The sequence below is a fragment of the Pseudomonas sp. DD1 genome (assembly GCF_044510355.1).
Lineage (GTDB): Bacteria > Pseudomonadota > Gammaproteobacteria > Pseudomonadales > Pseudomonadaceae > Aquipseudomonas > Aquipseudomonas shahriarae.
This window is the reverse complement of sequence record NZ_MSAJ01000005.1, coordinates 111968-168186: the sequence shown is the minus strand read 5'-3', so window position 1 is coordinate 168186 and position 56219 is coordinate 111968. Positions and strand designations below refer to the sequence as shown.

53 protein-coding genes and 1 pseudogene (2 of these 54 running past the window's edge) are annotated in these 56219 nt (G+C 62.6%); 28 read left to right on the top strand and 26 right to left on the bottom strand.

The annotated features are described in order from the left end of the window. Together PSFL_RS04875 and PSFL_RS04870 are read right to left on the bottom strand one after the other, a co-directional pair. Nucleotides 1-122 carry the 5' portion of a protein DnrP gene (locus PSFL_RS04875; protein WP_115128083.1) on the bottom strand. 79 nt of this gene lie to the left of the window's left edge, so 122 of the gene's 201 nt are visible here — the first part of the coding sequence; it begins with the start codon at nt 120-122; its stop codon lies off the left edge, out of view. After that, complete coding sequence (locus tag PSFL_RS04870) at nt 119-838, bottom strand: Crp/Fnr family transcriptional regulator (protein WP_057444811.1); 720 nt, start codon at nt 836-838, stop codon at nt 119-121. The genes PSFL_RS04875 and PSFL_RS04870 overlap by 4 nt, the downstream gene beginning before the upstream one ends. Before the next feature lie 514 nt (nt 839-1352). On the opposite strand from PSFL_RS04870, the gene PSFL_RS04865 reads away from it, so the two are divergent. Both PSFL_RS04865 and PSFL_RS04860 read left to right on the top strand, forming a co-directional pair. Continuing rightward, entirely contained in the window at nt 1353-2540 is a 1188-nt protein-coding gene (locus PSFL_RS04865) for an NnrS family protein (protein WP_273871849.1), read from the top strand. Between the two features lie 10 nt (nt 2541-2550). Beyond that, on the top strand, nt 2551-2982 hold the full coding sequence (locus PSFL_RS04860) for a hypothetical protein (RefSeq protein WP_115128085.1): 432 nt from the start codon (nt 2551-2553) through the stop codon (nt 2980-2982). A 40-nt stretch (nt 2983-3022) separates the two neighbouring features. Here the strand turns inward: PSFL_RS04860 and PSFL_RS04855 are convergent. Then, nucleotides 3023-3472: pseudogene (locus PSFL_RS04855) on the bottom strand (hemerythrin domain-containing protein); the annotation flags it as partial. Nucleotides 3473-3650: 178 nt separating this feature from the next. Between PSFL_RS04855 and norR the strand changes: the two are divergent. The 7 genes from norR to PSFL_RS04820 all read left to right on the top strand — a co-directional run bounded on the left by norR (nt 3651) and on the right by PSFL_RS04820 (nt 10216). Then, entirely contained in the window at nt 3651-5168 is a 1518-nt protein-coding gene (norR, locus tag PSFL_RS04850) for a nitric oxide reductase transcriptional regulator NorR (protein ID WP_170060449.1), read from the top strand. Between the two features lie 99 nt (nt 5169-5267). Continuing rightward, nucleotides 5268-5915 carry a pyridoxamine 5'-phosphate oxidase gene (gene pdxH, locus PSFL_RS04845; RefSeq protein WP_057439727.1) on the top strand — a complete coding sequence of 216 codons (648 nt, stop codon included), beginning with the start codon at nt 5268-5270 and terminating at the stop codon, nt 5913-5915. Nucleotides 5916-6007: 92 nt separating this feature from the next. Next, complete coding sequence (gene moaB, locus PSFL_RS04840) at nt 6008-6562, top strand: molybdenum cofactor biosynthesis protein B (RefSeq protein WP_397469775.1); 555 nt, start codon at nt 6008-6010, stop codon at nt 6560-6562. Next, nucleotides 6559-7794 (top strand): gephyrin-like molybdotransferase Glp, encoded by a 1236-nt coding sequence (gene glp / locus PSFL_RS04835; protein WP_057439726.1) that lies wholly within the window; start codon nt 6559-6561, stop codon nt 7792-7794. Before moaB ends, glp begins: the two co-directional genes overlap by 4 nt. 64 nt (nt 7795-7858) lie before the next feature. Continuing rightward, on the top strand, nt 7859-8854 hold the full coding sequence (locus tag PSFL_RS04830) for a peptidase U32 family protein (RefSeq protein ID WP_057959567.1): 996 nt from the start codon (nt 7859-7861) through the stop codon (nt 8852-8854). A gap of 10 nt (nt 8855-8864) precedes the next feature. After that, nucleotides 8865-9755, top strand: a complete 891-nt coding sequence (locus PSFL_RS04825; RefSeq protein WP_057959568.1) for a U32 family peptidase — start codon at nt 8865-8867, stop codon at nt 9753-9755. Further along, a complete protein-coding gene (locus tag PSFL_RS04820) occupies nt 9749-10216 on the top strand; it encodes an SCP2 domain-containing protein (RefSeq protein WP_271043443.1) in 468 nt (155 codons plus the stop codon). Before PSFL_RS04825 ends, PSFL_RS04820 begins: the two co-directional genes overlap by 7 nt. Nucleotides 10217-10428: 212 nt before the next feature. Here the strand turns inward: PSFL_RS04820 and ampC are convergent, their stop codons facing one another. Further along, entirely contained in the window at nt 10429-11571 is a 1143-nt protein-coding gene (gene ampC, locus PSFL_RS04815) for a class C beta-lactamase (protein ID WP_170060447.1), read from the bottom strand. 132 nt (nt 11572-11703) lie between these two features. Between ampC and PSFL_RS04810 the strand changes: the two genes are divergently transcribed. After that, the gene (locus PSFL_RS04810; protein WP_057439722.1) at nt 11704-12582 is read left to right on the top strand and encodes a LysR family transcriptional regulator; all 879 of its coding nucleotides are present in this window, start codon (nt 11704-11706) and stop codon (nt 12580-12582) included. A 156-nt stretch (nt 12583-12738) separates the two neighbouring features. On the opposite strand, the gene yghX is transcribed toward PSFL_RS04810, so the two are convergent. The 3 genes from yghX to PSFL_RS04795 are packed head-to-tail and all read right to left on the bottom strand — an operon-like array spanning nt 12739 to nt 15109. Beyond that, entirely contained in the window at nt 12739-13626 is an 888-nt protein-coding gene (yghX, locus tag PSFL_RS04805; protein WP_057439721.1) for a YghX family hydrolase, read from the bottom strand. Nucleotides 13627-13672: 46 nt separating this feature from the next. Next, the gene (locus PSFL_RS04800; protein WP_057439720.1) at nt 13673-14167 is read right to left on the bottom strand and encodes a PaaI family thioesterase; all 495 of its coding nucleotides are present in this window, start codon (nt 14165-14167) and stop codon (nt 13673-13675) included. A gap of 51 nt (nt 14168-14218) precedes the next feature. Beyond that, nucleotides 14219-15109 (bottom strand): DMT family transporter, encoded by an 891-nt coding sequence (locus PSFL_RS04795; protein WP_120732846.1) that lies wholly within the window; start codon nt 15107-15109, stop codon nt 14219-14221. 92 nt (nt 15110-15201) lie between these two features. On the opposite strand from PSFL_RS04795, the gene PSFL_RS04790 reads away from it, so the two are divergent. After that, the gene (locus PSFL_RS04790; RefSeq protein ID WP_057959573.1) at nt 15202-16524 is read left to right on the top strand and encodes a PLP-dependent aminotransferase family protein; all 1323 of its coding nucleotides are present in this window, start codon (nt 15202-15204) and stop codon (nt 16522-16524) included. A gap of 19 nt (nt 16525-16543) precedes the next feature. Here PSFL_RS04790 and PSFL_RS04785 read toward each other — a convergent pair whose 3' ends face one another. Further along, nucleotides 16544-21520, bottom strand: a complete 4977-nt coding sequence (locus PSFL_RS04785) for a glycosyltransferase (RefSeq protein ID WP_397469774.1) — start codon at nt 21518-21520, stop codon at nt 16544-16546. A gap of 810 nt (nt 21521-22330) precedes the next feature. Between PSFL_RS04785 and PSFL_RS04780 the strand changes: the two genes are divergently transcribed. Genes PSFL_RS04780 through PSFL_RS04770 form a run of 3 tightly spaced genes read left to right on the top strand, consistent with a single transcriptional unit; the run spans nt 22331 to nt 26406 of the window. Beyond that, nucleotides 22331-23740, top strand: coding sequence for an NAD(P)/FAD-dependent oxidoreductase (locus PSFL_RS04780; RefSeq protein WP_170060443.1), 1410 nt, complete (start codon nt 22331-22333; stop codon nt 23738-23740). Next, nucleotides 23727-24965, top strand: coding sequence for an NAD(P)/FAD-dependent oxidoreductase (locus PSFL_RS04775; protein WP_397469773.1), 1239 nt, complete (start codon nt 23727-23729; stop codon nt 24963-24965). The genes PSFL_RS04780 and PSFL_RS04775 overlap by 14 nt, the downstream gene beginning before the upstream one ends. A 25-nt stretch (nt 24966-24990) precedes the next feature. Then, nucleotides 24991-26406 carry an FGGY family carbohydrate kinase gene (locus tag PSFL_RS04770; protein ID WP_397469772.1) on the top strand — a complete coding sequence of 472 codons (1416 nt, stop codon included), beginning with the start codon at nt 24991-24993 and terminating at the stop codon, nt 26404-26406. A gap of 4 nt (nt 26407-26410) precedes the next feature. Here the strand turns inward: PSFL_RS04770 and PSFL_RS04765 are convergent, their stop codons facing one another. Next, nucleotides 26411-27190 carry a DeoR/GlpR family DNA-binding transcription regulator gene (locus PSFL_RS04765; protein ID WP_057959577.1) on the bottom strand — a complete coding sequence of 260 codons (780 nt, stop codon included), beginning with the start codon at nt 27188-27190 and terminating at the stop codon, nt 26411-26413. A gap of 386 nt (nt 27191-27576) precedes the next feature. Here PSFL_RS04765 and eutH point away from each other — a divergent pair, with 386 nt between their 5' ends. From eutH to PSFL_RS04735, 6 genes are all read left to right on the top strand, one after another. Next, nucleotides 27577-28821 carry an ethanolamine utilization protein EutH gene (gene eutH, locus PSFL_RS04760; RefSeq protein WP_057440016.1) on the top strand — a complete coding sequence of 415 codons (1245 nt, stop codon included), beginning with the start codon at nt 27577-27579 and terminating at the stop codon, nt 28819-28821. A gap of 56 nt (nt 28822-28877) precedes the next feature. Then, complete coding sequence (locus tag PSFL_RS04755; RefSeq protein ID WP_057440017.1) at nt 28878-29234, top strand: DUF1937 family protein; 357 nt, start codon at nt 28878-28880, stop codon at nt 29232-29234. Nucleotides 29235-29426: 192 nt separating this feature from the next. Then, nucleotides 29427-30272 carry a DUF1989 domain-containing protein gene (locus PSFL_RS04750; protein ID WP_057959579.1) on the top strand — a complete coding sequence of 282 codons (846 nt, stop codon included), beginning with the start codon at nt 29427-29429 and terminating at the stop codon, nt 30270-30272. Between the two features lie 286 nt (nt 30273-30558). Then, entirely contained in the window at nt 30559-31065 is a 507-nt protein-coding gene (locus PSFL_RS04745) for a sigma-70 family RNA polymerase sigma factor (protein ID WP_057440019.1), read from the top strand. After that, complete coding sequence (locus PSFL_RS04740) at nt 31062-32027, top strand: FecR domain-containing protein (protein WP_057440020.1); 966 nt, start codon at nt 31062-31064, stop codon at nt 32025-32027. The genes PSFL_RS04745 and PSFL_RS04740 overlap by 4 nt, the downstream gene beginning before the upstream one ends. A 97-nt stretch (nt 32028-32124) precedes the next feature. Further along, nucleotides 32125-34962, top strand: a complete 2838-nt coding sequence (locus PSFL_RS04735) for a TonB-dependent receptor domain-containing protein (RefSeq protein ID WP_397469771.1) — start codon at nt 32125-32127, stop codon at nt 34960-34962. Between the two features lie 10 nt (nt 34963-34972). Here PSFL_RS04735 and PSFL_RS04730 read toward each other — a convergent pair whose 3' ends face one another. Beyond that, nucleotides 34973-35782 carry a helix-turn-helix domain-containing protein gene (locus tag PSFL_RS04730; RefSeq protein WP_170060437.1) on the bottom strand — a complete coding sequence of 270 codons (810 nt, stop codon included), beginning with the start codon at nt 35780-35782 and terminating at the stop codon, nt 34973-34975. Between the two features lie 112 nt (nt 35783-35894). Between PSFL_RS04730 and PSFL_RS04725 the strand changes: the two genes are divergently transcribed. After that, the gene (locus PSFL_RS04725; protein WP_057959584.1) at nt 35895-36206 is read left to right on the top strand and encodes a hypothetical protein; all 312 of its coding nucleotides are present in this window, start codon (nt 35895-35897) and stop codon (nt 36204-36206) included. Further along, on the top strand, nt 36203-36634 hold the full coding sequence (locus tag PSFL_RS04720) for an MAPEG family protein (protein ID WP_397469770.1): 432 nt from the start codon (nt 36203-36205) through the stop codon (nt 36632-36634). Before PSFL_RS04725 ends, PSFL_RS04720 begins: the two co-directional genes overlap by 4 nt. On the opposite strand, the gene PSFL_RS04715 is transcribed toward PSFL_RS04720, so the two are convergent. Next, nucleotides 36624-37226, bottom strand: coding sequence for a glutathione S-transferase family protein (locus PSFL_RS04715; RefSeq protein WP_057440025.1), 603 nt, complete (start codon nt 37224-37226; stop codon nt 36624-36626). The genes PSFL_RS04720 and PSFL_RS04715 overlap by 11 nt on opposite strands. A gap of 226 nt (nt 37227-37452) precedes the next feature. Here PSFL_RS04715 and PSFL_RS04710 point away from each other — a divergent pair, with 226 nt between their 5' ends. Further along, complete coding sequence (locus PSFL_RS04710) at nt 37453-37635, top strand: DUF2188 domain-containing protein (RefSeq protein ID WP_397469769.1); 183 nt, start codon at nt 37453-37455, stop codon at nt 37633-37635. A 37-nt stretch (nt 37636-37672) separates the two neighbouring features. Here the strand turns inward: PSFL_RS04710 and PSFL_RS04705 are convergent, their stop codons facing one another. Next, nucleotides 37673-37957 carry a hypothetical protein gene (locus PSFL_RS04705; RefSeq protein ID WP_057440027.1) on the bottom strand — a complete coding sequence of 95 codons (285 nt, stop codon included), beginning with the start codon at nt 37955-37957 and terminating at the stop codon, nt 37673-37675. A 295-nt stretch (nt 37958-38252) separates the two neighbouring features. Between PSFL_RS04705 and PSFL_RS04700 the strand changes: the two genes are divergently transcribed. After that, nucleotides 38253-38984, top strand: a complete 732-nt coding sequence (locus PSFL_RS04700) for a tellurite resistance TerB family protein (protein WP_397469768.1) — start codon at nt 38253-38255, stop codon at nt 38982-38984. 1116 nt (nt 38985-40100) lie between these two features. On the opposite strand, the gene PSFL_RS04695 is transcribed toward PSFL_RS04700, so the two are convergent. The 9 genes from PSFL_RS04695 to PSFL_RS04655 all read right to left on the bottom strand — a co-directional run bounded on the left by PSFL_RS04695 (nt 40101) and on the right by PSFL_RS04655 (nt 48827). Further along, nucleotides 40101-40829: a hypothetical protein gene (locus tag PSFL_RS04695; RefSeq protein ID WP_397469767.1), complete on the bottom strand. Its 729-nt coding sequence runs from the start codon at nt 40827-40829 to the stop codon at nt 40101-40103. Nucleotides 40830-40936: 107 nt separating this feature from the next. Beyond that, nucleotides 40937-43651, bottom strand: a complete 2715-nt coding sequence (gene mgtA, locus PSFL_RS04690; protein ID WP_397469766.1) for a magnesium-translocating P-type ATPase — start codon at nt 43649-43651, stop codon at nt 40937-40939. Nucleotides 43652-43859: 208 nt separating this feature from the next. Further along, complete coding sequence (locus tag PSFL_RS04685) at nt 43860-44144, bottom strand: hypothetical protein (RefSeq protein WP_115128101.1); 285 nt, start codon at nt 44142-44144, stop codon at nt 43860-43862. 305 nt (nt 44145-44449) lie between these two features. Further along, complete coding sequence (locus PSFL_RS04680) at nt 44450-45061, bottom strand: LysE family transporter (protein WP_128593754.1); 612 nt, start codon at nt 45059-45061, stop codon at nt 44450-44452. A 45-nt stretch (nt 45062-45106) separates the two neighbouring features. Then, nucleotides 45107-45934: an AraC family transcriptional regulator gene (locus PSFL_RS04675; RefSeq protein WP_315492611.1), complete on the bottom strand. Its 828-nt coding sequence runs from the start codon at nt 45932-45934 to the stop codon at nt 45107-45109. A gap of 52 nt (nt 45935-45986) precedes the next feature. After that, nucleotides 45987-46673: an arsenical resistance protein ArsH gene (arsH, locus tag PSFL_RS04670; RefSeq protein WP_057440033.1), complete on the bottom strand. Its 687-nt coding sequence runs from the start codon at nt 46671-46673 to the stop codon at nt 45987-45989. 12 nt (nt 46674-46685) lie between these two features. Continuing rightward, nucleotides 46686-47156 (bottom strand): arsenate reductase ArsC, encoded by a 471-nt coding sequence (locus PSFL_RS04665; RefSeq protein WP_397469765.1) that lies wholly within the window; start codon nt 47154-47156, stop codon nt 46686-46688. A 12-nt stretch (nt 47157-47168) separates the two neighbouring features. After that, a complete protein-coding gene (locus PSFL_RS04660; protein WP_397469764.1) occupies nt 47169-48452 on the bottom strand; it encodes an arsenic transporter in 1284 nt (427 codons plus the stop codon). Between the two features lie 18 nt (nt 48453-48470). Then, nucleotides 48471-48827, bottom strand: a complete 357-nt coding sequence (locus tag PSFL_RS04655; protein WP_057444819.1) for a metalloregulator ArsR/SmtB family transcription factor — start codon at nt 48825-48827, stop codon at nt 48471-48473. Nucleotides 48828-49002: 175 nt separating this feature from the next. Here PSFL_RS04655 and PSFL_RS04650 point away from each other — a divergent pair, with 175 nt between their 5' ends. From PSFL_RS04650 to PSFL_RS04635, 4 genes are all read left to right on the top strand, one after another. Beyond that, nucleotides 49003-49218 (top strand): hypothetical protein, encoded by a 216-nt coding sequence (locus tag PSFL_RS04650; RefSeq protein WP_003212603.1) that lies wholly within the window; start codon nt 49003-49005, stop codon nt 49216-49218. Nucleotides 49219-49309: 91 nt separating this feature from the next. Next, nucleotides 49310-50005 carry an AzlC family ABC transporter permease gene (locus PSFL_RS04645; RefSeq protein ID WP_057440118.1) on the top strand — a complete coding sequence of 232 codons (696 nt, stop codon included), beginning with the start codon at nt 49310-49312 and terminating at the stop codon, nt 50003-50005. Continuing rightward, the gene (locus PSFL_RS04640) at nt 50002-50313 is read left to right on the top strand and encodes an AzlD domain-containing protein (protein ID WP_057440036.1); all 312 of its coding nucleotides are present in this window, start codon (nt 50002-50004) and stop codon (nt 50311-50313) included. The genes PSFL_RS04645 and PSFL_RS04640 overlap by 4 nt, the downstream gene beginning before the upstream one ends. 39 nt (nt 50314-50352) lie before the next feature. After that, on the top strand, nt 50353-50706 hold the full coding sequence (locus PSFL_RS04635) for a hypothetical protein (protein ID WP_057440037.1): 354 nt from the start codon (nt 50353-50355) through the stop codon (nt 50704-50706). A 136-nt stretch (nt 50707-50842) separates the two neighbouring features. Here PSFL_RS04635 and PSFL_RS04630 read toward each other — a convergent pair whose 3' ends face one another. The 5 genes from PSFL_RS04630 to modB all read right to left on the bottom strand — a co-directional run. Next, a complete protein-coding gene (locus tag PSFL_RS04630) occupies nt 50843-51547 on the bottom strand; it encodes a YoaK family protein (protein WP_057440038.1) in 705 nt (234 codons plus the stop codon). Nucleotides 51548-51626: 79 nt separating this feature from the next. Beyond that, nucleotides 51627-53261: an ABC-F family ATP-binding cassette domain-containing protein gene (locus PSFL_RS04625; RefSeq protein WP_397469763.1), complete on the bottom strand. Its 1635-nt coding sequence runs from the start codon at nt 53259-53261 to the stop codon at nt 51627-51629. A 146-nt stretch (nt 53262-53407) separates the two neighbouring features. Continuing rightward, nucleotides 53408-54445, bottom strand: coding sequence for a DNA topoisomerase IB (locus tag PSFL_RS04620; protein WP_397469762.1), 1038 nt, complete (start codon nt 54443-54445; stop codon nt 53408-53410). Nucleotides 54446-54511: 66 nt separating this feature from the next. After that, nucleotides 54512-55591, bottom strand: coding sequence for a molybdenum ABC transporter ATP-binding protein (gene modC / locus PSFL_RS04615; protein ID WP_128593753.1), 1080 nt, complete (start codon nt 55589-55591; stop codon nt 54512-54514). Between the two features lie 5 nt (nt 55592-55596). Beyond that, nucleotides 55597-56219, bottom strand: partial view of a molybdate ABC transporter permease subunit gene (gene modB / locus PSFL_RS04610; protein WP_057440041.1) — the 3' portion only. The gene runs 58 nt beyond the window's last position; 623 of the gene's 681 nt are visible here — the last part of the coding sequence; the start codon falls outside the window, past its right edge — the gene reads right to left on this strand; it ends in the stop codon at nt 55597-55599.

Genomic DNA, 56219 nt, shown 5'->3' with positions numbered 1-56219 from the left:
TTGAGCCGCCGCGCCTCAAGGTGTGCGGTGGAGGCGGGCAGGGGCATGGCGCAGCGTTCGCAGGCCGTCTGCGTCGGCGGGTTGGCATGTTGGCAATACAGGCAGACCCGCACGGCGTTCATTCGAATTGCTCCAGGCGCAGGCGGTCAAGAATGGCGATCTGGCGACCGTCCTGGGTGATGATTTTTTCGTCGATCAAGCGGCGAATGATCCGCGAAAACGTCTCCGGTTGGATCGACAGGTGCCCGGCGATCAACTGCTTGGCCATGGGCAGTTCGAACGAACTGTCGACGCTGTGCAGGCGCACCAGTTGCGTCATCAGGTAACGCACCACCCGGTGGGTGGCGTTTTTCAGCGACAGGGTCTCGATCTCGTTGACCCGTTGGTGCAGGCGCACACACAACTTGCCCAGCAGGGCGAAGGTCAGGCGGCTGTTGCTGTGGAGCAGGCGCATATAGGTGGCGTTGGACAGGCGATACAACTGCGTGGGGCACACCGCTTCGGCGCAGGCCACGTAGTTGGGGGTGTCCATCAGCATCATCGCCTCGGCGAAGGTCTGTCGTTCGCCGATCACCTCAAAGACTTTTTCCTGGCCGTCCGGGGTCAGGCGGTAGACCTTCACCGCGCCGGCAATCACGAAGTAAAACGCATCGGCCGGTTCGCCCTGGCGGAACAACGGCTCGCCCTTGTCGACACTGAGCAGTTGACTGCTGGCCATCAACTCATCCATCTGCTCTTCGTTGAGCGGCTCGAACAGGTGATGGCTGCGCAGGATCTGATGATGCACGCGGTGCAAAACCCGGGGTGCATCCTTGGAACAGCTCAGGGACGGGATCATACAAGCCACAACGACAGGCCGCTGGCCGCCGCCATCATCGAACCGAGGATCACGAACCAGGCGAGGGGCTGGATGACTTTTTTCATGGTGACTCCGTGGGGGGCAGTAATAAGGGATAACCGGGTAGAGCAAGAGCTGGGCCAAGGCACGGGCGTTGTAAAACCTGGGCTGTAGCGCCTTGAGGGTCAAAATGACCTCGCCTTTAAGGGTTTTTTTAACCCTCTAATGGTTATTTAAACCCTCATATACAACGCCGCCCCCCTGTGGGAGCTGGCTTGCCTGCGATGGCATCGCTGCGGTGTAACCGCCAGACCGAGGTGTTTGCATCCCAGGCACGCCAGCTCCCACAGGGGTGGGGCGGCGCATCGGGGAATTCGGCCCGGCCCTTGCAACGCTTATCCTGCGACGGCCCCAAGGATAGTGCGCCGCCTCTGGACCCCGCTTGATCTGCGACAAGGGCCAGGGGCGGGCAATCCCGGATGATCGGGCCGGCAATGACTTGAGGAGTGGTGGTATGCAAGTGCTGGATCGACGCAAGGCTATGTCGATTACCCCGTTGTTTCGCCTGGCTTTCCGGCCATTTTTCCTCGGTGGCTGCCTGTTGGCGCTGCTGGCGATCCCCCTGTGGCTGCTGGCCCTGGCCGGCGATGCGGGCTGGCAGCCGGCGGGCGGTTGGCTGGCGTGGCATCGCCATGAGCTGCTGTTCGGTTTTGCCCTGGCAATCATCGGCGGGTTCCTGCTGACGGCGGTGCAGACCTGGACCGGCCGCCCCGGCATCAGCGGCATGCCCCTGGCGGTGCTGGCCGGGGTATGGCTGGCCGCACGCCTGGCCTGGCTGTTCAACCTGCCGTGGCCGCTGCTGGCGGTGCTGGAGCTGAGCTTTCCCCTGGCGGTCGCCGGGCTGATGGGCTGGACCCTGTGGAAAGTGCGGCAACAACGCAACTACCCGATTGTGCTGGTCCTGCTGTTGTTGGCCCTGGCCGATGGCCTGTCCCTGTATGGCCTGCTGCGCGCTGACGAAGGCTGGCAGCGCCAGGCGGTGTTGACCGGGTTGTGGCTGGTGGCGGCGATGATGGGCTTGATCGGCGGGCGGGTGATTCCGTTCTTCACCCAGCGAGGCCTGGGGCGCACTGAAGCAGTGAAGCCCTGGCCGTGGCTGGATTACCTGCTGTTGGCAGGCTCGGCGCTGGTGGCGCTGCTGTATGCCAGCGGCGTGGCGCTGATACCCAGCCTTTGGGTCGGCCTGTTGTTTGCCCTGCTGGGGCTCGGTCATCTGCTGCGCCTGGTGCGCTGGCACGACCCAGGCTTGTGGCGCGTGCCGCTGCTGTGGTCGCTGCACCTGGCCTATGCCTGGCTGGCCGTGGCCTGCCTGGGTATGGCGCTGTGGCACGTGGGCGTGCCACTGAGCCCGAGCCTGGCGGTGCATGCGCTGACGGTCGGGGCAATGGGCGGGTTGATCCTGGCGATGATCGCGCGGGTCAGCCTCGGTCATACCGGCCGGCCTCTGACGCCGCCCAAGGGCATGACCCTGGCTTTCGCGCTGTTGAACCTGGCCTGCCTGAGCCGGGTGCTGCTGGTGCTGATCTGGCCGTATGCCGCGCTGTGGCTGGCGGGCCTGTGCTGGACCCTGGGCCTGGGCCTGTATCTATGGCGCTATGCCCCAATGCTGTGGCGTGCGCGGGTTGACGGCCATCCGGGCTAGGAGAACGGTAATGCTCTATTCGTGGTTATTGATTGTGCATCTGTTGGCGGCCATCGCCTTTATCGGCACGCTGTTCTTCGAGGTTTTCATCTGGCACCGGGCCCGCGAAGAGTTGGCCTGGTCGGCGCAGCTCACCAGCGAGCAAGCCATTGCCCGGCGTTCGCGGCAGGTGCTGCATGGGGTGGTGGTGCTGTTGTATGGCGCGGGCGTCGGCCTGGCCTGGCATTACCGCGGCGTGCTGGGCGCGCCCTGGGCCAGTCATTTTTCGGCGATGTTGAGCCTGAAGATCGTATTGGCGCTGAGCATCATCGGGCATTACCTGTTGCTCGCGTACTGGCTGACGCAAAAGCGCCTGAGCCCATTGCGGGCGGTATGGATTCGCCGCAGCATCCTTGGGCATATGGTGCTGATCGTGATCCTGGCCAAGCTGATGCTGCGCTGAGTCCTGTAGGCGCGAGCAAGCTCGCTCCTACGGAGAGGGTTCAGGCTGTTAGCGCACGAACAAACAACACGTCATTTTCCAGATGAATATGCTCCAGCAAGTCTGCATGAAACGCTTCCAGCCCTTGATACAGGGTGCGCCAGGTATTGCACGCGTCAGCGGGCGGCTGGATGCGATGAGTCAGCGCCAGCAACTGCTCCAGGGCCTGGCCGTGTTGTTCATGCTCATAGCGCATGACCTGGATCGGCGGCGCGGCCTGGGGGCCGATGCCCATTTGCAGCATCGGGAACAGCACCTGTTCCTCCTTGAGCATATGGCCCTCCAGTTCCTGCTCGATATCCCGCAACAAGTCGGCCAGGCCATTGGGGCAGGCCAGGTGATGGCCGTGGACCTGCTCGACGCGGCTGGCCAGGCGGATCAGTTCCGGCAGTTGTTCGCGGTGGCGGGCGTGGTAACGCTGCAGCAAATGCTCGATCAATTGCGCCTGGGGCAGGCTGTCCGGGGCGATGGCGTTCATCGGGTTTCCTCATCAAGTGAACAGATAAGCCGGTGATTGCATGCCTTGTGCCACCGGCAAGTCATTGAAAGAACGCGATTAATTTTTTGTAGTGGTCAGGAACACCCTGATGCTGCACGGTAGAACCGACCATACAAGGGTAGTAATGACCATGTTGCGTGAAAGTCTGTCGGCCGATCTGATTGTCGAACTGCCCAATGCTGTGCGCCTGCAACGCCTGGTGCAGACCCTGCGCGAGTATTTCCATAGCGGCGCCGTGGGCCTGTTGCGCCTGGACGGCGACGACAGCCTGCGCCCGGTAGCCACGGTGGGGCTGGTGCATGAGGCCCTTGGCCGACGCTTTGTGATTGCCCAGCACCCGCGGCTGGCGGCGATCATGGCGTCCCGCGAACCGACCTGGTTCGAACCCGACAGCCGCCTGCCGGACCCGTATGACGGGTTACTCGATACCCAGGTCGGCGAACCGCTGCCGGTGCATGACTGCATGGGCGTGAGCCTGTTCGTCGAAGGCCGGCCCTGGGGCGCGATCACCCTGGACGCGCTGCATGCCGGGACCTTCGACGCCAATGCCCGCGAGCAACTCAAGCGCTGCACCTTGCAGATCGAGGCCGCGGTGCGGGTCACACGCCTGGAGCAGGAAAACCGCAGCCTGCGCCTGTCGCGCAATGAACCACTGGCGGGTTTGCCCAGCGTCGAAGATGGCGAAATCCTCGGCCAGAGCCCGGTGCTGCATCAACTGCTCAACGAGCTGGATGTGCTCGCCGATTCGGACCTACCGGTGCTGCTGCTCGGCGAAACCGGGGTGGGCAAGGAGTTGTTTGCGCGCCGTCTGCATCGCCTGTCGCGGCGCAGTAAAAAGCCGCTGATCCAGGTCAACTGCGCGGCGTTGCCGGAGTCGTTGGCCGAGAGCGAGTTGTTCGGGCATGTCAAAGGTGCGTTTTCCGGCGCCACCAGCGACCGTGCCGGGCGTTTTGATGCGGCCAACGGCGGCACGCTGTTCCTCGATGAAGTGGGCGAGCTGCCGTTGAGTGTGCAGGCCAAACTGCTGCGCACCTTGCAGAACGGCGAGATCCAGCGCCTGGGTGCCGACAAGCCGTTGCATGTGGATGTGCGGATTATCGCCGCGACCAACCGCCAACTGCCCGAGAGCATTCGCCAAGGATTGTTTCGCGCCGATCTGTACCACCGACTGTCGGTGTACCCGGTACCGATCCCGGCGCTGCGCGAGCGTGGCCACGATGTGCTGTTGCTGGCCGGGCATTTCCTGGAGCTCAACCGGGCGCGCCTGGGCCTGCGCGGTTTGCGTCTGTCTCCGGCGGCCGAGCAGACCCTGCTCGGTTATGCCTGGCCGGGCAATGTCCGCGAGCTGGAACACGTGATCAGCCGCGCCGCCCTGAAGCAGTTGAGCCGGGGTGGCAATCGCAACCAGATCATGACCCTGGAAGCCGAGCTGCTGGATCTCGACAGCACCACCTTGGCCCAGGCCCCTGTGCCTGAAGTGCCGGCGCCGGCGTTCCAGAGCTTGAGCGATGCGGTGGACGACTGCCAGCGCCAGAAGGTGCGCCAGGCGTTGAGCCTGTCCGGCGATAACTGGGCCAGCGCTGCGCGCATGCTTGGCCTGGACTCCAGCAACCTGCACAAACTGGCGCGGCGCCTGGGGCTCAAGTAACGGCCTGTGACGCCATGCCGCAGCGCGCAGTTGATCGCGATCAAGGTGCGCAGGGCGGCGGCTGATCAGACTGTGGCGAATTGACCGGAGGTTCGCCCCATGCCCCTTTCCCTGGCGCAGATGCGCCGCAACTACACCCTGTACGGTTTGCGGGATGACCTGGTACAGGACGATCCCCTCGTATTGTTCGGCCAGTGGCTGGAGCAGGCGCGCAAGACTGAAGTGGCGCCGGTGGAGGCCAACAGCATGGCCCTGGCCACCGTCGATGCCCAGGGCCGTGCCCATTGCCGGATCCTCTTGCTCAAGGGCTTCAGCGCTGAAGGCTTCACCTTTTTCGGCCACTACCAGAGCGCCAAGGGTCAGGAGCTGGCGAGCAATCCCAGCGCGGCCATGACCTTTTTCTGGCCGGGCCTGGAACGCCAGGTGCGCATCGAAGGCACAGTCGTGCGTTTGGCGCCGCAGCTGTCCGATGAGTACTTCAACTCACGGCCCCTGGCCAGCCAGGTCGGCGCCTGGGCGTCGCCGCAAAGCCAGCCCCTGGCCCATCGCGCCGAGCTGGAAGGCCGTCTGCGCGATGCCACCCAACGCTTTGCCGGGCAACCACCGCCGCGCCCGGCGGAGTGGGGCGGTTACTGCCTGCAACCCGAGCGTGTGGAGTTCTGGCAGGGCCGCGCCGATCGCCTGCACGACCGCCTCGATTACCGCCTGCACGACGGCACCTGGCAGCGCAGCCGCCTGGCCCCCTGAATTCGCCTAGAGGTACCTCCTCGGAGGAATAGGCCCGCCGGCCTTTGCGGTGCAGGCTGGCGCCATTGCTCATTTATTCCGGGATTTTCACCATGGCACATCTGACTCAACGCAATTTCGTCTCACTGAATATCGCCGTACTGACCATCAGCGATACGCGCAGTTTTGACAGCGACACCTCGGGGCAAACCCTGTGCGACCGTGTGCAAGCCGCCGGTCACGCGCTGATTGACCGGGCCTTGGTGGTGGACGATATCTACCAGATCCGCGCACAGATTTCGCAATGGATCGCCGACCCCCAGGTGCAAGTGATCCTCACCACCGGCGGCACCGGCTTTACCGCGCGGGACAACACCCCGCAAGCGGTATTGCCGCTGCTGGACAAGCATGTGGAAGGCTTTGGCGAACTGTTCCGCCAGGTGTCCCTGCAAGAGATCGGCATGTCGACCCTGCAATCGCGCGCCCTGGCCGGCATGAGCAATGGCGTGCTGGTGTGCTGCATGCCTGGTTCGCCCGGCGCCTGCCGCACCGGCTGGGACAAGATCCTCCTGGGGCAACTGGACAGCCGCACCGGGCCCTGTAACTTCGCCCCGCACCTCAAGCCCCAGGCCGCGCAAGTGCTGGAACCTTGTGAGGTGCGGCCATGACTATATCGGTGTGTGAAAGCGGCGAACTGATTCCGGTGGATGAGGCCATCGAACGCCTGTTGGCCCAGGCACCGCCACCGCCGTCCACGCAGCAGGTGAAAACCGCCCAGGCCCTGGGCCGGGTGTTGGCCGGCGACATCTTTTCCCCGGTAAACCTGCCGGCCTGGGACAACAGCGCCATGGACGGCTACGCCTTGCGCGCTGCCGACCTGCCGGCCGAGGGCGGTTACCTGCGCCTGGCCGGGCGGATTGCCGCTGGCGAGGAGGCCGCGACGGCGTTGGGCAGCGGGCAGACCATGCGCATTTTTACCGGCGCACCCTTGCCGGCCGGGGCCGACACCGTGGTGCCCCAGGAGCGTTGCCGGGTCTATGGCCAACGCATCTGGTGCCCGCCGATGCGCACGGGTGAGCATGTGCGCAAGCAAGGCGAAGAAGTGACCCAGGGCGCCTTGCTGCTGCCGGCCGGCAAGCGCCTGCGCGCCCAGGAACTGGGCCTGCTGGCGGCCGCCGGACTGGCCCAGGTCAAAGTCTATCGACCGTTGCGGGTGTGCCTGTTGAGCAGTGGTGATGAACTGCGCGAGCCGGGCGATCACCTGGCTCCAGGGCAGATCTACAACAGCAATCGCCACTGCCTGGCGGCCTTGCTGCAAGGCTGGGGCGTGGAGGTGCATGACTATGGGGTGATGGCCGACGAATTGGCCGTCAGCCGCGATGCATTGAGCCTGGCGTCCTCGGAATGCGACCTGCTGCTGACCTCCGGCGGAGTGTCGGTGGGCGAGGAGGATCACCTCAAGCAAGCCATCAAGGAACTGGGCCACGTTGATTTCTGGCGCCTGGCGATTCAGCCGGGCAAGCCCCTGGCGTTTGGCGATGTAGCCGGCAAACCGTGGATCGGTTTGCCCGGTAACCCTTCGGCCGCACTGATTACCGCGTTGGTGGTGGTGCGTCCGTTTCTGTTGCGCGCCCAGGGTGTGACCGAGGTCACGTCGGTGCCGCTGCTGGTGCCGGCCGATTTTATCTGGGCCCAGCGCAACCGCCGTCGCCAATACCTGCGCGCACGTCTGACTCCGGGTCTCGACGGCCAGGCGCGGGTCACGCTGCACCCCCGGCAAAGCTCGGCGATGCTCAGCGCCGCATGCTGGGCCGATGGCCTGGCGATTGTGGAGCGTGATCAGCTAGTGGAGAAGGGCGGGCTGGTGCGGTTCGTGTCTTTTGCCGAACTGATGCAGTAACCCCCTTTGATGGAAATCACTGTGGGGGCGGTGTTGGTGATGAATTTTCTGATGAGGATCAACCATGCAACTGGTCTGCCCGGCAGGCAATCTGCCTGCGCTTAAAGCCGCCGTGCGCCAAGGTGCCGATGCGGTGTACGTGGGGTTTCGCGATGACACCAACGCCCGGCATTTTGCCGGGCTGAATATGGACGACAAGCAGTTCGACGGTGCCGTCGCCCATATCCGCCAGCACCAGCGCAAGCTGTATGTGGCCGTCAATACCTACCCGCAGCCCAAAGGCTGGGAGCGCTGGCAACGGGCGGTGGACCGCGCTGCCGACCATGGCGTGGATGCCCTGATCGCAGGTGATCCGGGGGTGCTGCAGTACGCCAGCAGCCGCCATCCGCAAATGGCCTTGCACCTTTCCGTACAGGGCTCGGCTACCCATGCGGCGGCGTTGCAGTTCTACGCCGAGCGCTACGGTATCCGTCGTGCGGTTTTGCCCCGGGTGTTGTCCTTGGCCCAGGTCAAGCATGTGGCCGCCAGCAGCTCGGTGCCGATTGAGGTGTTTGGCTTTGGCAGCCTGTGCATCATGGCCGAGGGCCGTTGCCACCTGTCTTCGTACATCACTGGCGAATCGCCGAACCTGTGTGGCGTGTGTTCACCGGCCAAGGCGGTGCGCTGGAGTGAAGACGCCGACGGCCTGAGTGCGCGTCTGAGCGAAGTGCTGATCGACCGCTACACCCCTGACGAACCGGCAGGCTACCCGACCCTGTGCAAGGGCCGCTTCATGGTCGATGGCAAGCGCTTCCATGCCCTCGAAGAACCCACCAGCCTCGACACCCTGGACCTGATCCCCGAGTTGATCGCCATGGGCGTCGCAGCGGTAAAAATCGAAGGCCGCCAGCGCAGCCCGGCGTATGTCGAGCAAGTCACCGGGGTCTGGCGCGCCGCGCTGGACGCCCACCGCAGCGCGCCGGAACGCTTTGTGGTCAAGGACCAGTGGCGCAGTGTGCTGGCCGGTCTATCCGAAGGCAGCCAGACCACCCTGGGCGCCTACCATCGTTCGTGGCAATGAGGAGCCGTACATGAAACTCAGCCTGGGACCGGTGCTGTTTTACTGGGATAAGCAACAACTGGGGCAGTTCTACTCCGAGATGGCCAGCCTGGCGCTGGATGTGATCTACCTGGGGGAAACCGTGTGTTCCAAGCGCCGCGCGTTCAACCTCGATCAATGGTTGGGCCTGGGCCGCGAATTGCGCTCGGCGGGTAACGCGCAAATCGTGCTGTCGAGCCTGACTCTGATCGAGGCTGCGTCGGAGCTGTCGAGCCTGCGTCGCCTGTGTGACAACGGCGAGGTGTTGGTGGAAGCCAATGACATGGGCGCCGTGCAGCTGCTCGCCGAACGCAAGCTGCCCTTTGTCGGCGGCCCGGCGCTGAATCTGTATAACGGCCACGCTCTCGTGCAATTGCTGGATGCGGGGATGATGCGCTGGGTGCCGCCGGTAGAATGTTCGGCCGCACTGATTGGCGATGTGCTGGAGCAGGTGCGTGAACTGGGCCGGCCGTTGCCTGAAGTCGAAGTGTTCGCCTATGGGCATCTGCCCCTGGCCTATTCGGCGCGCTGCTTTACGGCGCGGGCGGAAAACCGGCCCAAGGATGACTGCCAGTTCTGCTGCCTCAACTACCCGGATGGCATGGCCTTGACCAGCCAGGAAGGGCAGGCGCTGTTTACGTTAAATGGCATCCAGACCATGTCGGCGGATGTCACCAACCTGTTGGCCGACTATCCGGGGCTGGTCAGTTGCGGCGCCGACCTGCTGCGCCTGAGCCCACGGGCCCAGGGCATGGTGGGCATCGTCGAAGCCTTTGACCGGGTCCGCCAGGGGGCCACGCCGCCGTTGTTTGTCGAAGGTTGCAATGGCTACTGGCACGGCCAGGCCGGGATGTTGCGGGTCGAGGAGGTGGGACTGTGCTGAGTCGCAAACAATGGCTGCTCAAGGGCGCCGACCGCTTACTGCCGCTGATGCGCAAGGTGCCCTTTGTGGTGCAGCGCCTGGCGTTGCAACAGGCGCTGAATCGCTGCCTGGCCGAACCTTTGCGCGATGGCGGTTTTGAACTGCTGCGTGGGCGCTGGATGTGCCTGCGCATTCCCGACCTGGGCTTGCGCTGGTATCTGACCCTGGGCCGGGACGGACTGCGCATTGCCGAAAAGGCCGAGGCGCAGGTGACCATCAGCGGCAACTGGCGCGAGTTCCTGTTATTGGCCAGCCGTCAGGAAGATCCGGACACCTTGTTCTTTCGTCGGCGGTTGGTGATCGAAGGGGATACGGAGTTGGGGCTGGGCCTGAAGAACCTGATCGACAGCCTCGACCCGGATGTGCTGCCGCCCTGGTTGTGGCGCAATCTGGAGCGGGCCGGTAAAGGCTTGGCGGCGTGAGATAGCGCTGGCGCAGATCCCCTGTGGGAGCGGGCTTGCTCGCGAAAGCGGTGGGTCAGTCAACATCAATGTTGGCTGGGCCGACGTCTTCGCGGGCAAGCCCGCTCCCACATTTGATTTTCACTGCTTTGAGCATTGCGTTCGCTTAACTGACCGGCTTTAGGGCAAGCCCACTCCCACATTGGGAACATGCCGGGTTCAAAAAAGCTGGGCTATTGCTCCATGGCCTGCAGGATCGCATGGGCCGCTTTCACCCGCTCGGCATTGGGGTAGTTCTTGTTCGCCAGGATCACTACGCCGATGCCTCTGCTCGGCACATAAGCAATATAGGCGCCAAAGCCGCCGGTCGAGCCGGTCTTGTTTACCAGGGTGTTGGCGCGCAGCGGCTGGGCGGGTTTCAGCCAGGTGACCGGGTGCGGCTCCATGGCCATGGGCGTCGAATTACCGGCGAGCAGTTCGTCAACACTCAGCGGGTAAGGGTACATCTCCCATCCCAGGCCCTGGGTGGTGTTGCCCACGGTGTAATAGCCGGTATGGGTGGCGGCGATGGCCTGTTGCAGCGGCTGTTCCAACGGCGTCGGGTCCATGTTCAGCGCCATGTAGCGGGCCAGGTCCGCCGGGCTGGTCTTCACCCCGTAGGCTTCGCTGTCCAGCGCCCCCGGGCTGACACGCAACGGCTTGCCGGCCTTGTCGTAGCCCTGGGCATACAGACCCATTTGCGCCTTGGGCACTGTGAGATAGGTGTGCTGGAGGCCGAGCTTGGGCAACAGGGTCTTTTCCATGGCCACATCGAACGGTTGCTGAAGGCTCTGCGCCGCCAGGTAGCCGAACAGGCCCAGGCTGGGGTTGGAGTACTGGCGGTGGGTGCCAGGGGGAAAAGTGGCTTTCCAGTGCTGGAAGTAGCCGATCATTTGCTGTGCATTGTCCGCCTCGCTGGGGAACTGCAACGGCAGCCCGCCAGCGGTGTAGGTGCCCAGGTTGAGCACGCTGATGTGATCGAACAGGCTGCCGCGCAAGGCTGGCAGGTAGTGGCTGGCCGGCTCCGCGAGCTGCAGCTTGCCAGTGGCCTGGGCATAGCCGGCCAGGGTAGCGGTGAAGGTCTTGCTCACCGAGCCGATCTCGAACAGGGTGTTCTCGCTGACGGGTTGCTGGTTGTCTTTGGTGGCAATACCGTAGTTAAAGTATCGGGCCTTGCCATCTTGCACGATGGCGACCGCCAGGCCGGGAATTGCCTGCTGCTGCATCAGCGGCTTGACGGTGGCGTCTACCACCTGACGCAGGTCGGCAGCGGCCATGCAGTTGCCGGCACCGAGCAATAGGCTGAGAATCGTGACGTTGCGCACATGTTGGTACATGATGTGGTCGCTTCCTTGAGGAGGGTCGGGTTAATCACTGCCTGCGCAGGCGCCGCCAAGATAGGCAGTTTGCCGGCCCCGGACAACCGATGATATCTCGCCCCAGTCATTAGAAAAATTTGGCCTTAGACCATGCTGCGTTCCCATTTACCCCTTAATGCATTGCGTGCTTTCGAAGCCTCCGCCCGGCATTTGAGCTTTACCCGGGCGGCCATCGAGCTGTGCGTGACCCAGGCGGCGGTCAGCCATCAGGTCAAGAGCCTGGAGGTACAACTCAACGTCATCCTGTTCAAGCGCCTGCCCCGTGGCCTGATGCTCACCCGCGAGGGCGAGACGCTGCTGCCGGTGCTGCGCGAGTCCTTTGACCGTATCGCCCAGACCCTCGGCCAGTTCCAGGCCGGGCATTACCGTGAGGTGCTCACGGTGGGGGCGGTGGGCACGTTTGCGGTGGGCTGGCTGCTACCGCGCCTGGCGGATTTCCAGGCGCGCTGCCCGTTTATCGATCTGCGGTTGTCGACCCATAACAACCGCGTGGACGTGGCGGCCGAGGGCCTGGATTACGCGATCCGCTTCGGCGCTGGCGCCTGGCATGGCACCCATGCCTGTGAGTTGCTGGAGGCGCCGCTGACGGTGTTGTGCGTGCCGGCGATTGCCCGCCAGTTGCAAGGCCCGGACGATGTGTTGAAGCACACATTGCTGCGCTCTTACCGGGCGGATGAATGGAACCTCTGGTTCCAGGCCGCAGGCTTGCCCGCCGACACCCTGGTGCCGCGCAGTATCGTGTTCGATTCGTCCCTGGCGATGATGGAAGCGGCGTTGCAGGGCAGTGGCGTGGCGCTGGCGCCGGCGATGATGTTCTCGCGGCAATTGGCCCAGGACGTGATCCGCCAGCCCTTCGATGTAGGCATCAGCACCGGCAGCTACTGGCTGACGCGCCTGCAGTCACGCGCCGAAACCCCGGCGATGCTGGCATTCAAGCAATGGCTGTTGGAGCAGGTGAAGGGCCTGTAGGCGCCTGGCTTGCTGGTGACGGTGGCTTCTCGGACGCCATCGCAGGCAAGCCAGCTCCCACATTTGAATTGCGATGCGACGCAAATTTATGCTCGGCAAAGATCCCCTGTGGGAGCTGGCTTGCCCGCGATGGCGTCCGAGAAGCCACCGCCGCAATTACACGAGGTATTTACGGAACCAGCCCAAGGTACGCTCCCAGGCCAGATTCGCCGCAGCATCGTCGTAGCGCGGGGTCGAGTCGTTGTGGAAGCCGTGGTTGGCACCTTTGTAGATATACGCTTCATAGGTCGTGCCAGCGGCCTTCAACGCCGCCTCATAGGCCGGCCAGCCTTCGTTGATCCGCGTATCCAACTCGCCGAAATGCAACATGATCGGTGCCTTGATCTTCGGTACATCCTTGGCCTCGGGTTGGCGTCCATAGAATGACACCGCCGCGCCCAGTTCCGGGTAGGCCACGGCCGCCGCATTGGTCACGCCTCCGCCATAGCAGAAGCCGGTGATGCCCACCTTGCCGGTGCTGGCGTCATGGTTCATCAGCCACTCAATGGCGGCAAAGAAGTCATTCATCAGCTTGGTCGGATCGACGGTCTGTTGCAGTGCCACGCCTTTTTCATCATTGCCGGGATAGCCGCCCACCGAGGTCAGGCCATCGGGTGCCAGGGCGATAAACCCGGCCTTGCCCAGGCGCCGCGCGACATCTTCGATATAGGGGTTGAGCCCACGGTTTTCGTGGACCACCACCACCGCCGGGAGCTTGCCGGTGGCCTTTGCCGGACGCACCAGGTAACCACGCACCTGGCCGTTGCCCTTGGGCGAAGGGTAGGTGACGTAGTCGGCAACGATGTCCGGGTCGGTGAACTTCACCTGTTCGGCCAGGGCGTAGTTGGGGCTCAGGGAGGCCAGCAGCGCCGAGGCGGTCAGGCCGCCAAAGGTGAACAGGGCCGCGCGGTCGAGAAACTCGCGACGGTTGATCTTGCCGTGGGCATAGCCGTCGTAGAGTTCCAGCAGTTCGGGGGCAAAGTCTTTGGCGGTCAGGCGCGTCATCGTCAGGTTCCTTTTTTCGGCACGTGGCGTTGAATGTAGACCATTCTCAGGCGGGCCGGCCATGGGCCGACGCCGCCAGTTGCCCGGTATCGACGCGCACGAAGATCGAGTCGCCAATCGCCGTCAGCAGATCGCCTGCGTACACCTCACAGATCACGCGGCTTTTGCGCCCGACCTCGCCCTCGACCCTGGCGCGCAGGGTCAGTGGCACGCCCATGGGGGTGGGCTTGATAAATTTGATGCCCAGGTTGCCGGTCACGCAGTCGATACGCGGCGCCTCCCCAGGTTCGCGCTGCTCGGCACGGTAGTGATAGGCCATGGCGGTCCAGTTGGAGTGGCAATCCACCAGCATCGCAATCAGGCCACCGTAGACCAGGTCGGGCCAGCCGCAATACTGGGCGTCGGGCAGGTGCTCGGCGACGATATGCACGCCGTCTTCATCCCAGCGGCTTTTGATCTGCAGCCCGTGGGCATTGCGTGGGCCGCAGCCGTAACAGACGCCGTCCGGCGCGGTGGTGTCTTGCAGGGAAGGGCTGTGCATCGTGGATCCTTATTGTTTTTGGCCAATCCATGAGCCTAATGGCGCAGCCCCCTACCGCGCAAACTTCTTCGCCCCGGCCACACAGGCAATCACCGCGCCAGTCACCGCCAGCATGCCCAGGCTCACCTGTTCATGCAGCAGGCCGGCCGCCAGCGCCAGGCCGAAAAAAGGTTGCAGCAACTGCAACTGACCGACCGCCGCGATACCGCCCTGGGCCAAGCCGCGATACCAGAACACAAAGCCGATCAACATGCTGAACAGCGCCACATAACCCAGGCTCAGCCACGCCGGCAGGCTGATCCCGCTGAAGGAGGCGGGGGCCAGGAGCAAGGTCAGGGGCGCCACCACCGGCAGCGACACCACCAGCGCCCAGCAGATCACCTGCCAGCCGCCGAGGGTGCGTGACAGCGTGGCCCCTTCGGCATAACCCAGCCCGCACACCAGCACCGCCAACAGCATCAGCAGGTCGCCGGCGGGGGCGGCGCTCAGGCCCTGGGTCAGGGCATAGCCCATCACCAGCAGGCTGCCGAGGATCGAAAACAGCCAGAACACCGGGCGCGGTCGCTCGCCGCCGCGCAGTACGCCAAACACTGCGGTGGCCAGGGGTAGCAGGCCGATGAATACGATGGAATGGGCCGACGTCACGTACTGCAAGGCCAGTGCGGTCAGCAGCGGAAAACCGATCACCACACCGAGGGCAACAATCAGCAACGGCCGCCACTGGTGGCGTGCGGGGCGTTGTTCCCGGAACAGCCACAACAGGCACAGGCCCAGCACGGCGGCGATGCTCGCCCGGGCCACTGTGAGAAATACCGGCTCGAACTCCAGCACCGCCACGCGGGTGGCGGGCAGCGAACCGCTGAAAATCAGCACGCCAATCAAGCCATTGATCCAACCGCTGCGACTGTGCGCGGGGGTGATAATCCGAGAGGTCTGTTCCATGCAGGGTGTGCTCGTAGGGGGCGGGGTTGCGTTTGGCGCATCCTAGGGCTGAAGATTGTGACAATCAAAAAATTGTCATGGATACATCACCTATGCCCCGTGCCCGTTACAAGTCGTTGGTGGATGCCTTTGCCCGGGATATTCGCGCTGGAACCCTGGTGCCCGGCACCCGCCTGCCCACCCACCGCCAACTGGCGGCCAGCCATGGCCTGGCCCTGGTCACGGCCAGCCGGGTGTATAGCGAGCTGGAGGCCATGGGCCTGGTCAGCGGCGAGACCGGGCGCGGCACCTTTGTGCGGGAAATTGCCCTGGCGCCCGGGCAGGGCATTGGTCAGATGGCGGTGGCGGCGGGCATGCTCGATTTGAACTTCAACTACCCGTCCTTGCCGGGCCAGGCCGACCTGCTGCGCACCGCCTTGCGCCAGTTGGCGTTGTCCGGCGACCTCGAAGCACTGCTGCGTTACCAGCCCCATGCCGGGCGCCCCCATGAGCGGGCGGCCATGGCGCGGCATCTGCTGCACCGTGGTCTGAGCGTGGCGGCCGAGCAGGTGCTGGTGGTCGGCGGGGCCCAGCATGGCTTGGCGGTGAGCATGATGGCATTGCTCAAGCCGGGCGATGTGGTGGCGGTGGATGCGTTGACCTATTCCGGTTTCAAGGTGCTGGCCGAGGCCCTGCACCTGGAGATCGTCGCCATCGCGGTTACGCCGCACGGGCCGGATCTGGCCGCGCTGCGCCAGGTCTGTCGCCGGCGCCCGGTGCGCGCGGTGTACTGCATGCCGACCCTGCACAACCCCCTGGGCTGGGTACTGGGGCTCGAGCAGCGTGAGGAACTGGTACGCATCGCCCGCGAACATGGGCTGATCCTCATCGAAGACGCTGCCTATGCCTTCCTCGCCGAACACGCGCCGCCACCGCTGGCGCAGCTGGCGCCGGAACGCACCGTGTATGTGGGCGGGCTGTCGAAGAGCGTCGCCACCGGCCTGCGTGTGGGCTTCGTCGCAGCGCCCCTGGAATGGGTGCCGGCGTTGGAGCGCACGCTCATGGCCACGGTGTGGAATGCCCCCGGGGTGATGACGGCCATCGCGGTAGGCTGGATCGAGGACGGCACGGTCATACAGCTGGAGGCGCAAAAACGCCAGGACGCCCGGGCCCGCCAGGCGCTGGCGACCGAGGTGCTGGCCGGGCTGGCGTACATCAGCCATCCCGCCTCGTACTTTCTCTGGTTGCCTCTGGGGGAGGAGGTGCGCGCGGACCAGGTCACCATGGCCCTGGCGCGGGAGGGGATTTCAGTGTCCACTGCCGAGCCGTTTTCGGTGTCGGGGCAGGTGCCCCATGCGATCCGGCTGGCGCTGGGCTCGGTGGATAAGGGGGCGTTGCGCGCGGCATTGCTCAAGGTGCGGCGGGTGGTCGAATGACCATCCGCCGAGTGAGGGCTCAGCCGTCGATCCAGGAATGCTCAGCACCCACCTTGATGTTGAATTTGTGAAACAGCGGGAGGTAGTGTTCCTTCATTTCCTTGATCCTCACACCCAGCAGGTTGGATGGAACAATGCCCTTGCTCACGTAAAACTCGCGTAGACCGTCTTCGATATTGACGCTCGGTCCGGATGAAACAACTTTGTTGTCGACGACTTTTGATTCTTTGGCAATGCCGTCAAACCCTAGGTCGTACATGTCAGGCCTTTTCGCTTTAAGTATGTCATTGAACAGATTGGGCCCTACCGTCTCAAAGATCTTGCGCTCATAGGCATTGAACTCGGGGGTGAATTGGACCTGTCCATTGGGGCCCCTGGAAACCGTGGGCCGATTGGCGGCGAAGTACGACTTGTTGGCGGAAAAGCGTCGGTTCATTTCTGTGATCATGTCCGTCAGCACGGGATTGCCCGGCTGCGTAGCAAAGTTACTGGTGTTATAGAACGGGTTGTAGCCGGTCAGGCTATGGGCAACAGGCTTGTTAAGAAGAACGTCATTGGCGCCGGCTTTTAAAACTACATTGCCGATATCGGCTTGAATCACATCATCGGTATCAAGATAGATGCCGCCGTATTTATTCATGATCGGATAGCGTGCGACGTCCGATGCGGCGGCCAGGTTTTTCCCCTGGCCTTGGCGAAAGTAGTCGTACATTTCGCCATTTTTCAACTGTTTGAAAACCTCGTCCTCATTGAGATTCACCACCGTCAGGTCGGGAGCCTTGCTCTGCAGCTTGCTTTTTATCTGTTGGAAAATGGCTGGGTTGTCGGCATCTACGTGGAGAACAGATTGGTAGCCTTGGGCTTTCTTGGCATTGTTGGCCATGTTTTCCACCAGGTTGGTGGGGATGTCCTGGCCTGCCCAGAAATAATGCAGTTGTTTGGGTAATGGCCTCGCATCTCTCGGGATATGTATGGAGATCGGCGGGCTGACATCCACGAACTGGAATCTATGGGCGTCGATTTTCTTGGCTTTGCCGAGTTGTTGTAGGGTTCCCCGCTGCCACTTGCCTTTGCCGGTTCTCCAGAAATACTGGTCAGTAACCCCTTCAACACCGGTAGAGGTATTCGTTGCCTTCCAGGCACCGAGTGAACTATTGAACGTGACGCTATGTTCCACGCCCATGTAATTGAGCGTGTAGGGGGAGGGTGGGCGCCCGGTTGTTTTGACATCGTCTATCGGCACGACATAAGTATGTTCGTCGAGCCGCCACGGCGTGGGCGGGCTCCCGGCACCGCCCAGCAGACGGTTACCCCTGGACACGGGTTCCCAGCCAGCAACGCCCAGATCCTTGACGGGGATATCGGGGCTTGCGCCTCCCGCGCGCACGATCACGGGCTGGCCATCTTTCACGCGTGACTCATACAGCGCTCCGTCAACCTTTACATACTCTTTATTGCTGCCCCCGACATACACATTGCCCTGTCGGCCCTTGATCTTTAGTTCTGACAGGGCGATATGTTTGACTTCATACCCGGATAAATCGGCATTCAGGGATTTCACCTCTCCATTGGCCGCTACCCGGTGGGGCTTGAACTCCTTTATCGGGGGGCCAAAGGCTCGCTTCTTGAGCGGGTCGTATTGATGCCAGTTGCCTTGAAACATGACGACGTTACCTTCGGTCGCCTCCTGGCCAACCTTGAACGTGCCGGTTGCTGCCAGGCCGTGCTGCTGGCTGGCGATCTGGGTTGTGTCGCCGCCGAGAGCAATCGGGTTGTCGGGGGTAGCCACAAAGTTGTCCAGGGCTTTGCCGTACGCCTGCTGGGTGTGCGGGTCAAAGGCATACCATTTTTGGCTCGCCTCATCGAACTTGGCCAAGGCTTTGTTTTCAAGTGCGCTATTGGCTGCCTTGTAGGTGCCTTCGGCGATATCAGGTTTTTTCGCCAACTCCAGCAGGTTCACGCTGCGGTAGGAGCCACGCAAGGATTTGACCCCCTTGTAGGCGGTACGCCCCAGCTTCGCTACCGAGCGCGCCAGGTCATCAAGCCCCCCCACGGGATTCAGCGCGCCAACCGCCGCGCGCCCGATGATCTTGCCGGCACGCCCCAGTTTTGAAAGGGCCGATGCTCCGGCTGCGAGGGCTTTGGCACCTTTGGCTGCGGTGCCCAGGCCAATTGCAAAACCGAAGATATCAAACGCCAGGTCGGTAATGCCCTCGCCGACGTTGCCGTCTATAAAGTTCTTTATGGCTGAGCGAAATGGAATGAGGTTCAGGGCGATTTCTTCAAGCGCCTTATAGAACGGTAGTTCAGTGTCAAAGGTGGTGGCGCCCTTGGCGTAGCGTTCTACAGCAGGCAGGTCCATGGCCTCGATCACCGCGTCAGCAATGTAGCGGGTCCGGGCACTGTTGAAGCTGTTGGGCGCGCCTTGTGCCCCCTTGTTTTCATCGGTTATGCCAGGCGGGTGCGGGCCCGCCGGTTTTACTGCATCGAATCTCTTGCCGCCTGATGCGTGTAAAAAGCCGCTGGTGGGGGCGTACTCCTGGTAACTCTGGTTCGGTCGCCTGGTCACCGTGCCTTTCAATCGGTCAATGGCATAGGTCATGACCTTACCGTTGCGCTCGGTCTTGACCAGCAGCACACCCGGTTCGACGAGAATGGGGTGATCGGCCCGGGTGTAGCGAACCTCCTTGCTGATGGATATTTTGCCGAACTCGAGGTTCTCTCGGTCTTGCGGCGGCAGTTTTGAAATAAGCAGCTTGATCTGGGTGGCCGTGGCTTTCTTGACCGTATTGGCGTAGCCCGCAAATGTCTCGTTGAAGGCCTCCACCGGGCGCGCCAGGTTTTTAAGTTTTGGTATGACAGCACTGATGTTGATCACCTCAGATGAGGAAACCCATGCCGCAGGTTTGCCATCAGGCTCGAGGGTGATCGCCCCAAACGTCAGGTCTTTTACAAAAGCACGGCCATGCTCCCCCCAATTGTCGGCCGAGTCGGGAGCCCCGCTGAGCGCGCGACCATCGATGTACAGGTCGAGGATCGAGTAGGGGCCCGGGAAATAACGGCTGGAGGGTTGCGAGGTAATGCACTTCTTGTCGAACAGTGCCGGGTCCATGTCCGGCAGGGCTTTCTTCAGTTGCTCGAGGGCAATTGCCTTGGTGGTAGGCATTTGCGCAAGTTGGGTTTCGGAGGCCTCTTTCAGCTCGCGAATCTGCGCACTGAACTCCTCGCGCACGGTATTTATGGCCGTGGGTGTTGCCGGGTAACCCATGCCGTTGGCTGCTCCCCAGTCTTTGATCGCCTCGCTCTGCGCCGTGTACTCAATACGACGTTCTTCGTCAGTGATGGGGGCGGTTGCGGCGTCGAGCATGATTTGCGCGTAGCTCATCGTCGCCGTGCTGCCTGGCGCTTTTGCTTCGAGGCGCACGGTTGCCGTGACCAGGCTGACCCAGCTATGGGTGCCCGGCGTCACCTGATTCGGAATGCCCTTGACCAGGAACTCCGGTGCCCGGCTGGCCAGCAAAAGATGGGCCTTGACTGCCGCGCTCTCAGGTGACGAAGCGCTGCCTTGGGCGAGCAAGTGCGCGGCGAGTTCCTTGATGATCGCCGAGGCGGGCTTGCCCGTATTGTTCTCCGAGACCAGCCGATAGCCCTCGATCTGTCCGGGTGACGGGTTATGCAGGTGCTTGCCGCTCTCGATGTTCAAGGCCGCCAACAGCCAGTCCGTGGCACTGCCTTTGACGCCGCGCGCCTCGAAAGTGGCCTGGATCGCGCTACCCAGTGCCTTGCCCCGGGGCGAATGGAGCAAGGTATCGATCAACTGCCGTGGGTGTTTTTGTTCCTCGGCCGAGATTTGCCTGCCGTTCAGCAAATAATCCAGCACACGGTTAAACGGACTCAGCGTGGTATCGCCGAACTTGCCGGCGCGTAGGTCCGACTGCAGTTGTTGCTGGCTGGCCCGGTCAAGGGGGTCGGGCCAGGCCAGCGCTCCACCCAGGTTGCCATTGGCCGGTGCCTTGGGGGCTGGCGTAGCGAGGACGGTTGCAAGGTTTGCCAACTGCTCATGAGTGGTGGGCACGTCCCAGCCATGGTCTTCGATGAATTGCAGGAGGCTGACCTTGTTCGATTGCTCGGTGTGGTTGGCCTGGTAGGTGCTGTTGGGGGACAGCTCGATCATGCTTTTGTGCAGTTGGTTCCTGATCTGCCCGACATAGTCGATGTCGTGCTCGACCGACCTTGCCAGGTGACGAAGCTCGGCGATGGCCTGGTGCCGGTGGTCAATGTCGCCCAGATGCGCTTCCTGGTTTTGCAGTTCATCTTCGCTGCGCGACTTGATCAAGGGGGCCGAGGTGGCTGGATCGAGCGGTGTGAAGCCTTGGTTCTGGTCGATTTGCGCAGCACGCTGGCGCATTGAGGGGGCGGTGAGGTCCAGCCGCTCATTGTAAAAGCGCCCGACCAACCAGTAGGGGACGGGCTCGATAAGGTCGCTTGCCGGCGGCGAGAAGGCCGTATCGCTGTCGCCCGCAGCGATGACTTGGCCGGCCTTGAGCACGGGGCCGCTGATGGCGGCCCAGCGGGCGTCGTCTTGCCCGACGGTGTGTCGCTTCTGCTCGGGATCAAGGTGCTGCTGGAGCTTGAAGGAGATTTTGCCGGATTGCGGATGCAGTTCGATCGAGCGGGGATTGATGCCTTTGTCTTGCATCCATTGACGGATGTCGGGCGATTTGAAGGCGTTTGACAGTTGCGTCCACCACTGGCCGAACGTGGACTCGGGAGCAAGGGTGTTGATCGTGACGTTTCTCTGGCCATTGGCGGCCAGCAACAGCGCCGAGTGATACTCCATCGCCAGCTCGCGATCACCTGCGACACGCGGGTTTTCGTTGGGGCCTTCGGGGTCGGGGGCTTCACGTTTTTGCCGGGAGGGCGGCGGTACGGGGAGGATGTTGGAGGCAAGAGGTGGCTGACGTTGCGGGTTCACGTGCTTGGGGATACTGAGCATAAGGGCTACTGCCTGAAGGTTTGGGAATGGGTCCGGGGTTAAACAGCGACCGTGGCATTAGCCTTGTGTAGCGGTTTAACGCCGGATGATTCCCTTGCGTCTGCAGTTGTTGATTTACCTCTTATTTCCATCAGCTACGGATCAGAAATCCCAGCGGGTAGTCAGCATCACGGTTCTTGCCCTCGGAGGGTTCCAGCAGTTGGTTGTTGCGGTCGCCTTCGGCTGTTGGCGCACCCGGTCAATCGCTTTGAGCACCTGTGCCGCCTGCAGAATCTGCTCGGGCGAGGGGCACCTTGGTCTCAGCGCAGCCCCTTTCAACGTCTTTAATAGAAGGACTCGAAGAAAGATGGCTTCACGTCGTTAATGCGCGGATTTCATGTGGTTAATTTTGGGTATCAGTCATTTTTTGTTGGTTTTATTGACTGATCGGCGCTGGTGGAGCGCGATATGGCCGTGGGAAAGCGGTCTGGGTCATGCTTTATAGGTGTTGAAAAGTAACTATGCATAAGTTTGTGTGTATTTTGGTAGCGCTTTTGCGCATATTGACCGAATCCACAGTAACGTCTTTTTGACAGAATCCGCTCTGTGCGCACCGATCCGGTCAGCCTTTTCCACGTTGTGTTTAAAGCCCGGATCCCCATAAACATTAGGCGCTGGCATGGCTGTGACTGCTTGTCCTGACGCAGAGCCCTTGGGCACTGCGAGAAACGCCATAGCCAATCGGTCATTCCAACCCCGGTTCGGTCAGTGGCATATGCCCTGCACCCCTTCAAGGCATTCCATGCGTTCACTTCACCCATAGGCTTGATCATGACGAAACCCTTCCCGAATCAGAGCGGTATCTACGACGTCATCGTTGTGGGCGGTGGCGTGGTGGGATGCGCGATGGTTCGGCGCTTTACCCTGGAGGGGGCGCGGGTGCTGTTGCTGGAAAAGAGCCCGGATATCCTGTCTGGGGCGAGCAAAGGCAATAGCGCGATCTTGCACACCGGCTTCGACGCGCCCACCGGCAGCCTGGAGCTGCAGTGCATGAAGGACGGCTACCAGGAATACCTGGAGATCCACCAGCAGATGTCGCTGCCGCTGCTCAAGAGCGGCGCGATGGTGGTGGCCTGGAACGAGGACGACCTGGGCAAGCTGCAAGGTATCGTCGAGCAGGCACACGCCAATGGCATTGCCGATGTCAGCCTGATCGGCCGCGAGCGGCTGCGCAGCCTGGAACCGAACCTGGCGCACAATGCCCTGGGCGCGGTCGAGGTGCCTGGCGAATTCCTTATCGACCCGTGGTCGGCGCCCTTGGGGTACCTGCTCCAGGCGATGATGCATGGCGCGCAGGTGCGCCTCAACACCGAGGTCAACGGCGGCTATTTTGATGGCGATCTCTGGGCCCTGGAGACCACCAACGGGTTTATCCGCGGCCGTACGATCATCAACTGCGCCGGGTTGTTCGGCGATGTGCTGGAGCAACAGTTGCTGGGCGCATCGAGCTTTTCCATTCACCCGCGCAAAGGCCAGTTCGTGGTGTTCGACAAGGCGGCCGCGCGCTATCTGGGCAATATCATCCTGCCGGTGCCCAATGAGCGCACCAAGGGCATCGTCCTGACGCGCACGGTCTACGGCAACCTGTTGGTGGGGCCTACCGCCGAAGAACAGGAAGACCGCCTGCACGCAGGGCTCGACAGCGAGGTATTGCGCCAACTGGTGGACGCTGCCGTCGAGCGCATTCCCGCGCTCGACGGCATGCCGGTCACTGCCACCTATGCTGCGTTGCGCCCGGCCACGGAAAAGAAAGAGTATCGGGTGCAGCGGGTCGAAGGTAAGAACTGGATCAGCGTCGGCGGCATCCGTTCCACCGGCCTGACGGCGGCGCTGGGCATCGCCCGGCACGTGTTCAGCCTGTATCAGCGCGAGCACACGCCAGTCCCCGCGTCCATCCTGCAATGGCCGACGCTGCCTAACCTCGCCGAACATTTGCCACGCGACTACCACCGGCCGGGCTACGGCGAAATCGTCTGCCACTGTGAAATGGTGACCCTGCGGGAAATCCAGAATGCCTTGGCCAGCGCGCTGCCGCCTGGTGACCTGGGCGGGTTGAAGCGGCGCACGCGGGCCTGTATGGGGCGCTGCCAGGGTTTTTATTGTGGGGCGCGGGTGGCCGAGCTGAGCGCTGGCCATCTGGCCATTCCCCTTGCAACAGGTGTTTGTCATGCAGCCCATTGAAGTCGAAAACATTGATGTCGCGATTATCGGTGGCGGGCCGTCGGGACTGTCGGCGGCGATCACCCTGCGCAAGCTGGGCGTGGGCACGGTGGTGGTGCTCGAGCGTGAGCCCGAGGCCGGCGGTATTCCGCGCCATTGCGGGCATCCACCCTTTGGTCTGCGTGAATATGGCCGGGTCTACACGGGGCCGGCGTATGCGCGCAAAAATGTCACGCAGGCGGTGAAGGCGGGCGTGGATATCCGCGTCAAGCACTCGGTGACGCAGATGGGCCAGGGCGGACGCCTGGAGGTGGTCAGCCCGCAGGGCGCCAAGGTGATCCAGGCGCGTCGGGTGCTGATCGCCACCGGGGCCCGGGAAACGCCGCGCTCGGCGCGCCTGGTGGGTGGCGACCGCCCGCTGGGGGTGATCAATACCGGTGCGTTCCAATCCTATCTGTACCTGGAGCACCTCAAGCCCTTTGAACGCCCATTGATCGTCGGTACCGAGCTGGTCAGCCTGTCGGCAGTCATGAGTTGCCGGCGTGCCGGGATCCAGCCGGTGGCCATGATCGAGGTCAACCCACGGGCCACGGCGCGCTGGCCGTTGTCGCTGTTCCCGCGGCTGTGCGGGGTGCCGATGCATTTTGGCGCGCAACTCCTGCAAATCCACGGCACCGGGCGGGTCGAGGGCGCGACGGTGCGCCTGGCCAACGGGCAGACCCAGACGTTTGACTGTGACGGCGTGCTGCTCACCGGCCAGTTCACCCCTGAATCGAGCCTGGTGCGTTTGAGCGAGTTGCGCCTGGACCCCAACAGCGGCGGCCCGCATATTGATCAGTACGGGCGCTGTTCCGACCCGGCGTACTTTGCCGCCGGCAATCTGCTGCGCCCCGTCGAGACGGCAGGTTGGTCGTTTCGCGAAGGCCATAAGATCGCTACGATGATCGCCCGTGACCTGCAGGGGCAATTACCGTCTGCTGCGTCGAGTATCGAAATTGCCTGCAGGGGCGACTTGAAACTCTGCGTACCGCAGCGCCTGAGCCCGTCTGCTGTGGCGGGGCTGCAGCACCTGCAACTGCGGGTTCGTCGTGGGGTGAAAGGGCGTCTGGTGGTTCGCGCCGACGGTAAGGAAATCTGGTCGCGCACCGACAGTTCGCAGCCCGAGCGGCGGATCTTGATACCCATCGCCAGCCTGAACCTGCCCCAGGGCGTACAGCAACTCGAAGTCGACTTTGTCGGCCCATAACAAGACCTGCCGAGGAGTCTTTAACATGCGCATTGCCGCGCTCGATCAAGGTACCACCAGCACCCGTGTGCTGGTGGTGAGTGACAATGGGTCTGCTGATATCCAGCTCTCGTTGCGCCATCAGCAACACCATCCCCATCCTGGTTGGGTGGAGCATGATCCACTGGAATTGCTCAATAACCTGCAACGTTGCCTGGAGGCCACCGGCCAGGTGGACGCCATCGGCCTTGCCAACCAGGGCGAGAGTTGCCTGGCGTGGGATGCCCAGACCGGCGAGCCGTTATCCCCGGTGATCGTCTGGCAGGACAATCGCACCTCGGCCGAGATCGCCCAGTTGCGCGGCGACGGTGGCGAGGCCCTGACCCTGGAGCGCGCCGGTTTGCCGCTTGACCCGTATTTTTCGGCGAGCAAGCTGGCCTGGATCGTGCGCAACCTGCCGGCCGCGCAGAGCGCATTGCGCGCCGGGCGGCTGCGCCTGGGCACCACCGATGCGTACTTTCTCGACCGTCTGACCGGGGTCTTTGCCACCGATGTCACCACCGCTTCGCGCACCTCGCTGATGAACCTGGCGACCGGGCATTGGGACAGCCAGCTCTGCGAGCTGTTTGGCGTGCCGATGGAAACCCTGCCGCAGATCCGCGACACCGTCGGGCACTTTGGCGAGATTGGTGCCACCCCGGTCACCGCGTCGATTGTCGACCAGCAGGCCTCGCTCTATGGCCATGGTTGCCGCAATGAAGGCGACGCCAAGATCACCTACGGTACCGGTGCGTTTGCCCTGACCTTGACCGGCGAGCAGATCATCCGCGCGCCGGAAAAGGGCCTGCTGGCAACCATTGCCTGGCAGATCGACGGCAAGCCCACCTATGCCATGGACGGTGGTGTCTACGATGCCAGCGCGGCGGTGGAGTGGGCCGGGCGGCTCGGCTTGTTCACGGATTTTTCGGAGCTGGCGGCGTTTGACGAGCCTCCGGCCATTGGCCGCCAACTGGCGTTTGTGCCGGCGCTGTCCGGGCTGGCTTGCCCCCATTGGGACCGCAGCGCGGCCGCCCTGTGGGTCGGTATGAACGGCAGCACCACACGCCAGGATATGTGCCAGGCGGTGCTGGAGGGCGTGGCGTTACGCAGTGTTGAAGTGATCACGGCCATGGACGGGTTTCTCAGCGTCACCGATCACCTGTCGATTGATGGCGGCCTGGCGCGCAGCCCGTATTTTGCGCAGTTCCTCGCCGATGCCTTGCAGCGTTGCATCGTCACTCAGCGTTTCGATGAGTTGACCGCGTTCGGCTGTGCCGCGCTGGCGGCCAAAGGGCTTGGCGTGGCGCTCAAGCCGCCGCGCAATACCAGCACCAGCTTCCACCCGAAAGTCAGTGCCGCCCAGGCCCAGCAGTGGCGTGCCACGTTCAGTGACGCGGTGACGCGGTGCCGCGACTGGCGTTAACCAGTCACCACTCCGGGCGGGTCAGGGCAGGGGCTTGCAGCACTTCAACCTGGGCCTCTGCCAGGGCCTTGGCCAGTTCGCCCAGAGGCGCGCGGTCGATGATCAGGCGGTCGATGCGCTCCAGGGGGAACACCTGGAACAGCGCACGCTTGCCCATCTTCGAAGAGTCGGCAATCACCGTGAGGTAGCGTGTGCGGGCGATCATCGCGCGGGTGATTTCCGCCTCTTCGATGGAGAAATCGAAGGCGCCGTCGGTGTTCAGGGCGCCAATGGTGACCACGGCATGTTCGGCGTTGAAACGGGCGATCTGCTCCATGGCCAGGGCGCCGATATTCTGTTCCGATTCGGGGCGGTATTCGCCGCCGATCATGAACACGCGATTACCGCTGGCGCCAATGGCGGCGGCGATCAACAGGGAGTTGGTGATCACTGTGATGCGGTTGAGTTTTGCCAGTTCACGGGCGAAGAACAGGGTAGTGGTGCCAGTATCAATCAGTAGACTGTCGCCCGGCGCGTATAGCCCGGCGGCGAAGCGCGCCACCGCACGTTTCTCGTGGGAGAACTCATTCATTCGGGTCTGGAAGGCGTTCTCGTGCTCACCACTTGGGGGCAGCGAGGCACCGCCATGGAACTTGGTGACCTGGCCGTCTTCGGCCAGGGCCGTGAGGTCGCGGCGTATGGTTTCTTGCGAAGTGCCGAGGGTGCGCGCCAACTCGTCGACCGAAATGCGTTCACGTTGGCGTAGTAACTCAAGGATATGTTGGCGTCTTTCATTGGGGCGCATGGGTAATCATCCTCTTGATGCTACGTGAATGCGCCACAGGGGCGCGGCGCTGTTACCGAGGCACTCAAATGATGCCGCAGTCGCTAGCGCTGGGGCGTTTGAGCGCCAGCGGCAGGGAGGTGAACGTGGTATTGGCGTTTGTCGTTCACGGCCGTAAAGTCCGCTGCCTTGAAAGGTGTGATCAGAGATTACGCAATACAATTGACCGATTCCAGTGTGTTTAACCCGCAAAACCACATAAAACACACGATTGGCATGGGAAGTGGTTAGTAATAGGGTGTGAAAACACCGCAAATGGAGCTGTAAACGCGTTTGGCCAATGGAGCGACCGAACTGGGGCGTACTCCTACAAAAATAATTGATTCAGTACAGATGGAGCGAAAGCAATGGCGGAATTTGGCAACTACGTTATTTACCTGATCATGATCGGCGCGGTGGTTGGCGCGTTTGCATCCGTGATCAAGCCGGACAGCGGCCTGGGCAAGGAGTTTGTCAACGGCATCCACTCCATCGGCCCGGTGTTCCTGGCGCAGGCGGGCATCATGGTGGCGATCCCGTACTTGTCCAAATTCATCGAGGTCGCCCTGGGGCCGTACTTTGGTGCGATGGGGTCTGACGTGTCGATTGCGGCGCTGTCGATCATTGCCGTGGACATGGGCGGCTACCAGTTGGCCGATGCCCTGGCGGCGAACCGCGACATGTGGATCACCGCCATGATCGTCGGCTACACCTCCGGCGCGACCATTGTCTACCTGATCCCGGTCGGCCTGATGATGCTCGAGCGCAAGGACCACAAGTACCTGGCGCTGGGGGCCATGGCGGGCTTGATCAGCATCCCGTTCGCGGTGCTTGCGTCGCTGATGATGATCACCGCCTTCAACCTGCCGGTGCGGGACATTGTGTCCACCACGTCGCCGGCGTTGCATTACCTGAGCCTGGGTTTTGTCGACTGCGTGCGCTTGCTCGCGCCATTGTTTGTGTTCTGCTTCCTGCTGGCTGCCGGCCTGCGCTACCGGGCGGCGTGGATGGTGGCCGGGTTCCTGGTGTTCGGTAAGTTGATGGACGCCTTTATCAAGATCGTCCTGGCGTTGGCCATCGTTGAGCACTTCACCGGGTTCTTCATGAAGAATTTCGGTGTGTGGGGCTTTGACCCGATGTTCGCCGACGAGAAGGAGTTGTTCCGCGCCATCGAGATTGCCGGCTATATCGGCATCATGCTCGCCGGTACGTTCCCGATCTGCTACCTGTTCAACCGCTACTGCAAGAAACCCATGGAAGTGCTGGGCAAGCACATCGGGCTGTCGGCCGATGGTGCGGCGGCGTTTGTCATGGTGTTTGCCAACATCATCGCGGTTTACCACCTGTTCAAGAAAATGAATGCCCGGGATAAGGTCCTGTGTGTGGCGCTGGGTGTCTGTGCCCAGGCCACCATTGGCGATCACCTGGCCTTTACCGCGAACTTCCAGCCGACGCTGATCATGCCGATCCTGCTCGCGAAGCTGTTTGGCGGCCTGCTCGCCGTGGCGATCGCGATCAAGATCTCGGTGCCCGCCGCCCAGCGTTATGAAGCGCAGGAACGCGAGCGCGAAGAGGCCGATGCTCCCGGTGTGCCCGCTGCCCAGGCGGTCTGACGGCCACTGTTCAACCATCGCAAGGGTGCGAGCCCTTGCATTGCCCTGAGGTAACAATGAGAAAGATCTTTCTGGCCTGCCCCTACAGCCATGCCGATGCGTCCGTCACCCACGAGCGCTTTATCCAGTGCAACAAGGTGGCGGCCACGATTATCGAGGCGGGTCATGGGGTGTTCAGTCAGGTGTCGATGTCGCACCCGATCAACCTGGCGTTCGAAGGCAAGGACAGCGCAACCATCGGCAAGCTGTGGGCGCCGGTGGATGCGCTGTTCATGGACATGATGGAAGAATTGATCATCCTCGATCTGCCGGGCTGGGACTTGAGTTCGGGGATCAAGCGCGAGATTGAATTCTTCAAGAATCGCGGGCAGAAGGTCAGCCTGTGGTCGCAGGTTTCTGGCGAGTTCAGCTAACAACGCAGATCCCCTTGTGGGAGCGGGCTTGCCCGCGATAGCAGTGTGTCAGGTTAAAACTACTTGACTGACACACCGCCATCGGGGGCAAGCCCGCTCCCACAAAAGCCCTCCCACTTCGGGTTGTGTGCATGGCGCACGCCACATGCCACGTTGTATGGTCTTGCAAAACCCTGCAACGGAGCACCCCCCATGTACAAGGACTATCCCGCCGCCTACCAAGTCAGCAAAGGTGCTGCCTTGCAGGTCGACCAGGCATTTTATGATCGCGTGCGCGAGGCCGAGCGCACCCTGGTCGAGCAGTTTGAAGTGCCGATCCGCACCGGCCGCGCCTGGAAAGTGCCGGCAGGCCATGTGTTCCGCGTGACCACCCCGGTCGGCCCGCAGGTTGGCGACTTCAATGTGTGGAATGCCAATGATCCGCGCGAGCGCATGTGGGCGGCCCGCACCCGCCAGTTGCAAGGCGCTCACGTCAGCACCTATGACCGCTTGTGGTCGAACCTGCCGTTCCTGCGGCCGATGGTCACCATCACCGATGACAGCCTGGCCGGCTACGGCATCGACGAGCACGGCGGGCGCCTGCACGACCTGTTGGGCACGCGCTGCGACCCATACGTGAACAAGATGCTCACCGGCGAGGACTTCCACCACCATTGCCACTCCAACCTGACCCGCGCCATCTTGCCCCACGGCCTGACCGAGTTCGATGTGCACGATGTGTTGAACATCTTCCAGTGCACCGGCCTGAACCACGACGACATGTACTTCATGAAGGCATGCCCGGCCAAACAGGGCGATTATCTGGAATTTTTTGCCGAGATCGACTTGTTGTGCGCACTGTCCACTTGCCCGGGCGGCGACCTGTCGCTGCCGATGTGGGGCCCGGATGCCCAGGATCCGCTGACCGTGTGCCGCCCGCTGGGCGTGGAGATCTATCGGCTCGACGCGGCCCTGCTGCACGGCTGGGAATCGCCTGCGCGCGCGGCGTACAACGGCAACCATGGTTTGCTGATTCCCAAGGCAGCGTGGGAAAAATAATGGAGCCGGGAAGGGGGGCGGTAGTGCTTTATGTGGCGGAAATTGCGTGCCCAGCCGCCCCCCCCCTGTGGGAGCGGGCTTGCCCGCGATGGCGGTGGTTCAGGCGCTACTTCTGGTATCTGACACACCGCCATCGCAGGCAAGCCAGCTCCCACAGTTGATGTGTGGTGTGTGTAAGGTTCTGTGCCAGGCAGAGATCCCCTATGGGAGCAGTCGAGGCTGTACAAGCATCAGGTCTAGACACTAAAATGAGAAGTATTATCATTCGCTGCTCATTGGACCTGACATGTACGACGACAGTCTCGTCTCGCCCGTCGAACAACTCTATACCCGTCATCACCCCTGGTTGCGCAGCTGGTTGCAGCGGCGCCTGGGGCACTGCGCCGATGCCGAAGACTTGGCCCACGACACGTTTATCCGGGTGTTGCGCACGCAGCAGGATGTGCGGGAGTTGCGCCAGCCCATGGCGTTTCTGGCGGCGATTGCCAATGGCTTGCTGATCAACCGCTGGCGCCGCCAGGCGATTGAGCGAGCTTACCTGGAAGCACTCGCCGCCCGCCCGGAAGGTGAGGAGCCATCGCCCGAGACCCGCTACCTGATGATCGAAACCCTGCTGCAGCTCGACTCGCTGCTGGTGGGCCTGTCGATGCAGGTGCGCAAGATCTTCTTCCTGTCCCAGCTCGATGGCCTGACGTACCCGCAGATCGCCGCGCAGTTGAGCTTGAGCGTGGCCCAGGTGCAACGGGCGATGGGCAAGGCTTTCAGCGTGTGCTACGCGAGCCGTTTTGAATGACTGGCAAGCCGGTTGCACCGAAAGTCCGCGAGACGGCCATCGACTGGATCGTCCGCGTGCAGTCCGGAATGATGAGCCCGGCCGAGCAGCAGGCGTTGCAGCATTGGCGCCAGGCAAACGCCGAGCACGAATACGCCTGGCAACGCGTCGCCAGTCTGCCGCTGATGCTCCAGCCCGGGGCCAACCTGTTGGCCGATGTCACCGCGCGGCGGGCATTGGAGGCGGCCGGGGCCGATCCGGCACGGCGCCGGCAGGTGCTCAAGTGCTTGTTGGGCCTGGGCCTGCTCGGTGGTTTGTCCTGGCAGGGCGCGGAATCGACCCTGGTGCGCGCAGCCTTTGCCACGTACCGCACGGCCACCGGCGAGCGCCGCCGCTGGACCCTGGCCGATGGCAGCTCTCTGTGGTTGAACACTGCCAGCGCTGTCAGCCTGGACTTTAGCGCGCAGCTGCGTCGCGTGCAGTTGATCGAGGGCGAAGTGGCGCTGGATGCTCGGGTTGAATCGCGCCCGCTGCAACTGCTCACACCGGATGCGCTGCTGCGTAGCCAGGATGCCAATCTGCTGGTGCGCCATGATCAGCAGGGTACGTGGATTACCGTAGTGCGCGGGCTGGTCGAGGTGAGTTCGCCGCGCCACCCGGCACCGGTATCAGTGGCGGCAGGCTGGCAGACCCAGGTCGATCGCCAGGGTGTGGGCACGCCACGGCAAACCGATGGGTTTCTGGCCCAAGCCTGGCTGCGCGGGATTTTGCCCGCCGAGCGCATGCGCCTGGATGTGCTGCTGGCCGAACTGTCCCGTTACCGGCCGGGCGTCTTGCGATGCAGCGAGCAGGTCGCGGCGTTGCGCGTGACCGGCAGCTTCCAGTTGGACGATACCGATGCGGCGTTGGCGTTGGTCGCCCATGCATTGCCCGTGCGTATCGAGCGGCGGACCCGCTATTGGGTGACTGTGGTGCCGGTCTGAATATTTTTTTACGTTCCCCCCGTAGTTTTTCCCGACTCGCTTGGCCTCTAGGAATAACCCACCGAAACAGGTGGGCCTTCACCTCTAGGAGCCCTGCATGATTTCTCCCGCAAGTGTCTTGCGCACCCGCACATTGGGTCTGTTGTTACTCAGCCTGCAACCGCTGTACAGCACGGCGGTTTTCGCCCAGGCCGAGCGCCAGCCCTACAGCATCGAAGCCGGCCCGCTGGACCAGGCACTCTCGCGCTTCGGCGTGCAGGCGGGTATCAGCATGGCGGGCAGTTCGACGCTGACGGCGGGCAAGCGCAGCAACGGCCTGCACGGCGATTTCAGCACTGAAGCCGGCCTGGCAAAGTTATTGGCGGGCACGGGCTTGAGTTTTCAGCGCCAGGCCGATGGCAGCTTTGAACTGCATCCGGCGACCAGTGCCGTGGTGCTGCCGTCGCAGAAAGTCACTGGCGATGACCTTGAGAAAAAAGCGGTGTACACCGAGCCACGTTCGCTGGTGTATATCTCCAACGAAGAAGTGCGCCGCTTTGGCGTGATCTCCGCCGGCGACCTGCTCAAGGGCCAGCCGGGGGTGCAGGTGGGTGACAGCCGTAATGGCGGTGGCCTGGATGTGAATATCCGCGGGATCCAGGGGCAAAGCCGGGTCGCGGTCACGGTCGACGGTTCGCAGCAGGCGCTGGATGTCTATCGCGGCTATGCGGGCACGCAACAGCGCAGCTACATCGACCCCGATCTGATCAGCGACGTGTCCATCGACAAAGGCCCCAGCCTGACCTCCAGCGCCATCGGCGGCACGGTGGCAATCCGCACCCTGGGTGTCGATGACATCCTGCGCGACGGCAAGAACGTGGGCCTGCGCCTGAAGGGCGATCTGTGGAACAACGGCGTCAAGCCGGCCTCGCGCAACAGCCATTCGACCACCGAGGACCTGTACTCCGAACCGCACCAGAACCGTGGCGGCCTGTTCGGTTCCGACTCGGAATCGGGCAGCGCGGCGTTTGCCTATACCCATGACCTGTTTGATGTGGTGGCCGCCTACGCCCATCGCAACCAGGGCAACTACTTCTCCGGCAAGCACGGCCAGGACCGCTACCGCACCTTTGACCGCTATGGCCAGGAAAACATGACGGTGGCCACTACCTACAACGCCGGCGAAGAGGTGCTCAACTCCTCGGCAGAGACCGAGTCGATCCTGCTCAAGACCACCCTGCGCCCGGCCGATGACCACACCTTCGACTTCGGCTACATCCGTTACGATGGGCGCATAGGCGAGATCATGCCCTCGGACATCTTCCGTTTCGGCTCCGGCGGTATCTACCAGTACCCGCGCGGCAGCACCAAGATCGACACCTACACCGCCCGCTATCACTACCTGCCCACGGGCAATATGCTGGTGGACCTGACGACCAGCCTGTGGATGACCGATGCCAAGACCAGCCAGTTGACCTCGGTGCTGGCGCCCAAATCCCAGGCCTATCGTTCGGACCGCAACTGGACGCGCCAGGATGACCGGCGCATCGGCGGTGAACTGGCCAATACCTCGCGTTTTGATACGCACTATGGCGATTTCAAGCTGGACCTGGGCGGCTCGTTCCAGCTCGAGGAACTGCAGCCGCAAAAGAGCGTGGTCACCACACAGAACGATATCAACGCCAACCGCAGCCTGCGTGACGGTTCGCGCAAGGAATTCAGCCTCAACGGCAAGCTGGAGTACAAACCGGTGGATGAGCTGACGCTGTGGGGCGGCGGGCGCTATACCTACTACCGCACCAAGGACCATGTACCGCACGCGACCGCCCAGCGCGAGGAGCGCGAGTTGCGCTACGTGAACGTGATCAAGCCGGGCAGCTACGGCAATATGCTGTGGTTCCCCGACGCCAACGGCCAATACACCGACGCCACCGACCCGCGCCTGAACAACGGGATTGTGTTCAGCGACACCAACAACCCGTTTGATGGCCCGCGCTACAACGACTATGGGGGCGTTGCCACACTCGTCTATCCGTCGCAGGTGGGCGAAGTGGTCACCGGCTACACCTATTCGGGCAAGCAGAGCGACAGCAAGGGCGCCTTTTCGCCGGCCATCGGCATCAACTACGAGATCGCTCCGGATACCTTCATCTATGCCTCGTACACCCAGGGCCTGCGCATGCCCTCGTTGTTCGAAACCAGTCAGGGCACCCTGCAGACCATGCCTGGCAAGGGCCTGAAACCGGAGCGTTCGAGCAACTGGGAAATCGGCGCGAGCACCCTGCAAAAAGGCCTGCTGGCGGACAACGACACGGCGGCGATCAAGCTGGCGTACTTCAATAACACCATCAAGAACTACGTGACCCGCTACTACGACCCAAGCCCTGGCCTGATGGGTCTGATGAACTTCAGCAATACCGACAGCTTCAAGACCAGCGGCCTGGAACTGCAATCGAAATACGATGCCGGCTGGGTCTTTGCCGACCTGTCCTCGACCTACTACCTGAAGACCGAAACCTGTGACTCGGCCTTCGCCGCGCGCCTGCGGGCCAGTTCCAACCGTTGGCGGAAGCTTGACGACACCCCCAACTGCACCGCGGGCAGCTTCATGGGCTCGTACACCAACACCCAGAACCCACCACGGGTCGCCGGTAACCTGACCTCGGGCCTGCGCTTCTTTGACCAGACCCTGACCGTGGGCGGGCGCCTGACCTACACCTCGGGCCCGACCGTCACCGCCGACAAATCCTGGCAGACCGGCGCCACCACGCCGCAGCTGGTTTATCGCGAAGTGGCGCTGGTGGACCTGTTCCTCGACTACAAATGGCAAGACCACACCCAGTTCAACGTGTCGCTGGACAACCTGACGAACCGTTACTACCTGGACCCGCTGGCCCAGAGCTTTATGCCGGCGCCGGGGCGCACGTTGCGCATGGGCGTGGTGACCAAGTTCTGATCAGCGGCGCCTAGCGGTCCAGGGAGTGTTCGTAGGCTGCGGTCATGACCTGCCAAGTGTGGGGATTGGCCGGGATCAGGTGCTCGATGCGCAATGAGGTGACGGTGATGTCCTGGGGCATGCCGAACGTGGTGAAGGTGGACATGAAATCCAGCTCGCCGTGCCGTGAATTCACGCGGGTCAGCACCAGCGGCGGCAGTTGATTGGCCAGGGGTGTCGAGCCGTGCGGCACGGGCAGGCTTTGCAGTAGTGTGGCCAGGGTCGGGTTGCCCAGTGCTTCACGGGCAGCCCGTTGCCAGGCGAGGTTGCGGATCTCGTCGGCATTGAGCAGATGGTCGCCCAGGCCCCCCGGTTGCAGCAGGGTGGTCAGCAGGTTCAGGCCTTGTGCAGCGTCTGGCGCCAAACCCACCAGGTCGAACAAGACCTGGGTGCTGGCATTGGCGGCGAGCACTTCCCAGTGACTGCCCAGCACGATCGCCGGCGCCGGATTGTTGGCCTTCAGTACATGGCTGATGGCATCCCGAATGGCATCCATTGCCGGCGCTGCGAGCGGCGTGGCTTCGTAGCGCGGGGCGTAGCCGGCGGCCAGGAACAGGCTGTTGCACTGCTCCAGGGGCACCTCGAGGGCGCTGAGCAGGTTATGCAAGGTGCCCGGGCTGGCCTTGGCGCGGCCGGTTTCGATACAGCTCAAGTGGCGTTGGGAAATGCCACTGATCAGCGCCAGCTGCAATTGGCTCAACTTCGCCTGACGGCGCAACAGCCGCAGTTGGGTGCCGGCGTCGGTCTCGGGGTTGGCGCGGGGGAAGGGTGGGCGGTTCATGGATGGACTCTGGCAGGGCGGGGCGGGGGGCGTCCATGACCTCGCAGGTCATTGAGATGGCGGCGACGTTATCACTAATCTGCGGCTTGCCCAATCCTGCGTGGTGGACACTATGCACAGACCCTACATCGCCCTCGCCAGCCTGCTGGCGTTCTCCCTGTACACCCTGGGCACCCTGCTCTGGGCCGAGCAGTCGCTGCTGGCGTTCGGCCTTGAGCTGCTATCCAGGCCCGATACCGCCCAGGTGGTGATCGACCTGTACCTGATGGCGGCCCTGGCGTGTGTGTGGATGTACCGCGACGCCCGGGCCAAGGGGCGGTCGCTGGCCAGTGTGTTGCCTTATTGGCTGCTGACGGCGGTCTTTGTCTCAGTCGGCCCGCTGCTGTACATCGTGGTCAACGGCTTTGCCAGGGGCCGGCAATGAGCAGCAGCCTGCATGTGTTTGCCCTGTGCGTGCTGGTGTTATTTGCCAAGATGCTGGCGATTTCCTGTTACCAGGGGTTTTTCCGCCTCAGGCACCGGGCGTTCACCAACCCCGAGGATGCCGGTTTTTTCAAGCGCGATGCCCTGGTGCACGAACTGTCCGCCGTCAGCCGGGCAAGCAGGGCCTGGGCCAATGACCTGGAGAATATTCCGCTGTTCTTCGCACTGGGCGGGTTGTGCGTGGCGTTGGGCACCCATGGGGGGGCGACGGCCTGGCTGTTTGCCCTGTTCACCGTCGCGCGGGTGCTACATACCTTGATGTACCTGGGTCGCCGCCAACCCTGGCGCACCCTGGCCTATGGCGTTGGCCTGGCGTGCCTGCTGGGGTTGGCGGGGTTGATCGGCGCGGCGCTGCTGCCTATTCGATAGGGTATTTGCCGAATGCCGGGTGTTGCTCGGCCAACTGGGCGTGGCGTTGCAGGTTGGGAAAGTCCTCGGCCTTGACCACCGAGGGCACGGCGTACTGGCTAAAGGACCACGCCACCGCGACACTCAACGACGCCTGGGTCAAGGGCTCGCCTGGAGCGTTGGCCAAGAGTTTTTCCAGGCCCGAATAGGCCGCCAGCAGTTGCCCGGTTACCCGATCGAGCCATGGCGCATGCAGCTTCTCTGCGGGCCGCAGGTTGTGCTCGTAGTAAATCTGCACGCTCTTGTCACAGGCGGCCAATGCCAGGCCGATCACTTGCAGGTCCCGTGCACGGGCCGCAGCAGTTTGGGGCAAGAGTTTTTTATCGGCTGGTGCCAAGGTTTCGAAATAATCCAGGATCAGGCTGGAGTCCATCAGCACCGTCCCGTCGTCCAGCACCAGGGTCGGGGCCTTGACCACCGGGTTGATCCTGGCGAATTCGTCGAAGGTGCTGAACACCGAGAGGGATTGCTGCTCAAAGTCCACCCCATACAGATCCAGGGCAATCGCCACGCGGCGTACATAAGGCGAGTCCAGCATGCCAACCAGTTTCATGAAGCCTCCATTGCTATCAAGGGGAAGGGGTTGTGCGTTGACTTGATGCCGCTGTTTTTTACCATAAATGCCTGGTTGAAACTGAGCCCGATCGTCTGTGTACCCTTGGCAGGATCATGGTGAGCGCGAGCGGCAGTCAGCGACGTTCGGTAGGCCGCAGGGCCGGGATCGGGAGTATGGTGGAGCGGGCAACCCGTGGATTATCTCTGGAAGAGGAGAGGTGACTATGAGCGTTCCCCTGTTGAACAAGATGCAGCTCAATGGCTATGAAATTGTCCGGGTCAATAGCGGCCCATGGCGCGTCTGCACCAAGGATGATCGACTGGCTTCATTCAGCTCCCTCGAACAGGCGCTGGCCTATGCCGCGACCTTGCCGGGCTATAAGGCCCGGCCACGGCTGACCCCATAACCCTGAAGGGGGCCGGATTTGCGGCCCCCGCACCGGGTCAGACGAAGGGCTGGCCGCTGAACCCGCGTGGTAGGCGCTGCAGGCCGGGCAGCTCGGTCAGGCGTTGGGTCCAGGCGCTGCGCCAGTCATTGTGGGGGCTACCGGAGCGGGCTCTGCGTGCCGCGCGGCGCGATGCGTTGCGCTGGTTACGGCGGGCTTCCTTGTAGGCATCGGTGTTGCGGCAGGTGCGGCATTTAACCCGGTTCAGTTCCACCGTGGACGTCAGGTTATTGCCGTGATGGCCGCAAGCGAGGTGCCCCGCGACCTTGAAGTGAGTGACCATGTCAGCGTCTCCTTCTGTGAGGGTACGCGGCACCGCTAATCTGTTGATGCTCGCGCTCAAGGCCAGGCCGATTGAGGCCGAGCCCTTATATTTCCGACCCCACGCGCGCGCTGACGTTCACCACCCGTCTTGGTGTGCCGAATCTGAAGAATTCTCACGGTGGCTAAAGGCCTGCGCCGGGTTTGCTGGGGCGCGCTCAGATCGCCAACTCCATGCCTGCTGGGCGGCCTTGGCGTTACCGGTTCCAGGGACTATTGTTGATTGTCTGGCGCACAGCCCAAAGGAGGGCGATACCATGAACACCAGTGCTCTACTGGAACAACTGCTCCGTGCAGGCCAAGCCTCGATGGCGCAGCAAGGCGGCTCGGCGGCACCCCAGGGTGGCGCGGGAGGGCTCGGTGGCTTGGGCGGCCTGCTCGGTGGGTTGCTGCGCGGCGGCGGCTCCGCAACGGCGTCGGGCGGTGGCGGCCTCGGCGATCTGCTGGGTGGTCTGGGTGGCATGTTGGGCGGGCCCCAGGCGGGCGGATCGACCCGCGCGCGCACTGGCGGTACCAACTACGCGGCCCTGGCGTCACTGGGGATGATGGCGTTCCAGGCGTATCAGGCTTGGCAACGGCAACAGGCCTCGGCGCCGCAACAGACGCTGCAGACGGTTGACCAGTTGTCTGGCGCCGATGTCGAGGCCCATAGCCATGCGGTACTGCGTGCATTGATCGCGGCGGCCAAGGCGGATGGGCGGATTGATGAGAAAGAAAAGGCCTTGATCTCCCAGGAGATCGGGCGCCACACCGACGATCCGGACTTGCAGCAATGGCTCGACGCTCAAGTCGCCAAGCCCCTGGATGCAACCGACTTTGCCGAATATGCCAATGACCCGGCGGTGGCTGCCGAGGTCTACCTGGCCAGCGTCATGTTGGTGGATGACCAACAGGACGCCGAGCGAAACTACCTGGACGAGTTGGCAGGTGCGCTGGGCATCGAGCCGGAGCTGCAACTGCACCTTGAGCAGCAAGCCAAACCGGCCTGATACCGAGGCAACTTGAAGCGTGTGCTTGCTGCAGAGCCCTAGTGCGGCTGCGATAGTGGTGGCTCAGCCAGCATCAAGGCCAGTCATACCGCCGCCATCGCAGCCTCGCTGGGGCTCGACAGCTCCCACATTATTTTGTGGCCAGTTGGCATAACGTGTTCGCTGTAGGGCGCCCGCGTTAAGGTCCGCAGTCCCGGCAAACACCGACGAACCCTGTGGGAGCTGTCGAGCTTCAGCGAGGCTGCGAAAGCGGTGGCTCAGCCAACATCAATGCCAGCCGTACCGCCGCCATCGCAGCCTCGCCGGGGCTCGACAGCTCCCACATTATTTTGTGCCAGTTGGCATAATGTGTTCGCTGTAGGGCGCCAGCGTTAAGGTCCGCAGTCCCGGCAAACACCGACGAACCCTGTGGGAGCTGTCGAGCTTCAGCGAGGCTGCGAAAGCGGTGGCTCAGGCAACATCAATGCCAGCCGTACCGCCGCCATCGCAGCCTCGCCGGGGCTCGACAGCTCCCACATTATTTTGTGCCAGCTGGCATAACGTGTTCGCTGCAGGGCGCCCGCGTTAAGGTCCGCAGTCCCGGCAAACACCGACGAACCCTGTGGGAGCTGTCGAGCTTCAGCGAGGCTGCGAAAGCGGTGGCTCAGCCAACATCAATGCCGGCCGTACCGCCGCCATCGCAGCCTCGCCGGGGCTCGACAGCTCCCACATTATTTTGTGGCCAGTTGGCATAACGTGTTCGCTGTAGGGCGCCCGCGTTCGAGAACACAGATCCCGCGAACCCCGATAAACCCTGTGGGAGCTGTCGAGCTTCAGCGAGGCTGCGAAAGCGGTGGCTCAGCCAACATCCATGCCAGCAGTACCACCGCCATCGCAGCCTCGCTGGGGCTCGACAGCTCCCACATTATTTTGTGCCAGATGGCAGAACGTGTTCGCTGCAGGGCGCCCGCGTTAAAGTCCGTAGTCCCGGCAAACACCGACAAACCCTGTGGGAGCTGTCGAGCCCCAGCGAGGCTGCGAAAGCGGTGGCTCAGCCAACATCCATGCCAGCAGTACCACTGCCATCGCAGCCTCGCCGGGGCTCGACAGCTCCCACATTGATCTCCCTCCAGTGTTTCAGAACCGTAGGGTAGCCCCGGTCGTCAGCCAGCGGTCGCGATCCCCGGTCAGGTTGCGTCCGACCACCAGGTCCACATCGACTTGCTGACCCAGATGCACCCGCGGCCCAGCTTGCCAGGCCTGGTCGCCGCCTTGCTGGCCATAGCGTTCTGCCAATAGCGTCAACGAGTCCGCCAAGCGGTATTCCAGGCCTGTGCCCCAGGTCAGTCGGTGATTTTGTTCGCCATTGTCATAGGCATGGGCCCAGCCGGCATTGAGGTTCAAGCGTAGCGTCTGAGACGCTTGCCAGGTCAGCGGCAGGCCCAGGTCTGCGCCATCGAATGGGTGCCGGCGATCCACCGCGATATGCGCTGCCGCCGCCCAGGCGATCTCCACGCCGGCATCCTGCCAGGCCCACAATGAACCCCTGAGCTGCGGGCTGAGTTGGGTCTGCTCAGGGTCATCCTCGAGGGCGGCGCCCCATTGCAGGTTGGGCATTGCGCGGGATGTGCAGGCGGCGGAGAGGGTGGTGTGCGATGTCGAGCGGGTGTAGCCGCCGTCGATATTGCATTCGCCGGGGGCGTTGATGGCGCCATCGTCCACCACATAGGAGCCACCGGCGGCGAAGGCCTTGGACAGCAGGCCGAGCACCAGGAGGGCGCCGATAAAAATCAGGTTGCGCCGCAGCGCCCGTTGCCGCGATGCCGGTAGCCAGTCAAAGGCAGCAAGGAAGGTGTGTTTGTGCATGGGGTCATGCTCCAAATGAACAGAATTATCTGTAGCGATGGTGCTGTTGGAGTGGGCTGGGTGTGGCAAACCTGTCTGCCACACCCAGCCCGGTCACAACAGCAAACTCAGTACCACTGCTTGAAGCGGCGGATGTAGATCGTCTTCATCAGCTGTGCCACGCAGCAGTAGGCGAGCAAGGTGCCGACCAGCCAAGGGAAGTAGGCCCAAGGCAAGGGTTGCAGGCCCACGATCGTGCCCAGGGGCGAGAAGGGCACATAGATCCCCAGGGCGATGACCAGGCTGGTCATCATCAACACCGGCCAGGCGGCGGTGCTCTGGAAGAACGGGATCTTGCGGGTGCGCAACATATGCACCACCAGGGTCTGGGAGAGCAGCCCTTCGACGAACCAGCCGGACTGGAACAGGGTCTGCATTTCCACACTATTGGCCGCAAACACGTACCACATCAGGGCAAAGGTGGTGATGTCGAAGATCGACGAGGTCGGCCCGATCCAGATCATAAAGCGCCCGATGTTCTGCGCGTCCCACTTGCGGGGCTTGGCCAGGTACTCCTTGTCCATCTTGTCCCACGGCAGGGCCAGTTGGGAGATGTCATACATCAGGTTCTGCAGCAGCAAGTGGATCGCCAGCATCGGCATGAAAGGGATGAACGCACTGGCCACCAGCACCGAGAACACGTTGCCGAAGTTGGAACTGGCCGTCATGTTCAGGTACTTCATGATATTGCCGAAGGTCTCGCGCCCTTTAAGCACACCTTCTTCGAGCACCATCAGGCTCTTTTCCAGGAGGATGATGTCGGCCGATTCCTTGGCAATATCAGTCGCGCTGTCCACCGAGATGCCGACGTCGGCATCGCGCAGGGCTGGTGCATCGTTGATGCCGTCGCCGAGGAAACCCACGGTGTGACCATTGGCCTGCAAAGCCTTGAGCACCCGGGATTTTTGCAGCGGCGTCAGCTTGGCGAACACCGTGCGTTGCTCAACCTCCTGCTTGAGGGTCGCATCGTCCATGGCTTCGATATCCACGCCGAGCAGCGGCTCGCCAGGCTCCAGGCCAACCTGGCGGCAGATGGTGCGAGTGACCACGGCGTTATCGCCGGTCAACACTTTGACCGCGACTCCGATCTCTTGCAGCGCAGCAATCGCCGGGCCGGCTGTTTCCTTCGGTGGATCGAGGAAAGTCAGGAACCCGTGGATCACCAGGTTGCGTTCATCGGTGGGGGTGTATTGCTGGCGCGCCAGGGCCTTGGGAATGTTGCGGGTGGCCACCACCAGCACGCGGAAGCCGTCCTCGTTGAACTCGTTGGCGGTGTTCAGCAGTTCCTGGCGACGACGCTCGTCCAGGGCCACGGCGCTCGCGCCTTCCATCACATGGGTGGCGATAGCGAGCATTTCTTCCACGGCGCCCTTGCACACCAGCAGGTGATCGCCGTGGCTGTCCTTGACCACAATCGACAGGCGCCGACGGACAAAGTCGAAGGGCAGTTCATCGACCTTGCTGTAGGCAAACGGCACCTGGAACTTGGGGTTGTGCTGGGAAAACGCGAGCACCGCCTGGTCCATCAGGTTCTTCATGCCGCTTTGGTGATGGCTGTTGAGCCAGGCCAGGGACAGCACGTGGTCGTCTCGCTGGCCGAAGGCGTTGACGTGGTGCTCGAGGATGATTTTGTCCTGGGTCAGGGTGCCGGTCTTGTCGGTGCACAGCACGTCCATCGAACCGAAGTTCTGGATCGCGTTGAGGCGCTTGACCACCACTTTGCGCTTGGCCATGGCATTCGCGCCCTTGGCCAGGTTGGCGCTGACGATCATCGGCAGCATTTCCGGGGTCAGGCCTACGGCCACCGCCAGGGCAAACAGGAATGCGTCGCCCCAGTCGCCCTTGGAAAAGCCATTGAGGAAAAACACGATGGGCACCATCACCAGCATAAAGCGGATCAGCAGCCAACTGACGCTGTTCACCCCACGGTCAAAGGCGGTCTGCACCCGGGAGCCGACGATGGCCTTGGCCAGCGAGCCGAAATAGGTGCGTGGCCCGGTCGCCACCACCACTGCCTGGGCGCGGCCGCTGACCACGTTGGTGCCCATGAAGCAGATGTTGGGCAGATCTAGCAGGTTGCTCTGGTCGGCAGCGCTGAGGGTGGCGGATTTTTGCGTGACGTCGCCCAGGGTGTCGTATTTTTCCACGGGCAAGGCTTCGCCGGTCAGCACGGCCTGGCTGATAAACAGGTCGCGGGACTCGATCAGGCGGATATCGGCCGGGATCATGTCGCCGGCCGACAACTGCACGATATCGCCGGCCACCAGTTCACGCATCGGCACTTCGCGCAGGATGGGTTGGGCGCCGACCTGCTCGCGGCGCAGCACCGTGGCGGTAGTGCGCACCATGGCCTTCAGCGCCTCGGCGGATTTGGCCGAGCGATGCTCCTGCCAGAAGCGCAGCAGGCTGCTCAGGGCGACCATGGTCATGATGATAATGACCTTGGTCAGGTCGACTTCCTCACCGGCGCGCAGCGGCAGCCAGTAGTCGGTGACAAAACTGATCACCGCCAGGGTCAGCAGCACATAGATAAAAGGGTTGTTCAGGGCCTGGAGGAATTGCACGACAGCGTGGGGCGGCTTGTCGTGGGCCACTTCGTTATAGCCTTCGCGTTGCAGGCGGGCGCTGGCATCCAGTTCGGTCAGGCCGTCCTTGGTCGCCCGGACGTTGGCCAGGGTGGCTGCCAGGCCGTTTTGCGCTTCGCGGGCGGCACGCATCGACAGTTTGCTGTCATGGGTGGCGCGGTGCTTGTTGGGCAGTTGCGTGGTTTTTACGGCGCTCATAGTGTGTACTCCTGTCGACATACTCATTACTTGCCTGGCGGGCAGGCGAGCACGAGCATGCCGAGTCGCAATTTTTGCGATCAGTTCTAATAACTTTAAAGAGGTGAGTTAATTAACGGGCGCGCAGAAAACTGCCGCTGGCTTAGTTCGCAAAGAACGCCAGTTAATTAATTGACCAACTATCAGGAAGTTGCTGTTTCCAGTCGGCTTATGCCGCGTGCGCGCTCAACAACAGGCGCACGTGAACAGGCAGGCTGGAAACGTTCCGTCTCTGTGGATCTTGAGGGTCGGCATGGTCCCATTGCTGGACCAGGTGGCCGGTGGTGGGGCACAGGCGCCAGTGAGCACGCAGGTGCACCGGGCTGATACGCGGGGAGGGGCAGGCGAGGGCCGTGCGCGCGGGGGCAACGCCCCGGGAAACACGGCACGGCGTGGCACGCAGGGCTGAAGCCAGCGTGCGTACATCAGGTAGAACAAGGGTCTGGAAATTCATAACACACCTCGGGACCGGACTGGCGCCGGCTCAAGGCAGTTACGTTGGAGCATCAAGCTCTAGCGCAGCTTACCCGGCCTGGAAGGCGAGTCCCGTCTTTACTCTGGGTTTGGCGCCCGCCCCCTGTATTCACGGGGAGCGGACAGCGACTAGATACTGTGTCCATTGGCTTCTTTTGTGAGGTTGAAATAAGGCCCGAGTTGCAGGCACGGGCAATCTACTCAGGCAGGTAGGGGATGTCAATCAATAATGAACTTGTTTGGGCGCTTGTTCAGACTTCATTCAGATTGGCGTTATATATAAGTTCATACACTGTAGGCGGCCAATAACGCCAGATACATCAATACCAGGCCGCAGGCGCCATGGCTGATTCGCTGCCAAGTTGGCGAGGCGTTCTTTCGCAAGACATTCACCAAGCCCGCAATCAAAAAACACGACAGGATCGACGCCAGCATAAAACCGGCGAAAAACATCAGGGTCTGACCGTGACTCGGGGTGGTGCCGACGATGCCTGCCAGGGCACTGCCCAGGGCGCCCCAGTACACAATGTTCTTCGGGTTGGCCAAGGAGAGGGTTGCGCCGACCATCAGCGCGTTGCGCCCGGTGCTGGCCGGGGCGCTGTCGGGTTGCGGCAGGTGCCAGGCATCCAGCAGGCTGCGCAGACCGAGCCAGGCCAGGTACAGCGCGCAAACGGCGGTCAGGGGCACGCGTACCGCGTCGTGCTGGATCAGCAGGGCCATGCCGGTCAGGCCGATCACCGCCCAGGTCGCATCGCCCACCAGCGACCCGACCTGCACCAGTAATGCCGGGGCGAACCCATGCAGCAGGCCGCGGCGCAGGGTCTCTGCCAGCACTGCGCCAGGGGACAGGCAAAATACAAAGCCGAAGACCAGCGCGGAAAAAAAGATTGTCAGCATCACCACCCCAAAATCAATCACGCACCTTCGCCGACACGTCGGCTGCTACAGGTCAGTTTGCTGCAGGGGGCGCTGAGCTGTCTTGGACCGGATTGCGCTCTGATAACGGCCAGGGGTAATGCCATACGCCGCACGGAAGTGCCGGTTGAGGTGGCTCTGGTCGGCAAAGCCCACTTCATGGGCGACTTCAGCGGCGCTCAGGCCGCTGCGCAGCAGGCCTTTTGCTCGGCGGGTACGCAACTGCATGGCCCACTGCCGGGGGCTCAGGCCGGTTTCTTTCTGGAAGGTGCGCAGGACGTGGAATTTCGACAGGCCCAACTCGTCGCCCAGGGTATCCAGTGCCACGCCTTGATGTAACTGCGCAGCGAGTAGTTCCTGAGCCTGGGCCACCATCCCCGACCCGCCGCTGGCGCTACTGGGCAAGCGCACACCACTGAGCCTGACCACTTCGCCCAGCAGCAACACCAGGGCGTCTTCACTCAGCCCGCAAACCAGTGGGTCGGCGCTTAATGCGCCCTTGGCGGCCTGGGCCAGTTGCGCCGCCAGTTCCGGGGCAAAACACAGCGCCCGATCGAACTCCAGGTGCGCCAGCCCAAGGTCGGTGGCCAGGCGATCGGCCCCGGCGTACAGGCTGACAAAGTGCCAGGGTGCCCCCTCGGCCGCGCCGCCGCCCTGGATCTGGCCGGGGTTGTACAGGGTGATACTGCCCGGCCCGGCCTCAAAGGTGCGCCGGTCCAGCCACACCTGCTCGGCGCCGACCAGGTTGACGCCAATCACGCACTCGTCGTGACTATGCCGGGCAAAGGTCAGGCCGGTGCAGGTGGTGCTGCTGATTTCGTAAGGGCCCAGCCAGGCGTGGTGCAGGGAACTCATGGGGTGGGCTCAGTGGCATCGGGTGCAGCAAAGCATACGCGTTTACCTGCGTTCAGATCGACCGTTGATTGACCCGGTCAGAGAGCGCTTGAGCATCTTCCTTGCGCTCAGAATAGCGCTGCACCAGTTCCGGATGCTCACGCACCAGCAGGGTGAACTTGACCAACTCTTCCATGACATCCACCACGCGATCATAAAGGGCTGAAGGTTTCATCCGGTCCTGATCGTCGAACTCCATGAAGGCCTTGGGCACAGATGACTGGTTGGGGATGGTCAGCATACGCATCCAGCGCCCCAGGACGCGCAGTTGGTTGACAGTGTTGAAAGACTGCGAGCCGCCGCAGACTTGCATCACCGCCAGGGTCTTGCCCTGGGTTGGGCGGATGGCACCCAGTGCCAGGGGTACCCAGTCGATTTGCGCCTTGAACACTGCTGACATCGAGCCGTGCCGTTCCGGTGAGCACCACACCTGGCCTTCGGACCATTGCATCAAGGCCAGTAGTTCCTGGACCTTTGGGTGATCGTTCGGAGCATCGTCCGGCATTGGCAGGCCGGCGGGGTTGAAGATCCGTGTCTCGGCGCCTAGATGCTGAAGCACTCGCGCCGCTTCTTCCACCAGGAGTCGGCTGAAAGAGCGCGTACGGTTGGAACCATAGAGCAGGAGAATCCGTGGCCGTTGTGCAGTGTCAGCGTGGAGTGGGGTGCTCAATGTGAGGTCGAGGTTGGGCAGGGTGGTCATGACATTCTCCGCTTATAACAAGCCAATACGATCCAGCTCAGCCTTGATCTGTGCCGCATCGAGGCGGCTGAACGGGAGGTCGAACAGCGCCCGGCAACGGGTTTCGATGATCTGCAGGGTGGCCTGGAAGGCGGCGTCAATCTGCGCCTCGTCGCCGTGTAGGTCCGACGGGTCCTCAAGCCCCCAATGCGCCTTGATTGCCGGGCCAAAGTACACCGGGCAGGCTTCCTGGGCGGCTTTGTCGCACACGCTGATCACAATGTCGGGCGGGCTGTCTGCAAAGGCCTCATTGCCCTTGCTGTACAAACCGCCGGTGCTGATGCCCGCGGCCTGCAATGTACTCAGGCTGCGTGGCAGGACCTGGCCCTTGGGAAAGCTCCCGGCGCTGATGGCATGGAACCCTGGCGGGGCCAGGTGGTTGAACAGGGCTTCGCTGAGGATACTGCGGCAGCTGTTGGCGGTGCAGATGAACAGGACTTTCATGACAATTCTCCGTTAAACACTCAGGCGCAGGGCCAGCGCCGCCAGGGTAAGCAATAGCACCGGCAAGGTCAGGACGATGCCGACCTTGAAGTAGTACCCCCACGTAATACGGATGCCCTTGCGCGCCAGGATATGCAGCCAGAGCAACGTCGCCAGGCTGCCGATCGGGGTGATCTTCGGGCCCAGGTCGCTGCCGATCACGTTGGCGTAGATCATCGCCTCCTTGACCACGCCCACGGCATGGCTGGCCTCGATGGACAGCGCGCCGATCAGCACCGTCGGCAGGTTGTTCATCACCGAAGACAGCAGCGCCGTCAGCAACCCGGTGCCCAGGGCCGCGCCCCACACGCCGTAATCGGCGAAGGTGTTGAGCCAGGTGGCGAGGTAGGTGGTCAGTCCGGCGTTGCGCAGGCCGTAGACCACCAGGTACATGCCCAGGGAGAAAATCACGATCTGCCAGGGCGCTTCCTTGAGCACCTTGCGTGTGGAAATCTTGTGGCCTTTGGCGGCGATCACCAGCAGGAGCAGGGCGCAGGCGGCCGAGATGGCGCTGATGGGAATACCCAGGGGTTCGAGGGCAAAGCAGCCGACCAGCAGGATGCCCAGCACCCACCAGGCCGCGTGGAAAGTTGCCGGGTCATGAATGGCACTGGCCGGTTCAGGCAGGTCGGCGGGGTCATAACTGTGCGGGATGTCACGACGGAAGAACCACAGCAGCACGGCCAGGGTAGCGGCGACGCTGACCAGGTTGACTGGCACCATCACTGCCGCGTACTGGTTGAAGCCGATGTCGAAGTAGTCCGCCGAGACGATATTCACCAGGTTGGAGACCACCAGCGGCAGGCTGGCGGTGTCGGCGATAAACCCTGCGCCCATCACGAAGGCCAGGGTGGCGGCGGGTGAGAAGCGCAGGGCCAGAAGCATCGACATGACAATCGGCGTCAGGATCAGGGCCGCACCGTCATTGGCGAACAGTGCCGAGACCAGCGCCCCCAGCAGTACCATATAGGCGAACAGCCGGCGGCCACGGCCGCGCCCCCAGCGCGCGACATGCAGCGCGGCCCAGGCGAAGAAGCCGGCCTCGTCGAGGATCAGGCTGATGATGATCAGGGCGACGAAGGTGCCGGTGGCATTCCAGATGATCTGCCACACCACGGGGATATCCGCCAGGCTGATGACGCCGCAAGCCAGGGCCAGGATCGCGCCTATGGATGCGCTCCAGCCAACCCCCAGGCCTTTGGGTTGCCAGATGACCAAGACAATGGTGACGAGAAATATCGCGAAGGCGATCAGCATAAAAGTGTTCTCCAGGGGTCAGCAGCAGGTGCTGGCGCGTTGCGGTCGGTCACCCATTGCAGCCAGGCGCTGTGCGTCGCTTTGCAGCCAGGCTTGATTGGCTTGCAAGGTGGTCTCCAGCACCGTGCTCACCCATTGCGGCAACTGGGGGTTGAGGCGGTAGTAAATCCACTGGCCCTGGCGACGGTCTACCAGCAGCGCGCAACTGCGCAGTTGTGCCAGGTGACGGGAAATTTTTGGCTGGCTGTCATCCAGGGCATGGATCAGCTCGCAGACGCACAGCTCGCCTTCGCGCAGGATCAACAAGATCAGCCTGATGCGTGTCGCATCGGCCAGGCATTTAAAAACGTCTGGGGGGGAGAACGGATCGCTCATGATCGGCGCCACTAAACATATGAGGATGTGAATATACGGATATCCATATGTAGTGTGCAACGAATATCCCGTTGATCCAGGTCAAGGGTCTGGGGATTGCCGGCAAGTGACTGAAATTAAAATGAAACACAACTGTCCTAAAGTGCCCGCCATTGATGAAAAAGGAAGCAACCGTGTGACCCGTGCCACTCGCAACCTGCGCAAGACCCTCGATTCCGTCGCGGACAACAACGAAACCGCGGCCTTCGATTTGATGCGTGCTGTCGAAAAACTCAGCGATGAAGTGCTGCGCCAGCGCCTGCTCAACACCATCCACCGGCTCAACCAGGACGCCCACGAACTGCGTGAGGCCAGGGATGCGGTGGAGCGGGTGTCGGTCAAGCTGGCCTGATTCGGCGGCTTAGCCGCGCGCAAGATCGTTCAAGACAATCGCTGCGCTGGCAGGCATGCTTACGGGCTGTTTGCCGATGAGCCTGTTGTCCATGCCTACTGCCTTACCGCATTACGCTTTCGCCCGTGGTGCGATTGCGATTATTCCCCTGTCGCTGGCCTGTGCCCCATGGGGCCTGTTGGCCGGTTCCCTGGCGATTGACGCCCAGTTCACCCCGTTGGAAAGCCAGGGCCTGTCGGCCATTGTGTTTGCCGGTGCGGCGCAGTTGGTGGCGATTGGCATGGTCAAGAGCGGCGCGAGCCTGATTGCCATTTTGCTCACCACCTTACTGCTGACCTCTCAGCATCTGCTGTATGGCATGCATATGCGCAGCACCCTGTCGCCTTTGCCGGCGCGGTGGCGCATGAGCTTGGGCTTTTTGCTGACCGACGAGTTCTTTGCCCTGGTCAGCCAATACGACCGCCAGACCTTCAACCGCTGGTATGCCCTGGGCGTGGGCCTGACGTTCTACGTGGCCTGGAATCTGTTCACCCTGGCCGGCATCGTGCTCGGCAAGAGCATCCCCAACCTCGATCAACTGGGCCTGGAGTTCTCCATCGCCGCGACCTTTATCGCCTTGATCACCCCGGTGGTGCGTGATGTGCCGACGGTGGTGTGTGTGGCGGTGGCCCTGCTGTTTTCGGTACTGCTCAGCTACTGGCACTGGGAGTCGGCGGTGGTGGTCTCGGGGTTGTTGGGCATGAGTGCAGGCTATGCCTGCAAGCGCTTGGGAGTGGGGCAGCGATGATTTTTGTGATGATTATCGGCATGGGCCTGGCGGTGTTTTTCAACCGTTATCTGTTTCTTGAGCCGCGCTTGCCGGTTCGCCTGAATCGCGGCGCCCGGGAGTTTCTCGGTTTTGCGGTGCCCGGCATGTTGACGGCGATCTGCGGGCCGATCATTTTCCTGGCCGAGCACAAGCTCAACCTGAGCCCCACCAACCCCTACCTGCTGGCCGGTATCTGCGCGGTGGCCTTGATGTTCTGGACGCGCAGCGTCTTGACCACGGTGCTGTCGAGCATGGCGCTGTTCTATCTGTTTCGCTGGTTGTTGTAGGCAGTGGTACAGTCGCGTTTTTTTCAAGGAAGCGATGGCATGCGGAAGGTGGTGATAGGTGCGTTGGTCCTGGCGGCGCTGGCCGGTTGCGCAGGTTCGAAGATGAAAGACGCACGCGCAGGCGCGCCCTATAAAACCCTGGCCTCTGACAAGGCCGCGCTGGTCGTTGCCCAGTGCATCCAGTTCGGTTGGCAGGACGAAGCGGTGTTCGGCGTTGATGCCGGAGGCTTTATGGAGCCGGCGCAAGGCGGTGGTCATACGGTCTACACCACGGGCGGTGACTACTTTGTCGATGTGCGCAGTGCCGGCGCCAGCACCACCGTCAGTTACTACGCAGCCGAAGATAATTTCGCTGCCAAGCGTCGCCTGGCGGCCTTGGCGACCTGTCTGTAGTTTGTTTCCTTAGATTTCTTCAGAAATGCCCGGCGGACACACCGCCGGCTTTGCCTTAATATTCTCGCGCTCGCCCAACATCATGGCTCTTTACCAGTACATGGACGTCGAGGCCTTGTGTTGGGCGGGCACCTTTTTAGCGTGGCATATAACCCAAGTGCCAACGCCGTGGAATCTTCAGCGACAGCAGGCCCAGTAGCGCCGACAGCAGGCCGCTGACCAGCAGGGCGCGAATGCCCATCTGATGCTCCAGCAAGGCGCCGATCACCGCGCCGACAAACATCCCGGCCCAGGGAATCAACTGTACGCGCCAGCCATCGCGACGCTCCCCCAGCATCCAGCGCCCCAGCCCCCGACCGAACCGCGACAGCGCGCCCGTCACGTACGTCAGCCCCACGGGCAGGCCATTGACCTGTTCCACCGCCGCATTGAGCATGCCCATGGCAATGATCGCGGCCAGCACGGCGGGCAGTTGTTCGGCCAGCGGCCACGCTGCTGCCCCGCACAACAGCGTGGCAATACACAGCAACAGCGGTAACGCGTGGCGCTTGCTGATCCGGCTGATGATCACACCCAGGGCGTTCCCCAGAATAAACGTCGCCACCAGCAGCGTCAGACGTCCGGTCAGCCCCAGGTCGCCTTCACTGATCGCCACCGCCAGCCGCGTGGTGTTGCCGCTCATGAACGAGACAAAATCGCCACTGGCCATAAAGCCAATGGCGTCAGTCATGCCGGCCAGTACCGAGAGGCTGGCCACCAGCGCCAGGCCAATGCGCCCGCGCCATTTGTGCTGGTGCTGCAGGACGGTATTGACCAAGGGTTTCGGGGAGGAGGGCAGCACGGCGAGAGGTTCCTCAATGAGATTATCCGGCCACTACCGTAGGACGCTTTCCTCTGAACTGCAATGACTTGGAACATCTTCAGTTCACCTCCAAGCGCCAGCCCATGGCGTCCCAGGTCAGGACGTGAGTCGGCTTGAGTGCCTGCAGAAATGCCGCGTCATGGGAGACCGCAATCAGCGCGCCGCTAAACCCTTGCAAAGCCTGTTCGAAGGCCATTACCGACTCCAGGTCCAAATGGTTGGTGGGCTCGTCCAGCAGCAGCAATTGCGCCGGGGTCTTGCGCCATAAGGCAATCGCCATGGCGGCCTTCAACCGCTCGCCGCCACTGAGCTGGCTGATGGGTTGGGTTACGCGCAATGCGTCCAGTTGCAACAGGGCCAGGCGGGTGCGCAGCTCGGCTTCGGCCAGGGGCGTGTCCATCAGTTTGAGTTGTTCGACGATCGACTGCCGGTCATTGAGCAGCGTCAACTGTTGATCGAGATAGGCACAGGGTACGTGCACCGTGCAGGCGCCGCTGACCGGTTGCCATTGGCCGGCCAGCAGCTTGAGCAGGGTGGACTTGCCGCAACCATTGGGCCCGTGGACTGCGACCCGTATCGGCCCACACAGGCTTGCGTTGATAAAGGTGCTCGGCGCGTGGGGAGCGAGCCAGGGCAGTTGGCAGTCGGTCAGGGTTAGCACTTGGCGGCCAGCAGGCAGGAGGGTGCCGGGCAAGGCGAGGAAGGTCGGTGTTTCGTCCACCACCCGTTCATGGGCCGAGCGCACGCGTTCGTTCAACACCTGTTTGTGTTGCACATGGGCGCTGCGCACGTTGCTGACGATTTCGTTGGCGGCGCCTTTCCAGCGGGATTTGGTGAAGGCATCGACGTTGGCGGTCTCGGCATGTTTACGGGCGCTCGCGGCGTGGCGCTGGAAGCTGTCGAGGTCTTTTTTCAGGCGCTGGCGCTCGCGGCGCCGATCCAGGCGGGCATGTTCCAGGGCGGCCTGGGCGGCGTGCTGCTGGGCATCGCGCTGCGCCCGGTAGTCGTCGTAGTTGCCGCCGTAGAGCCGGGCCCCGAGGGGCGACAGCTCGATGATTCGCCCCAGGGTGTTGAGCAGGCGCCGGTCATGACTGACCACCACCAGGGCGCCGCGCCAGGCGTTGAGGGTCGCCAGCAGCCAGTCGCGCCCGGCGCTGTCGAGGTGGTTGGTGGGCTCGTCGAGAATCAGCAATTGCGGGGTGCGAAGTAAGGCACCTATCAGCGCGACCCTGGCCAGTTGGCCGCCACTGAGCTGTTCGGCGGGCTGGTCGGGGCTGATCTCGGCCAGGCCAGCGGCGTCCAGTGCCTGGCGCAGGCGTTCGGCCAGGTCCCAGCGCTCATCAATCAGTTCCAGGTCGTCAGCCTGCGCTTGACCCCGGGCCATGCGTTCAAGGGCGGCCAGGGTTTGTGCGCAACCGCTGGCCTGGGCCACGGTCTGTCCCGGTAACAGCTCAATGGTCTGTGGGACATAGGCGATACGGGCCGATAATTTGATCACGCCACAGGACGGAACAAGTACGCCGGCCAGCAGGCGCGCCAATACGCTCTTGCCCATGCCATTACGGCCGACAATCCCGGTAGGGGTGTAATCAATAGACAGGTTGAGGTCTTCCAGCAGAATCTCGCCATTGGCGAACTGAAAACCCACGTGATGCAAGGAAACAAGTACAGGCAGCCGGTTGACGTCAGTCATCAGCACCTCCAGAACAATGTGGCACAAGCCAACAAGCGCGCCAGGCGGCTCGTTGCGTTTACATGTTGGAAGGCTTAGTTGTTCACGTCGGCGGTCGTCCTGCGGTCGGAAAGGACCGCTAGCCTAGCGCAGTTGCGTCACTTTTCCTACATCGGTGATGCCGCCGTCTGCAGTTGCTCAAGAAACATCGCCAGCCCCACCTCTTCGGCTTTCAGGCCCTTGCGCACCCTGGGCCTGGGCAGTTTCGCCAGCCCGCCCTGGCTGAAGTGCTCCAGCACCGCCGGATGGATGTAGCACTTGCGGCACACCGCCGGGGTGTTGCCCAGTTGCCGGGCGACGTTCTTGACCATCTCCACCACGTGCCTTTTGGCATCCGACTCCGGTTGCCACGCCAGCTCCCGCAACACCGCCAGGGCCAGGGCGCTGCCGGCCCAGGTGCGACAGTCCTTGGCGGTAAAGTCGGCGCCGGTGAGGCTGTGCAGGTAGGCGTTGACGTCGGTGGAGCTGACGGTACGCCGCTCGCCGTTTTCGTCCAGGTACTGGAACAGGTTCTGCCCCGGCAACTCCAGGCAGCGCTTGAGCACGGTGGCCAGGCGCCGGTCCTTGATGCTGACCTGATGCTCGACACCGCTCTTGCCACGGAACTGGAACTGGATTTCGCTGCCCTTGATATCCACGTGGCGGGTGCGCAGGGTGGTCAGGCCATAGGAGCGGTTATCGCGGGCGTATTGGCTGTTGCCGACGCGGATCAGCGTGGCATCGAGCAACAACACCACGGTGGCCAGGACTTTCTCCCGATTGAAGCCCGGTGCGTCGACCTGCGCTTGCAGTTGCTTGCGCAATTTGGGCAGCGCATTGCCGAACTGCTGCAGGCGCGAATACTTGTCACTGTCGCGCACCTCGCGCCAGCGTGGGTGATAACGGTATTGCTTGCGGCCGCGCGCATCGCGCCCGGTGGCCTGCAGATGGCCCTTGGGGTCGGCGCAGATCCACACGTCGGTATAGGCCGGCGGGATGGCGAGGGCGTTGATCCGCTGGATTTCGTCGGCGTCGGTCAGGCGTTGGCCGTGGCTGTCGAAATACTGGAACTTGCCCCGCAGTTTGCGGCGGCTCAAGCCCGGTTGGCTGTCATCAACGTAGTGCAGGTCACGGGGCAGGTCGGCAGGCACGGTGGAGTCGGGCATGGGGCAAAGTCCTTGGCAATAAATCAGGCCGGTATGGCTGATTGACCGCAGCGTTGCGCCGTCCGTTCAAGCCAGTACCGCGACCGCCTTGATCTGTGCCCACAGTGCCTGCCCTGGATGCACGTGCAACTGGTCCCGCGAGTAACGGGTGATCCGCGCCAGCAACGGCGTGCCCGCAGCATCCAGCCGCACCAGCACATGGGCACTGTTATCGGCAGGGATCTCCTGGATCACGGTCACGGGCAAGCAGTTGAGAATACTGCTGTGCTCCCCGGGTTGCAGGCTGAGGCTGACATCCCGGGCGCGAACCTTGAACCGCAAGTGTTTGCCCGGCGCCAGCGGTGTATGGGCCACGCGCATTTGCAATGGGCTGTCGGGCAATTGCAGGGTCAGCAACTGGTAGTGGGCGTCGTGGCTGCTGACCGTGCCGTTGATCACCACGCCGGCATCGTCGCCCAGGGCCAGCGGCAGGTCGAGCCGCGCCAGGGTTTCGCCAATCGGGCCGCTGGCCAGGGCCTTGCCCTCGCTGAGCAGGACAATGTGATCGGCCAGGCGCGCCACCTCATCCTGGGCATGGCTGACGTACAGCACCGGGATTTCCAGTTGGTCGTGCAGGCGCTCCAGATAGGGCAGGATCTCGCCTTTGCGCTGGCTGTCGAGGGCGGCCAGGGGTTCGTCCATCAGTAGCAATTGCGGGCTGGTGAGCAGGGCGCGGGCGATGCCGACACGTTGGCGCTCACCGCCGGACAAATGCTCGGGATGGCGATCCAGCAGGTGGCCAATGCCCAGCAGTTGCGTGGCCTGGGCCATGTCCACACGGCGTTGGGCCTTGGGGATACGCTTGAGGCCGAACTCCAGGTTGGCCAGCACCGACAGGTGGGGAAACAGGCTGGCTTCCTGGAATACATAACCGAGGGCACGTTTGTGCGGCGGTACAAACACCCCGTTACGGCTGTCTTGCCAGACCTGCTCGTTGATTTGCACAAACCCATCGCCGGCCCGCTCCAACCCGGCAATGCAGCGCAGGCAGGTGGTCTTGCCCGAGCCGGAGTGCCCGTAGAGCGCGGTGACGCCACGCCCCGGCAGTTTCAGGTCCACGTCCAGGGCAAACCCGGAATACTGCAGTTGCAGGCGCACCTCGATCATCGACATCAGCTCCAGCCCGCTTTGGTTTTACGGCTGGAGTAGAGCGCCAGCAACACCAGGAAAGAAAACACCACCATGGCCCCGGCCAGCCAGTGGGCTTGGGCGTATTCCATGGCTTCGACGTGATCGTAGATCTGCACCGAGACCACCCGGGTCTTGTCGGGAATATTGCCGCCGATCATCAGCACCACGCCAAACTCACCCACGGTATGGGCGAAACCGAGGATCGACGCGGTGATAAAACCGGGCCGGGCCAGGGGCAGGATCACCGTGAAAAATGTATCCCAGGGGTTGGCCCGCAAGGTGGCGGCGACTTCCAGGGGGCGACTGCCGATGGCCGAGAACGCGTTCTGCAACGGTTGCACCACAAACGGCATGGAATAGATCACCGAGCCAATCACCAGGCCGGCGAAGCTGAAGGTCAGGGTGCCCAGGCCCAGCCATTGGGTGAACTGCCCGAGGTAGCCATGGGGGCCCATGGTCAGCAGCAGGTAGAAGCCAATCACCGTGGGCGGCAGCACCAGCGGCAGGGCCACGATCGCGCCGATGGGGCCGCGCCACCAGGAGCGGGTGCGCGATAGCCACAGGGCAATCGGAGTGCCGATGACCAGCAGAATCACGGTGGTCA

Coding starts and splice junctions, on each gene's coding strand:
- PSFL_RS04870 (WP_057444811.1), bottom strand. CDS start 838: ATGATCCCGTCCCTGAGCTGTTCCAAGGATGCACCCCGGGTTTTGCAC.
- PSFL_RS04865 (WP_273871849.1), top strand. CDS start 1,353: ATGCAAGTGCTGGATCGACGCAAGGCTATGTCGATTACCCCGTTGTTT.
- PSFL_RS04860 (WP_115128085.1), top strand. CDS start 2,551: ATGCTCTATTCGTGGTTATTGATTGTGCATCTGTTGGCGGCCATCGCC.
- norR (WP_170060449.1), top strand. CDS start 3,651: ATGTTGCGTGAAAGTCTGTCGGCCGATCTGATTGTCGAACTGCCCAAT.
- pdxH (WP_057439727.1), top strand. CDS start 5,268: ATGCCCCTTTCCCTGGCGCAGATGCGCCGCAACTACACCCTGTACGGT.
- moaB (WP_397469775.1), top strand. CDS start 6,008: ATGGCACATCTGACTCAACGCAATTTCGTCTCACTGAATATCGCCGTA.
- glp (WP_057439726.1), top strand. CDS start 6,559: ATGACTATATCGGTGTGTGAAAGCGGCGAACTGATTCCGGTGGATGAG.
- PSFL_RS04830 (WP_057959567.1), top strand. CDS start 7,859: ATGCAACTGGTCTGCCCGGCAGGCAATCTGCCTGCGCTTAAAGCCGCC.
- PSFL_RS04825 (WP_057959568.1), top strand. CDS start 8,865: ATGAAACTCAGCCTGGGACCGGTGCTGTTTTACTGGGATAAGCAACAA.
- ampC (WP_170060447.1), bottom strand. CDS start 11,571: ATGTACCAACATGTGCGCAACGTCACGATTCTCAGCCTATTGCTCGGT.
- PSFL_RS04810 (WP_057439722.1), top strand. CDS start 11,704: ATGCTGCGTTCCCATTTACCCCTTAATGCATTGCGTGCTTTCGAAGCC.
- yghX (WP_057439721.1), bottom strand. CDS start 13,626: ATGACGCGCCTGACCGCCAAAGACTTTGCCCCCGAACTGCTGGAACTC.
- PSFL_RS04800 (WP_057439720.1), bottom strand. CDS start 14,167: ATGCACAGCCCTTCCCTGCAAGACACCACCGCGCCGGACGGCGTCTGT.
- PSFL_RS04795 (WP_120732846.1), bottom strand. CDS start 15,109: ATGGAACAGACCTCTCGGATTATCACCCCCGCGCACAGTCGCAGCGGT.
- PSFL_RS04790 (WP_057959573.1), top strand. CDS start 15,202: ATGCCCCGTGCCCGTTACAAGTCGTTGGTGGATGCCTTTGCCCGGGAT.
- PSFL_RS04785 (WP_397469774.1), bottom strand. CDS start 21,520: ATGCTCAGTATCCCCAAGCACGTGAACCCGCAACGTCAGCCACCTCTT.
- PSFL_RS04780 (WP_170060443.1), top strand. CDS start 22,331: ATGACGAAACCCTTCCCGAATCAGAGCGGTATCTACGACGTCATCGTT.
- PSFL_RS04775 (WP_397469773.1), top strand. CDS start 23,727: ATGCAGCCCATTGAAGTCGAAAACATTGATGTCGCGATTATCGGTGGC.
- PSFL_RS04770 (WP_397469772.1), top strand. CDS start 24,991: ATGCGCATTGCCGCGCTCGATCAAGGTACCACCAGCACCCGTGTGCTG.
- PSFL_RS04765 (WP_057959577.1), bottom strand. CDS start 27,190: ATGCGCCCCAATGAAAGACGCCAACATATCCTTGAGTTACTACGCCAA.
- eutH (WP_057440016.1), top strand. CDS start 27,577: ATGGCGGAATTTGGCAACTACGTTATTTACCTGATCATGATCGGCGCG.
- PSFL_RS04755 (WP_057440017.1), top strand. CDS start 28,878: ATGAGAAAGATCTTTCTGGCCTGCCCCTACAGCCATGCCGATGCGTCC.
- PSFL_RS04750 (WP_057959579.1), top strand. CDS start 29,427: ATGTACAAGGACTATCCCGCCGCCTACCAAGTCAGCAAAGGTGCTGCC.
- PSFL_RS04745 (WP_057440019.1), top strand. CDS start 30,559: ATGTACGACGACAGTCTCGTCTCGCCCGTCGAACAACTCTATACCCGT.
- PSFL_RS04740 (WP_057440020.1), top strand. CDS start 31,062: ATGACTGGCAAGCCGGTTGCACCGAAAGTCCGCGAGACGGCCATCGAC.
- PSFL_RS04735 (WP_397469771.1), top strand. CDS start 32,125: ATGATTTCTCCCGCAAGTGTCTTGCGCACCCGCACATTGGGTCTGTTG.
- PSFL_RS04730 (WP_170060437.1), bottom strand. CDS start 35,782: ATGAACCGCCCACCCTTCCCCCGCGCCAACCCCGAGACCGACGCCGGC.
- PSFL_RS04725 (WP_057959584.1), top strand. CDS start 35,895: ATGCACAGACCCTACATCGCCCTCGCCAGCCTGCTGGCGTTCTCCCTG.
- PSFL_RS04720 (WP_397469770.1), top strand. CDS start 36,203: ATGAGCAGCAGCCTGCATGTGTTTGCCCTGTGCGTGCTGGTGTTATTT.
- PSFL_RS04715 (WP_057440025.1), bottom strand. CDS start 37,226: ATGAAACTGGTTGGCATGCTGGACTCGCCTTATGTACGCCGCGTGGCG.
- PSFL_RS04710 (WP_397469769.1), top strand. CDS start 37,453: ATGAGCGTTCCCCTGTTGAACAAGATGCAGCTCAATGGCTATGAAATT.
- PSFL_RS04705 (WP_057440027.1), bottom strand. CDS start 37,957: ATGGTCACTCACTTCAAGGTCGCGGGGCACCTCGCTTGCGGCCATCAC.
- PSFL_RS04700 (WP_397469768.1), top strand. CDS start 38,253: ATGAACACCAGTGCTCTACTGGAACAACTGCTCCGTGCAGGCCAAGCC.
- PSFL_RS04695 (WP_397469767.1), bottom strand. CDS start 40,829: ATGCACAAACACACCTTCCTTGCTGCCTTTGACTGGCTACCGGCATCG.
- mgtA (WP_397469766.1), bottom strand. CDS start 43,651: ATGAGCGCCGTAAAAACCACGCAACTGCCCAACAAGCACCGCGCCACC.
- PSFL_RS04685 (WP_115128101.1), bottom strand. CDS start 44,144: ATGAATTTCCAGACCCTTGTTCTACCTGATGTACGCACGCTGGCTTCA.
- PSFL_RS04680 (WP_128593754.1), bottom strand. CDS start 45,061: ATGCTGACAATCTTTTTTTCCGCGCTGGTCTTCGGCTTTGTATTTTGC.
- PSFL_RS04675 (WP_315492611.1), bottom strand. CDS start 45,934: ATGAGTTCCCTGCACCACGCCTGGCTGGGCCCTTACGAAATCAGCAGC.
- arsH (WP_057440033.1), bottom strand. CDS start 46,673: ATGACCACCCTGCCCAACCTCGACCTCACATTGAGCACCCCACTCCAC.
- PSFL_RS04665 (WP_397469765.1), bottom strand. CDS start 47,156: ATGAAAGTCCTGTTCATCTGCACCGCCAACAGCTGCCGCAGTATCCTC.
- PSFL_RS04660 (WP_397469764.1), bottom strand. CDS start 48,452: ATGCTGATCGCCTTCGCGATATTTCTCGTCACCATTGTCTTGGTCATC.
- PSFL_RS04655 (WP_057444819.1), bottom strand. CDS start 48,827: ATGAGCGATCCGTTCTCCCCCCCAGACGTTTTTAAATGCCTGGCCGAT.
- PSFL_RS04645 (WP_057440118.1), top strand. CDS start 49,310: ATGCCTACTGCCTTACCGCATTACGCTTTCGCCCGTGGTGCGATTGCG.
- PSFL_RS04640 (WP_057440036.1), top strand. CDS start 50,002: ATGATTTTTGTGATGATTATCGGCATGGGCCTGGCGGTGTTTTTCAAC.
- PSFL_RS04635 (WP_057440037.1), top strand. CDS start 50,353: ATGCGGAAGGTGGTGATAGGTGCGTTGGTCCTGGCGGCGCTGGCCGGT.
- PSFL_RS04625 (WP_397469763.1), bottom strand. CDS start 53,261: ATGACTGACGTCAACCGGCTGCCTGTACTTGTTTCCTTGCATCACGTG.
- PSFL_RS04620 (WP_397469762.1), bottom strand. CDS start 54,445: ATGCCCGACTCCACCGTGCCTGCCGACCTGCCCCGTGACCTGCACTAC.
- modC (WP_128593753.1), bottom strand. CDS start 55,591: ATGATCGAGGTGCGCCTGCAACTGCAGTATTCCGGGTTTGCCCTGGAC.